The following is a 57,671-nucleotide window of genomic DNA, read 5'->3' on the forward strand; positions in this document are numbered from 1 at the left end:
ACCCTGATTTCAACAATTCTTGGCATTTTCAGGGCAGTTGTTGTAAAACCTTACCCTGATTTCAACAATTCCTCCTGCTTTCTGGGTATTTGTTGCTTTACCTTATAAAACTCTTTACCCAGCCTATCAGGGAATCGTGGTGGCGGTTGTTGTATACATCATTTCTCATCTGATCCGTAACATGGCCATTCTTCTCCATAATAGCGAGTATTGCCTCATGAAGTCCGTCGATTACGCCATCATCATAGGAGCCTTTAGATGTAGCACCTGCTTTATCATTTGCAACATTGGAGTTTCCTGTCTGCTCAGTTTTAACTCCATCATGAGATTTCTCGGTTTGTACAAATTTACCTTCTTCGGCTTGTGCTGACTTCCCTGAAGCTTTCTTTTCAGGCTTATCTCCGCTCTCCTTAAGCTCTGAGATCTTTCCGGTCTCTCTGACTTCTTCAAGCTTTCCGGCTGTGCGCTTCTTGTCTCCCTTATCTACCGGAACCCAGATTTCGCCTGAGTTTGCTTTCACATTAACCTGAATGCAGCCATTGTTTACAGCTACCTTCTCACCGGAAAGCGCTCCCATATATTCAGGAGAATTACCTGCAGGAAGTGTCATGGTGGTATCGTTGTCGTCGTTATTGACTGTTACAACCACGCTTCGTCCGTTGTAATTTCTGGCAAAAGCAAACTGCCTGTTCAGAAGCATAAGCTCCTTGTAATCACCGTAGGAAAGCTCAGGATTTTCACTTCTTACTTTTCCAAGTGCTGCGATCAGCTTTGTCGCGGGATTGTTTTTTACTGCATCCTTATAGTCACTGATTTCAAGCGCAGGGCGCAGGGATGCATCTGAAAACTTCTCTTTTCTTCCTTCTATTGCAAATTCGGAGCCATAGTAAATTGAAGGAATTCCCGGCAATGTGTAAAGAAGGATATGCACAGGCGTAAAGTGAGCCTTGTTACTTAGCTTAGTGTATATTCGCTCAACATCATGATTGTCAACAAAATTATAGAGCTTGAAGCCATTTCCTCCACTTGGCATCATACCCTCAAGCCTTCTTTGAGTATGGGCTATTTCAAAATAATTATGGTCGTTATGGCCGGAATATAAAGCCTTGTGCATTACATAGTTGGTTACTGAGTGGAGTGTTCCGTCATTTACCCAGCGGCCATAGTCACCGTGGATTACCTCACCCATGAGCCAGAAATCAGGCTTAACTTCGTTAGCCACAGCTCTCAGCGCTTTCATAAAATCAAAATCCAGCACGTCTGCAGCATCCAGTCTTATTCCATCTATATCGAATTCGTCAACCCAGAAGCGGATTGTGTGACAGATATAATCCTTTACCTCAGGATTTCTCTGATTGAGCTTTACAAGCAGATTATAGCCTCCCCAGTTATCATAGGAAAAGCCATCGTTATATTCATTATTTCCACCAAAGTTAACATTACAGTACCAGTCGCGATAGCGGGAACCCTCTCTGTTTTCCTTAATATCCTTAAATGCAAAAAAATCTCTTCCGGTATGGTTAAAAACGCCATCAAGAATAACCCTTATACCATTGTCATGACACTTTTTCACAAATTTCTTAAGATCCTTGTTGTCACCAAGACGTGAGTCCAGTTTCCTGTAATCCGTAGTTTCATAACCGTGCCCAACTGACTCGAAAAGAGGTCCAATATAAAGGGCATTACATCCAATCTCCCTGATATGGTCAATCCATGGATCAAGATTCTTTAATCTGTGTGTTACCGAATCGTAAGAGTTTTCCTTAGGCGCGCCAAGAAGTCCCAATGGATAGATGTGGTAAAATATTGCCTCGTCGTACCATGCCATGTCAGCTCCTCCTCATAAAGAACTATAAAGCTTATTACGTAATATCGATAATAGTATTGTACCAAAAAATGGATTCGTATGGTACCTCATCTCATTTTTTGGTATGCCTATCGCTAAGCTCGAAAATACCTCGCTAAGCGAATCAGATATATCAAAAAATGGATAAAACAAAAACAGCCCGCAACTAAATGTGCGGACTGCTTACAAAAAATATCAAATTTTATCTGAGTCTATTATTTTACTTTCTTAACCTTAAGCTTATATGTAGCATTATCGTTATAGCCGTGGGCAACCTTAATGTAGTACTTCTGACCCTTCTTAAGTGATACTGTCTTGATTTTCTTCCAGCCTCTCTCGTTGTATATACCTACGTAGTTGCCGTCCTTTTTGCTCTTGGTCTTGTATCCTGTAAAGGATGTCCAGCCGTGATGATTTTCTGTGTTCACTGCTGAAAACTTGTACTTACCGGCCTTTTTAGCCTTGAAAACAAACCAGTCAACATCATCACCATCGTTTATAACTCCGCTATATGCCTTTTTAACCTTGATTGATGTAGCTTTCTTGGCAGTACCATTGTCTTCTTTTTCATAATATTTGTCTGCGTCGTTGACTACTTTAACTTTGTATTTGTAAGTAGTGTTATCAAAATTGCCTTTTACGTTAAGTGAAACCGTGCTTCCGGCAGGCAGACAATACTCAGGTGATGATGTCCATCCTTTGTCCCTATTGATGCTTCCGGAATTCCACATGGTCTTGTAGTTATAAACCATCGTAGCAGAAAGCCATACATTACCAAAATTTACTGATTCGCCCTTACTGTTTATCGTGTCTGTAAGAACCACCTCGATATGAAAACCGCCATTTTCCGGTGCCTTAAATTCAATCACGTTCTCATCATAGTTATTGCTGGAAAACTCTTTCTCCTCATTCAAGTTAATTGAGTAATTAGCTGCAGATACTTTCATTCCCCCTGCAACGACGATTGCGGCCATAAGAGCGGCAGCTGTTCCAAAAACTTTTTTCAAACCTTTCATATATCCCTCCACAAAACAATAATAGTATGCTGTAAGCACAGTATACTATTATATCTTACTTATTCAGATTAACCAATACTATTATCAAAATCCAGCTTTACTTAAGCATCTCAACAATCTCGTCATAAGTGCTGTAAGGAATTTTCTCTATCTCATTAAGTCCCATATAATCATCCTCGAAGCTCACCTCATACTTAACCATATCAGGAGTATCCACCTCTGCAAGCTTTATCATTTCTTTTGCAGGCATATTTTTTTCTACGGTTTCCTTGAATTCTTTTTCGGAAACCTCTTTATCACCTACCATGCAGCTGACAACTTCGTCGTCATTTTCATCCGGTAACCAGAATCTCTCAGCTGAGGTAATCTCAACTGGTTTGGAATCCTCTATCCTGGAGAATATAAAACGCTCACCCATTGCTCCACCGCTCTGTATGAAAACATTTTCTTTTTCAAAAAATGCAATGTAATGCCCTTCCATTCCCGGTGCTATATCGTCCGCAAGAAGAACAGCCTCTTTTCCGTCAGTCGTATACAGGAAAACCTGTTCCTTGTCCCAGGAGCCCTCTGAGCTCACAGCAGCAAGCTCCGGAATATCATCATCATCGACATTTACAAGCGCAAACATATCTGCCTGTCCTGAAGTCGATAACTCTTCTACCAGTTCTGAATATATCTTCTTGTAGCTTTCTTCAGCATTTTCCTTATCTGCGCTGCGCGTGGCAACAGCTTTTACCATGTATGCACCGCCCAGGCAAATGCAAAGAGCCAAGGCAATGGCACCTGACGTAATAAGTAATGTAATCCTGTTCATACTCTTCATTTTCTTCATTTTACTCACCCCTCTATCCAAAAAATAATCGCTGCAGGAATTACTTCCCACAGCGATTATTAGCACATATTGTCATTATAAGGAATTAAATTTTCATAAAATCCTATTTAAAATGAAACAAAAATGCATAGGTTTTTTATGTGCAAATTCTTGAAATATATCAGATAATTTCCAGCATCGCATCCTTCAGCTTCTCTGAGATATCAAGCACGCGAATCTCCTCTTCTGTTCTGAGTTCGCCCATAAGAAATCTGTCATAGATGCGCTGCTTCATATCATAGCTGAACTTGCATCTCTTAAGGAGCTTAAATACCTCTTTTTCCCTGGAATTATTACTAAGAACAACGTTATCGATAGTGAGCTTTGTTCCTTTCAGACTCTCAACCTGCCCGATTCTGATTACAGCCTGCTTACGATTTTCATCATAGCTGTAGGTGCCGATACCCGATGCTATATTGGTACCTTCAATATTCTCCACGCCACAGAGAACAAGCGTATATTCTCTGTTTTTTGTGATCAGATCAAGTGAGCCTTCGGCAGCACCAATCTCAACTGTGAGCCTGCAGGTATCCCTATCATATTTCTGTGTAATGATGGTGAAAACTCCCTCATCCTCCATGTAAGCATTGGAGTTTCCGTCATCCTCATAGAGTGTATAACTTCCGTCTGCTCCGACACCCAGATATATTTTGAGCCTCTTCGGTAGGCTGCCTGTTCCGGCAAGTTGCTCATCATCTTCAGAGTTTTTTCCATTAGCTTCCAAAAATGCTTTATTCGCATTGGAATTATCTTTATCTACATCTAAAGCAATCTCCGCATCCATAGGTACAATTCCGCCGGCCTTTATGAGAACCGGTATCTGCTCAATAGGTCTGTAGAGCTTGCGCGTCATTTCGCCCTCGTAGATGTTGCCGTTAAAAATATCAATCCATCTGCCTTCCGGGATAAATGCCTGTACCTCTGCCATCTGAAGTTCATCATCAATAGGCCTTGTGACAGGATACACCACCAGCTCGCTTCCGAAATAGTATCCATTTCTGCAGTGATAAGCTGCCTCGGATTCCGGACTTCCGTAATACAAAGGCTGCATCAGGGGTTCATCATTTTTATATGACTCATAGTTAGCAGTATAAAGGTACGGAATCATACTATGTCTTAATCTCATGAAATCTCCGACTATACTTCTCATAGGCTCCGGAAGATTCCATGGCTCCTTGAAGAAGAAAGGATTGCTGGAGCTATGCAGTCTCATGATCGGTGAAAAGACGCCGAACTGCACCCATCTGCAGGTTCTCTCAGTGTCTTCCTCACCATGCATATGTCCGCCAATGTCGTGACTCCACCAGCCATATCCCACGTTTGAAGCTGTCGCTGTGAAAAATGGCTGAATATCAAGGCTTGTCCAGGTTGCACAGGTATCTCCCGAAAATCCTATAGGATATCTGTGACTTCCAATACCTGCAAAGCGGGAAAATATCATTGCTCTTTTTCCTCTGCGGAGCTGGTCAAGATAATGATAGTGATTCAGAATCCACAAAGGATCGACACTTCCAGACTTGGCCTTTGTGCCCTGCTGCCAGTCAATCCACCAGAAATCCACGCCATCTTCTTCATAGGGCTGCATCACGTCTTCAAAATATGCATCCACAAAGTCCTTGTTCATAAGGTCAAAGTCCACAGGCTCCTCAGACTTTGGATCGATGCCCATTCTTGTGGCAACCTTTTCATACATATCTTCGAAGGCTCTGATTCCGTCTGCGGGATGTAAGTTCAGGGTAACAGCTTTTCCTCTTCGGTGAAGTTCCTTCAGAAATCGCTTATAATCAGGAAAATAGTCCTTGTTCCAGGTATAGCCTGTCCAGCCGGTTCCGTACTTGGAGTCAATCTCAGTAAGATGCCAGTCCATGTCTATTACCGCAACGGTGATTGGAATGTTTTCCTTATCAAAATTATCCATGAGCTCCAGATAGCTCTTTTCCGTGTACTTCTCATATTTACTCCACCAGTTTCCTAAGGCATATCTTGGAATCATGGGAGCTTTTCCGCAGAGGTGATAGAAGTCCTTCAGAGCATCTTTGTAACGTGTGCCATAGCCCCAGAAGTATACATCCTTCTCCGGATAAGTTCTGTCGAAGATGTCCTCGCCGGAAAGCTCGCAGCTGTCCCCATCATCGAACCAGGCATAGCCCTCGCGTGAAAACAGGCCTTTTTCATAAAGTACAACTCCGTTAGTCTCATCAAGGGTTCTTACTGTCCCGAAGAGGTTTCTGCCGTTTTCGCCGTAGTTCCAGATTACCGGAGCTTCGAAGTCGCTAAGAAGTTCAATCTGCAAACCTCTTGGGGTAAATTCTTTTTTGTCATAGGTAACTTTTAGATTTTCTGTAGTGAAAATGAGCTTATCAGCACTGTCTTCTATGATCTCGTATTTCACTGCAGGAAAGTCTCTGTTTAGCACAACCTGTGTCGCGTTGTCTGTAAAGTGTCCGTCCTTCTCATACTCAAGACGGAGCAAGCTATCCGTCAAAATGCTAATGCGATAGCTTGCTCCCTGAATTTGATTTTCGGAAGGACATGCCGGGTTGAAATTGAATGTTTTCATATGTGTCCTCTTTTTTTATTAACCTCATCCGTCAGCTTCGCTGACACCTTCCCCTTAAAAAGGGGAAGGCTTTAGCTATTACTTATTAGAATTATATGTATCATAAGCGTCCTGCTGGATCTTGATGAAGTCGTTGTAGCCCATTGTCTCAAGTGTTCCGATGTAGTTGTCCCACTGCTCCTCGATTCCGCCTTCTGTTACCCATGTAGCCTGGTTAGAAGCAACATATGCATCAAGGTCTGTGAAAAGTGTAGCAAGAGTGTTCAGTTGTTCTGTAGTGTAGCTTACGTTAGGGAAAGCTTCCTTAGCGTATTTTCCGAGTTCCTTATCAAGTGCAAGCTTGGAAGCATCACCGTTCTCAGCGGCATAAGATACCTTATCGTTAAAGCCGTCTGCTACATACTTAGGACCAAAGTCACGAAGTGACTCAATCCATGCAAAAGTATCAGCGGAGTTGCCATCCTGAGGCTCAAGTACTGTGTATGTTCCGTCTGCTTCATTTTTCTCAGTGCCAACACCAAAGGAACCGTAGAAGTTCTGGATTGAAGCATCCTCTGTGTAGAACTTGTCCACCCATGAAAGAAGGGGACCGGGATTCTCACATGAAGAGGTCACAACAAACTCATATCTGCTGTAGTTCCAGTGCTCAGGATCAGAAGAAATGTAGCTCTCACCCTCAGGACCTGTAAGTGCGGGAAGTGCAATGTACTGGTCAGCATTTGCACCAAAGGTAGCATCAGCTGTCCATCCGGGAGCAGCACCTACAATAGGTGTCTCGTTCATGAGCTTAGCATCACGCATTGAAGAATCCTCTGTGAAAAGCTCAGGATCGATAAGTCCCTTTTCAAAGCAATCGTGCATCCACTCTATGCCACTCTTATAGCCTTCCGTAACAGGAAGATATACGGGCTCGCCGTTCTGAATTGCCATCATGTATGTTCCGTCAGCACCAATTGTTGTTCCGAAAGGAAGACAGAAGAACATAACTGAATCTGCATAGCCCTGTCCGAAAGGAATCTCATCTGAAGGATCACCGTTTCCGTTTGCATCCTGCTCCTTGAAAGCTGTAAGCACATTTTCAAATTCTTCATAGGTTGTAGGAACCTCAAGTCCAAGATTATCAAGCCACTGCTTATTTATGAACATCTGGTTTGCAACTGTAGGTCTGCAGGGCTTCTTTGAAGGAAGGCCATAGATGTGTCCGTCTGCTGATGTTGCAAGTGCCTTCATAGTAGGATCACTCTCAATAATGCTCTTGAAGTTAGGCATATACTCATCGATGTAATCGTCAAGTGCAACGAATGAACCGGTATTGGTCAGAATATCTGACTCTGAAAAGCAGATTGAACCCATAAATGCATCCGGAAGATCACCGCCTGCAAGAAGGACTGCCTTTTTATCTGCCCAGTCTGAGTTCAATATTGTATCCCATGTTACGGAGATTCCCGCCTCGCTTGCGGCGGAATCCGGAAAACCCGTGTGATAATCCTCACCCCAGTCAGCCCATCTTACGGTAGCAACCTCATAGGATGAACCTGAAGCATCCGCCGAATCAGCGCTTGTTGAACTCTCTGACTGCGTACTCTCTGCGCCTGTTGTAGTAACCTCTGCACTCTGTCCGCAAGCTGTAAGCAATGTTGTAAGTGCAAGTACCCCTGCTGTCATCTTCATTCTCTTTCTCATTTTTTGTCTCCTTCTCTTAAAAAATATTGTATTACTAAAAGCTAGTAATTGTCGAAATTTTATCCCTTCACTGCTCCAATCATTACGCCCTGGTTAAAGTATTTCTGTAAAAACGGATAGAGGGCCATGATCGGCAGTGTAGAAACCACGATTGAAGCGTATTTCATCATATCCGAGAGCTGTCTTAATTCCTGTGCCATCGTTCCTGTTGCAGCACCCAAAAGAGATTCGTTTGAAATAAGAATCCTTCTTAGGAGGAGCTGCAGCGGAATGAGATTTTCGTTCTGCAGATAAATAAGAGCGTTGAACCAGGAGTTCCAAAGTCCTACAGCCGTCCAAAGTCCGACAACCGCTATTACTGCTTTTGAGAGAGGTACTGCAAACTGAACGAAGTATCTCATAGTGCTGCAGCCATCAATCTGCGCGGCTTCCCATAATGATTCCGGGAGGGAATTCTGAAAAAATGTCCTCGCAACTATGATGTTGTAAGTGGATACCGCAAAGGGAACAATCATAACGAGGAAGTTGTCAAGGAGTCCGAACTGTTTAACCACAAGGTAGGTGGGGATCAGACCGCCTCCGACAAACATCGGTATGAGATAGAAAACGTTGATCCATTTTCTTCCAGGCAGGTCCTTCCTTGACATTGCATAACCGGCAGTAATATTTACAAATAGAGCAACCGCAGTGCCGGCGAAGGTATAAAATATGGTGTTCCAATAGCTCTTCCAGATCTGGCTCTGCTCAAAAAGCTTTTGGTATCCCCTTACATCTATTACGTTTGGCCATAGCCACACTTTTCCGTTTGCCACATCCGCGGGATTACTAAAGGATGCTATTATGACAAACCATAGTGGATACAGAACCGCGATTATCATAAGAACCGCAATCAGATGAAAAATGATGTTTACCAGATTATCCTGGGTGAATTTACTTTTCTTTTTTATTTTCGGGGAAGCTTCCGCTTCCAGTTTTAGTATGTTTTCCATGAGTACCTCCTTTTTAGAATAAACTGCTGTCTGTAAGCTTCTTCGCGATGAAGTTCACAAAAAGAAGCACAATCACATTTACTACCGTATTGAATAAGCCAATCGCTGTTGACAGGCTGTACTGCATGCTCTGCATACCCATCTTGTAAACATAGGTCGAAATGATCTCACTGCTCATTATGTTCTGAACATTCTGAAGGAGGAACACCTTTTCAAAACCTATTCCCAGGATGCTTCCTGCTCTCATAATGAGGAGTACCATTGCAGTCGGCATGATCATTGGAATATCGATGTACTTTATCTTCTGAAGTGTGCTTGCACCGTCCACTGTTGCAGCTTCGTAGTAGGTAGGATCTATTCCTGCAAGCGCTGCCAGGTAGATGATGCTGTCCCAACCGAGGTGCTGCCAGATGTCACTCCATACATATACATGCTTAAAGGCTGCTGCACTTGACATCACATTCGGAAATTCCTGTCCGAAAAGCCTGAACAGATTTGCGAACAATCCGCTGCTTGGTGACAGGAAGATCAGCACCAAACCACACATAACCATTGTTGATATAAAGTGCGGAAGGTAGGTCACAACCTGGAAGACCTTCTTAAACATCTTAGTCTTCATCTGGTTACACATAAGTGCCAGCAGAATCGGAAGGGGGAAGCCCACCACTATGCTGTACAGACTAAGCAACAACGTATTTTTAATAGTTACCGTAAACTGGTAGGACTTAAAATACTGGATAAAATTTTTAAAGCCCACAAAGGGACTGTGCAATATTCCAAGTGCCGGTGAGTAGTTCTGAAAAGCTATCACTATTCCGACCATCGGAAGATATGCAAAACAGAACAACAAAATCGCTGATGGCAAAAGTAATAAATACAACTGGTAATACTTTCTGATGTTTTTTAGTGCTTTTTCTTTCATTTTCTTTCTCCTCAGTTCGCTGTGTTCAACTGTCGAGTTAAATCTTATATTTTTCAAAAATCAAAAAATAGCACTTTTCAGATTTATGAATAGCACTTTTCCGAACAGGAAACGATTTAATATGGTGCAACTGAAATCTTTTAATTATAATGAAACTATGAAAAACGCAAGAAGAAATATGGGTTATCCCGTTGTACAGATATTAAGAAAAACGCTATGGACAGCGATCCCTGTCGTGATCATTTTCGTGTTCATCAGCGGGTATTCTTTTTGGGAAATAAGAAGACAAAATAGTCTGTCACTGGAAAACGCCGTAAACATTTATCAAACCGATTTAAGCCACAGGCTTGACGCCATTGCACATTTTGTCCAGTGGACTGTTGTACATGATCCCATACTTGATTCCTTTTCCAGGGATAAACATATGGGTGATTTCAGACAGGCCGGGAACGATCTGCGCCTCAGGGTCAGTGATATGCAATACTCCACAGGCTCTGAGTACATGTACTTTTTCTATTGGGATGAAGGGGATATTTTCATAAATGCCTCTGAACTGACAGTCAATTATGAGACCTATAAGAAGATAAAAAAGAAGGTAATTGAGGATGTCGAAAAAGCTGATAATTCAGATGGTTTTTCATGGATTCCCAGCGTTATTGACGGAAAGACCTACCTGTATTATTCAATCACCTATAAACACCGGACCTTTGTGTCACTGGTTTCAATTGATGATATCCTGGCTCCGCTGTTTAACATCAAGCTGGGCTCACATGGAAACATTCAGTTCCTTAGCCTCGACGGAAACAAATATTATCAGAGCGGGCAGAGCCCTGAAGGGCTCCTGAAATACTATTACAACACACAGATTTTCCCCGGTGAAGAGGCCTCTCTTCCGTTTACGCTTGTCATCGATTCAGACATGCTGGGAAACTACGGAAAGATATTTATGCTGCAGTTTTTGGTATTTCTGGCAACCCTGGCGCTAAGCTTCATTATGGGCGGATATATTCTTGTAACATATAAAAAAGTGATTTTACCTATAAAAATCTTTTCAAGTAATCTGTCAAAAATGGATTCTCTCTCCGATTCAGACGTAGGAGCACTTGATCTTACCGACAGCAGAATGCAGGAGCTGAACCAGATAAATGACCAGTTCAAGAGTCTTATTCATGAGATAACAAGACTCCGTATCAACATCTATGAAGCAGAGCTTGATCAGAATAAATTCAGGATACATTTCCTGCAACAGCAGATAAAGCCTCACTTTTATCTAAACTGCCTTACCACAATCGATTCCATGATCAGCCTTGGAGACACCTTGGCAGCACAAAAAATGCTACAGTTCACCTCGAAGTATTTCCGGTACCTTTTCCAGGCTGATAAGGACTTTGTCCCCCTAAGCAGCGAGATTGCCCACACTGAGGACTACCTTGATATCCAGATGCTGCGACTCTCTGAGGACATTGATTACAGCTGTGATATAGATGAAAAGGATATGGATATAATGATTCCTCCACTTCTTCTTATCACCTTTGTGGAAAATATCATCAAATACGCAGAGCCTGCAGGGGAAAGTCTTAAGATTTCCATTACAGGAAAAGACTATGTAAAAAATAATGAGGATTACATTGAAATCTGCATAAAGGATAACGGTCAGGGATTCCCTGCAGAGGTTCTTGAAAAAATAGGAAAAGGTGAATACCTTACTACTGATGATGGTTCACACATCGGAATATCAAACTGTATCAGAAGGCTAAAGCTGCTTTACGAAGACAGATTTGATTTTTATCTCGAAAATGATAATAATGGCGGCGGAGTTGTGAAGCTGGGGCTTCCAAAGAGCCACTAAGTGAGACGACAAATGTCGCGCCCGGATTTAATTAAAAACAGCTACCCCAAAAAGAGGAATACAAAATGCAAGTTCTACTGGTTGATGATGACCGCTTTGTAATTGCGGCCCTGCAAAAAGGAATAGCCTGGGACAGCCTCGGGATAACTGAGGTTTTTACTGCCAGTAACATAAACTCTGCAAAAGAGATTATGGAAAATAACAAAATAGACCTGCTCCTTAGTGACATTGATATGCCACACGGATCAGGTCTTGATCTGCTTAATTATCTCCGAGAGCAGGGAAATCAGGTACCCACCATTTTTCTTACAAATTATGCGGATTTTTCCTATGCCCAAAAGGCCATAGAGCTTAAGAGTTTTCACTATTTTCTAAAGCCCATTGATTACGTTGAGCTTACCAGGATTATCAGGAAAGCCATAAAGGAAGCTGAGACTCTAAAGGAGACTCAGGATTTACTTGACAGCTCTGCAGGTAAAGGTGAACCTCTCCCTGAAATCATTACGGATTCCGCTGAAAATGAAAACAATATAAAAGCTCTTCTAAAATACGTAGATGACCATTTCCGTGAGGATATAAGCCGCGAGCAGCTCTCTGTTATGTTCTTTTTTGATCCTGATTACATAACCAGAATTTTCAAAAAAGAAACCGGCATGAGCTACAAAAACTATGTGATTGAAAAGCGCCTGTCTCTGGCAAAGGAGCTTTTAACTGAGTCTGATTATCCCATTCACGATATCGCCCAGTATGTCGGATATGACAATTACTCCTACTTCACGAGGCTCTTCAAAAAGAGCTTTGGCGTCACCCCGATAGAATTCCGCGGAAAATAAAAAGTTATCTACCGTAAGAACCCTTGCGCCCAGGAGATGCCAGGTTCACTGAACATGCTGAATAAGTGCGATTGTAAAGCCTGAAGGAGAAACCATTGTAGCTTCTTTTGCATGGTTAGTATCAAGAGTGTCATCTCCTCTTTTATTTGTAAATCCATGTTTTTTCAGAATGTCATATGCTTCATCAAAATCATCAACATTCATTCTGATATAAATTTTATCCTGCGGTATAGTATCTGCATCTGATATATCAATATGAAAACCGTTTACGTCCTTCATGCGTACAGACTGTACCATCGATTTGCCTGTATCTGTTACCGGAGCATGTGTCTTTTCAAATCCTAATTCTTCAAAAACCTTGATAGCTTCATCTGCCTTGGGTGATATGATTATAGGATCAAAAGTAGTAATCTTCATATTTTCCCTCCTTAAGAAAATGAATGTCATCAGCTTCCAATACTATAGCATATGGAGAAAACACAGTTTCTAAAAATCGTATAAAATTTAATTTAAAAAACAAAAACTTCGCACACCTTATAAGCATATAAAAAGGTACCGCAACTACTATGATAAGTTGCGGTACCTGCTTTTTGTATTTAGGATTAAATTTTTAATAAGCAAATAATATGATATACGAATTGCTCCGTTTCTTCGAAACTCTTGCAATTCTACAAATATTCGGAAACCGCTAATTTACTGCGTAAATTGCTAATTCCTCATATTTGTTCGGGTCATAAAGTCAAAATGCTTAACATGCAAGCATGTACGCATTTTTGACTTTTGACACCTATATCATAATATATTAGGCAAGTGTAAGCTGTGAAAGCTCGCTTGTAACACGCTCCTTAACAGCGTCAAGCTTGGACTCCATCGAGTAAGCCATCTCAGAATAAAGAAGCTTCTCAGCGATGCCAAGGTACTTCTCATCCATAGATGCGAACTTCTTACCTTCAGCTGCTCTTGTAGCCTTGATCTTACGAAGAGACTTAACAAGGCACATCATCTCAGGAGCCTTATTTCTCTTAATAACTTCAACGATAACAGCCTCTGCCTTCTTTCCCTGGGGAATATCATAGACCTCGAGCTCGTCGATCTCACCAATGAGCTCCTCAGCCTCATCGGCATCAATAGCATCACGCATCTTCTCCTCTGCTCCGTCAACCGGAACATAGAGAACCCCCTTGCTGTCTATGCTGGAAACCATGCTATAGTAGAGCGTTTCGTTGCCTCTCTCAAGAAAAGACGGAACAAGAATGTCCTTCACCTCACAAAGACCATGATTACCGTAAACAACACAATCTCCTCTATTCAGCATATTTTTTCCTCCTAAATTGCAAAAACGACAAACAAGGGCGACACTAAAAACATCGTAGCAAATTCTAAAGCAAAATGTAATAAGGAGGGGCCATATTTAAGAAATTCTTAAGAAAACTTAATGGATTAAGTAAAGACGCAAAAAGAAGACCCGGCGGAGGTATACTCTCGTCAGGCCGTCTTCATGACAATATTTAGAAAGGAAAGGAGGAATAAAATTGCATAAGCAAGACATTCAAATCGCCTCGCCGAGCTTCGTGTAAATAAATCCCGTTTGCTGGCAGAACTGGCTCAGTTCCTGCCCAAATACCTGCATATAGGCATCTTCCATGTACTGTGCATCATGGCTAAGAAACAGGATAACCTGTCCGCTCTTTAAGTCAAACTCAAAATCCTTTGTTGGCTCAAGAGCATGTATATCCTTGAAGGACATACCGTACTTTTCTCTGCAAACCTCTTCGCGGTTAGGAAGATCCATAGTATCAGTGATTATCTGATTCTTTACTTTCCTAAGGTCGTCCAGAAAATGAAGAACCATGAATTCTGCAACATGGAGGGAGGTTATCTCATAGCCTCCAAGCTTCATATCACTAATAACTTTTCCGAAATCAACTGTTGCTGCTCCAAAAGGATCTACCTTCTGTCCGCCTACATCTACGCAAAATACAGCATCATATAAGCTCTGATTCATGATGAACCTCCAACATATATAGCTGAAATGATTGGTTCCATAGTGTTATTATAGCACGCGGTAGAAAAATCAATTCTAATAATTCCATAAATAATCAGTTAAAATCGAATGTTATTTCGTTAAAATATATAAAATAATATCAACCATGGAACAGCTTCTTGGTCTGGTACTTGGGCTCACAGGTGAGGTTTACACCAAGCTTGTGGAAAGTGGACTCATCAACGGGGGAAAGGATAACCGTTGAGTGAACCTCAAGTCCGCGAAGCTTGTCAACCTGCTCAAGTGCTGCCTTTGCATGCTCATCTGTGGCAGCGCAGATAGTAAGAGCAATGAGAATCTCGCCTACGTGAAGGTGAGGATTGTGACCACCAAGCTGCTGAACCTTAAGGTTTTGTATAGGTTCAATAATAGAAGGCGAAATAAGGTCTATTTCGTCCGGAACACCTGCCATTGTCTTAAGTGCATTCATAAGCATAGCGCTGGTAGCGCCCATAAGGGCACTGGTTTTTCCTGTAACAACCTGTCCATCCGGAAGCTCAATCGCTGCCGCAGGAGCACCTGTAAGCTCTGCCTTAAGATTAGCTGCCGCAACTGCAGGTCTGTCCTGAATGCTGCAGCCTGCCTTCTGCATAAGGATCTCGAGAGTATCAACTCTGTCCTGAGAGCTCTCTCCCTTTCTAACCTCGCAGAGTTCCTTGTAATAACGTCTGATGATCTCCTGTCTGCCTGCTGCCTGAGCTGCCTCATCATCAATGATGCAGTTACCTGCCATATTTACACCCATGTCTGTGGGTGACTTGTAAGGTGAATTCCCGTAAATTGTCTTGAACATTGTATTAAGCACAGGGAAAACAGCCACATCCCTGTTGTAGTTAACCGTAGTCTCACCATAAGCTTCAAGGTGATAGGGATCGATCATATTCATATCAGCAAGATCAACCGTTGCAGCCTCATAAGCAAGATTAACCGGGTGCTGAAGCGGAATATTCCAGATCGGGAAGGTCTCGAATTTTGCATATCCGGCCTTAACGCCATGTCTGTTTTCATGATAAAGCTGAGAGAGGCAGACAGCCATTTTCCCGCTTCCGGGACCGGGCGCAGTTACAACAACGAGTGAATGCTTTGTCTCGATGTACTCATTTTTACCATAGCCCTCTTCACTGATGATAAGCGGAATATTTGAAGGATATCCGGGAATTGAGTAATGTCTGTAGACTTTAAGGCCCAGTGCCTCAAGCTTTTTCTGGTAAGCTACAACCTGCTCTGTTCCGTCATAGCGTGTAAGAACTACAGAGCCAACATAAAGTCCGTAACCATGAAAGGCATCAATAAGGCGAAGAACGTCCATATCGTAAGTGATTCCAAGGTCGCCTCTTACCTTATTCTTCTCAATATCTCCTGAGTTGATGACTATAACAATCTCAACATCTTCCTTTAGCTGAGTGAGCATGCGGATTTTGGAATCCGGCTGAAATCCCGGCAAAACTCTTGATGCATGGTAATCATCGAAAAGCTTTCCTCCAAATTCCATATACAGCTTACCGCCGAATTGTCCAATCCTCTCGCGGATACGCTCAGACTGCATCTGAAGATATTTGTCATTGTCAAATGCCTGTTTCATGTTTTTCCTCTCTCCTTTTGATTATTAAGTTTTCTGAAAATATGCGCATGCGATTGCCCCGGGGCCTGCATAGGTTCCGATGGTTGCCCCCACATGAGCAACGGGTATTTCGCTTAATTCACCTTTATAATTTCCTTCATAAAGGTGTTTGCTATCTTCTAAGTATTTCTTTAGCATTATATCCGATAGTCCGGAATATGCAAGACATATCGGTCTGTCAAAATCAATTCCGCCATTCTTCTCAATATATTGAATAAGAAGATTGTTGCCGTTCTTTGAGCCTCTGGCTTTTCCGACAACTGCAACCACTCCGTTTTCAATGGTAATTACGGGCTTGATTGAAAGAACACCACCTGCAAGGGCTGCTGCTGCGGATATTCTGCCGCCAAGCTTTAAGTATTCAAGAGTATCGAAAACCGATATAACTCTTGCACTCTTCTTTTCCTGCTCTATTATGGAAACTATCTGGTCAGCACTTTTTCCTTCATCTCTAAGCTCGACCGCCCTGGCTACTATTATATACTGTGAAATACAAAACTGCATCGAGTCTATCACATGAACCCTGTCCCCGATTTCTTCCGCAGCAAGGTAGGCGCTCTGGTAACAGCCTGAAACTCCGTAGGAAAGGCTTATGTAAATTACATCATTTCCGGCATCCACTTCGTTACGGAATATCTCTTCGTATTCAAAAGGTGGAATCTGACTTGTTTTGGGCAGTGTGTCACTCTCTACCAGTTTTTCATAAAAAACTGTATAGGGGAGGGTAACTCCGTCAAGAAATTCTTCCTCGCCGAATCTGACCTTCAAAGGTATAACCTTAATCCCCCATTTTTTGGCAGTTTCCTGCGGTATATCGCTTGCTGAATCTGTGATAATACTAATTCCCATTGTAAACTCTCCTCTTGATGATTCGTGGTGATAATGAATCATCGAAAATACTTTAAGTGTTTTTAACTAAATTAGTATATCAGGCAGATATCTCAAAATCAATTACTTAAATTTCATTTAGGTATTTTCCCCCTCAGAAATATGCCTTCTGCGGAGCTGGCCGCAGGCACCGTCTATATCACGGCCCATTTCTCTTCGGACAGTTGCATTGATGTGACGCTTCTCAAGTTTTTTCTTGAAAGCCTGTACTCTCTCAGAGGTACTCTCAACAAAATCCCTCTCCTTAATCGGATTAACAGGTATAAGGTTTACAACGCAGTTAAGGCTTCCGAGAATATCTGCCAGCTCATCTGCGTCCTCATCCGTGTCGTTAACGCCGCCCACAAGGGAATACTCGAAGGTAAGCTGTCTTCCTGTCTTATCAAAATAATATCTGCAGGCATCAAGGAGTTCTTCAATAGAATACTTGTTGGCAATGGGCATAAGCTCCTGCCTCTTCTCCTGATTGGAAGCATGCAATGATATTGCCAGGTTTATCTGAAGCTTTTCATCTGCGAGGCGCTTCATGTTCGGCACTATTCCGCAGGTTGATATCGTAAGATTTCTCTGTCCGAGATTTAGGCCGTTTTCATCTGTGAGAAGCTTTACAAACTTAAGGATGTTGTCATAGTTGTCCAGCGGCTCTCCGCTACCCATTACTACAACTCTCGATATCTTCTCTCCGGTGTCGCGGGTTATGGCGTATATCTGATCCAGAATCTCCGAGGGCTCAAGATTTCTCTCCACTCCGTCGATGGTCGATGCACAGAATCTGCATCCCATGCGGCACCCGACCTGAGAGGATACGCACACGCTGTTACCGAAACGATATTTCATGAAAACACTCTCAATGAGGTTTCCATCGGCGAGCTCAAAGAGATATTTCCTTGTCCCGTCCAGCTTTGATTCCTGAACTCTTACGATTTTAAGAGACACGTAGTCACACTCTGATCCCAGTTTTTCCCTGAGATTTTTAGAGAGGTTTGTCATCTCATCAAAGCTTCGTGCCTGCTTTTTATGCATCCAATCATAAAGCTGCCCGGCTCTAAAGCCGGGCTCCCCCATATCTTTTATCAGTTCTGTTAATTCTTCTTTTGTAAGTGATTTAATATCTGTCATCCGTTTTTTCCTACAGTACTTTTCGTTTAAACTTTGCTATGAAAAAGCCGTCCGTCCCGTATTCTCCGGGAATAATACGAACATAACCGGCTCCTGCTGTCTGGATTTCCTTCATTTTACCCGGAAGTCTGTCCTCAATATCTACTGCGAAAAATGGAAGGTTCTCAAGTATCCACCTATAATTATCCTCATTTTCCTGTGTTGTGAGTGTACAGGTGCTGTAGATGAGTGTTCCACCGGGTTTTACGTAATTCCAGACACTGCTTAATATGTTTCTCTGAGTCTTCTGAAGCTCAAGCACAGCAGTCATGTCCGTGTTCATCTTGATATCAGGTTTTCTTCCGATTACACCAAGCCCGGAGCAGGGAAGATCACAGTATAGCACATCAGCCTTGCCCTCAAGTGACTTGTCATGCTTCTCAGCATCATAATCCTCAACCACTACATTTTTATAACCCATTCTTTCTACGTTTTCACGTATTAAAATGCACTTATTTTCAGATATATCCCTTGATATTACTTTGCCTGTATCCTTCAATACATCAGCAGCATGAAGGCTTTTTCCTCCCGGAGCGGCACATACATCTATTACCGTATCCCCCTTACGAAGAGCGGCAATCTCAGTGACAAGCATAGAGCTTATATCCTGAACCATGAAAGCGCCTTCCTCAAATCCCGGAAGGTATCTGATGTTGTCGGTATGATACAAATCCATCGCATATTGAAGCAGCGAACTGGGTCTCATTTCTATATGACCATTATTTGCATTTTTCATTTTTGCAAGTATAGGCCTAAGCTCATCCGCAGTAAACCTACTGCTGAATCGCACTGTTATCGGTCTTGTCTTTAAGAAAAAAGCAAAGATTTCGGTAGTTTTTTTGAAACCGAATTCATCAAGGAACAGCTTTGCGATCCACTCAGGCTGTGAATATTTGACGGAAAGATATTTGATTCTCGATTCTACTGATTCGCCGGGATCAGGCCATGCTATCTCATCTTTTTTTCTTGAAACATTTCTCAAAACCGCATTAACAAAACCCTTAAGGCCAATAAAATGTAGCTTCTGAGTCAGTTTAACAGCTTCATTTACCGCTGCCGAATCCGGCACGGAATCCATGTACAGTATCTGGTAAACGCCCATTCTCAGAATATATAATATGGGTTTTGCCATCTTTTTAATCGGAGTCTTTGAAAACTGGCTGATGACATAGTCAAGTGTTATCTGACGCTCAATGACGCCTCCCGCCAGATATTTTATGAACGATTTCTGCTTTGCTTCGAGATAATCATACTTATTTAGCGCAAGCTTAATCACCGACTTGTGATAGGAGTCACTTTTTCCCATCTCAGCCAGAATATCATAAGCTATACGCCTTTCATTGATTTCCCCAGCCATCTTACCTCCTATTGCTTCTATTGCCGTTTACAATTAAAACAAGACGAAGAAGCTGTAAAATAGATGAAGCAGCTGCTGCCACATAAGTAAGAGCAGCCGCAGTAAGTACTTTTCTTGCCTGAGCATTCTCATCATGAGCGAGAATCCCATACTCTTCCAGCATTACAAGCGCTCTGTGTGAAGCATCAAACTCCACAGGAAGCGTCACAAGCTGAAATGCCACAGCAATGGAAAACACCCAGATACCAATCTTTGCAAGGGGTGTCATTCCGATGATAAGTCCAAGAATTATTATCGGAAGCCCAATCTTGGATCCGATATTAGCTGCAGGTACAAGCGCAGATCTGATTTTAATCGGGACATAGCCTGTATGGTGCTGCATTACATGGCCGCACTCATGAGCTGCAACTCCAATCGCAGCAACACTTGTTGAGCCATAGGTACTGTCTGAGAGATTTACTGTGTTGTTCCTTGGGTCAAAGTGATCTGAAAGGTCTCCCGGCACATGAACCACTGCTACGTCATTTATTCCGTTTCTTCTAAGTATTTCAGTAGCAACCTGTGCTCCTGTCATACCTGACATGCTTCTTACTCTTGCATATTTGCTGTAGGTTGACCTCACCATTGCACTGGCAAGCATGCAAAGAACTGCACCAATCAAAACCAGTACATACGTGTAGTCAAACATCATTCCCCCATATCCATATCTGTACATTATTGTCTCCTCCTAATATTTTAGTCCGAGCACAATGTCTGCTCCGTCTTTTTTTCATAATATATATAATATTTGCTCGTATTAAACCAAGCACTCCGATAAGCCCTAAGCATAAATCGTTTCGAGCAGAGGCTCTCACGATTTACAGGTCTTATCTCCGTGGTTTAAATCTCGCAAAGTATTATATATATTACTTCACAAAGCCGGATCACCCCCTGTGCTCTCATTCAAAGCTTTAATTTCAGTAGTTCCATTTAGTATTTGTATCCTGTTTAACATAGTGGATTAGGATATCATTCAAGGATATCTCCCACATTCAAGGTATAGCCCAAAAGAAAATCCTTCACATACATGCGTTTCTTGCCTTCAAGCTGAAGTTCAAGGATTTCGAGCTGGCCGTTACCGGTGTTGACCGTGAAAGTATCTTTATTCACAGTGGCTATTGATCCCGGAGTTCCATCCGCGTTTTTCTTTAGAACTTTTGCGGTCCAGATTTTCAGCATTTTGCCGTTAAGTCTGGTGTATGCACTTGGCCAGGGATTCATGCCTCTTACAAGGAATGAAATCTTCTCAGCGGAATCATTCCAGTTAATCTGTCCCATATCCTTGCTGATCTTGCCACACTTTGTAGCCTCAGCATCGTTCTGAGGAATTGGTGTAAGTTCGCTATTTTCAATCCTAGGAAGTGCCTCTACTATGAGGTCTGCTCCCAGATACATAAGCTTATCAAAAAGAGTTCCCGCGGTATCGTCATCCTCTATGGGAATTTCCTTAGTTATAAGGATGTCACCTGTGTCCATTCCGGCATTCATCTGCATTATGGTTACGCCTGTAGTCTTGTCCCCATTAAGGATGCACATCTGAATAGGTGCCGCTCCTCTGTACCTGGGTAAAAGTGAAGCATGAATATTAACACAGCCGAACCTTGGTATATCAAGCACTTCCTGTGAGAGTATCTGTCCGAATGCTGCCACAACAAATATATCTGCATTTAGAGCCTTAAGCTCCTCAACAACCTCTGCCTCTCTTATCTTCTTAGGCTGCATGATCTTTAGTCCATGCTTTAATGCACATTCTTTAACAGGTGACGGAACAGGCTGATTGCTCCTCCCTTTTGGTTTATCAGGCTGAGTCACAACTGCCACAATCTCATGACCTGCTTCTATCATCTTTTCAAGCGGTGGTACGGAAAAATCCGGAGTACCCATGTAAACTATTTTCATACTTATAGTTTTTCTCCTTAATATGTATTATCGTTCTTAATTGTACTACATACGGAAAAATAATGGGATACCTATGTGATCTTCCCTATTTTTTTGCTTCCGGTTCATCTTCCTTTACTTCCTGCTTTTGAGGAAGGTATTCGGTAATCTCATGTTTTTCCAGCATATAATAAACCAAACGTCTGATAAGATCATATATAACAGCAAATACGGGAACACCTACAAGAATTCCCACAATTCCCATCAGGCCTCCAAAGAGCGTGATTGCAAAAAGTACCCAGAACCCGGATAATCCTACGCTACCCGAAAGGAGCATCGGACCTAAAACATTGCCGTCAACTGTCTGAAGTACTACCACAAATATAATAAATATCAGACAGCACAAGGGGGAATCCATCAAAATAATAAGAGCCGAGGGTATCGCTCCGATAAAAGGGCCAAAGAAAGGAATTATGTTCGTTACGCCGATAAGAACAGCTATCAGGACTGCATTTTTCATTCCCAGGGTAAGCTGAAGAATAAGACAGAAAACATAGCATATAAGCCCGACAACTGCACTGTCTAAAATCTTACCACCAAAGAAGCCTACGAAAGTCTTGTCTATAAAACAGATTTCATCCAATACCTTCTCTGCTGTTTTTCTTTTAAAAATAGAGTATATGATCATCTTTCCCTGTCTTGCAAAGGTAGTCTTACCTAACAGAAGATAAATGCAGATGATCACTCCCAGGAAAATATTATAGAACACACTGAAAACTGAGCTAAAAGCACCTGCTACGCCTCCCATAAGTCCGCCAAGCTCCGGAAGCACCTTATCCGTCAGCCATTCAACGCCTGTATTCTTTAATGCATCTATTCCCTGATAGATATAATTGCCAATAACCGCATTGTCAGCAGCAAACTTTCTAACAGTCTTCTCCAGTTTTGCCGTTGCAGCAGGGATTTCATTTATTATTGAAGCAATGCTGTTTACAAGAGCAGGAATTACCATATCCAACAAAATCATTATTACTAATATGGCGATAATCAAAACAAGTACAACAGAAAGCCCTCCTGCCAGGCTCTCCTTCTTACCCTTAAGTAGTTTTTTCATTTTTCCTTCAATCCAGTTGTATGGTGTTTTAAGTAAATAGGCCATTACACCACCATAGATAAAGGCTTTCAAAGTGGAAATCAATTTTGAAAAGGCTCCTGTAATTCCATCAAACCTTAGCAAAATAAAATATGCAATTACTGTCAGAGTTAGCCCGACAAACAACGGTATTGCAAACTTAAGTGATTTTTTCCAGGATTCCCTCATTTTTTTACCTCATTGTTTTATAAAAAGGGCTTTTACCCTATTCTCAGAGTAAATGCCCCTTAACTATCAATTTCGTTCGCTATAATTCTCTCACATAAAAACCAAAGAAGGTTCTATGGTATCTTGCCAGTTCCTCGTTTGCCTCAATCAAATCCTTCTGTGATTCTATCAGTGCATCGTGGGACTGTCTGATCTCAGCCTGAACTCTCTCAAACTGCTCGTGTTCCTTATCCGCAAGTAAAAGTAGTGTATCCGTTCTAGCCAGATTCTCCTGAAGAGATGCATTCTGCCTGGTCAGGTCCTGAAGCTGTTTCTGTAATAGTATGACTGCATCCTTAAGCTCTTCATTTTCCTCCTGGACACGTTCAAGTTCATGCTTTAGACCATCGTTGTCAGATTGCATAACTATAATCTTTTTTAATCTGTGCTTATCAAAAAAATCACATGCGTAGTCGTCAATAACTCTGTGATGATCTTTTATTTCTACATGACCTTCCAATTCTTTTTCATATTTTTTTGCCTGCGCCCTTACAGTCTCATAACTGATTGACCTGCTATCGGCGTATTCCTTTAATGTCATCATGATTATAGCTCTCCCAAACGATCAGGCACTAAAATCCTGTTTCACTCATAAGATATAATAGTTCCTTCAAGAATAATTATAATTTTGACTTGACGATATCGCACATAAATTTTTCCTAAAAAAAGATGGAATAACTTATAACTCAAACCTGTTTCAATGACTTTATCCCATTCTTATGCTATTATCTTTTAATAAAAATATGAAAAAAGTCAGGGGAACTATATTATGAAGAAGAATGTATTTTTACCAGCTGCGGTATTCTTATCCGTAGCATGCTTATCAGGCTGTGCCAAGCCGTCATTTCTGACAAAACTCACAGCAGACGAATCCTACCTCGATTATGAATTCAGGCGCGGAACAGAAGAAGAAGCTGATGCAGGTAAATTCATGGGCGGACAGATCTGTCACATAAATGAAAATATGCTCAGCAGTGATCTTTATGCTCTTACCTATGGACAGCTTAAGACTCTCTTTGGCGAAGCGGATTATGAAACCGAAGACCTGGAGAATATGTACGACTACTATGTTGTCGCAACTGATAAAGATGGTAATGAATCATTTATCTACGCATACTGCGGCCCCTCAGGTCCTGCAATCGGCGGCGATAGTCTCGATGAAAATTCAGTCAAGGCTGCAAAGGCACTCGCGGAAAAAATAAAGACCATGGAGCCTACCGATTACGATTACACGGGCTACTATTATGACTTTGGCCTTACCGTAAACATGGGTGTAAAGGATGGCAAACCCTACAGTAGTGAAAGCGGCGGTGACGATGAATTCGGAGATCTGGGTGATTTGAGTGATTCGGAAGACTATGGCGATTATCTTGAAGATGTCATGAAAGAAGTCGGGGATGATACCACCTCCTCCGGTTCTGTCTCTGCTATAGATCCGGATTAAATAAAAATCGTCCATGATTATGAAGGTCATGGGCGATTTTCTTTGGAATTATTTCATCTTGCAAATGAAGGAATTGTCTTCAGCTTGTGCAGATTGGCTGCATGCTTTCTGTCAATCGTTGCAGCAAGCTTCTCATCAACAGGGCATTCTCCGTTTCTGCCCTCATCAATCCATTTAATATAGCTGTCCAGCTGAGCATAGGTAAATCCGAGATTATCCTCATCGGTTTTTCCACAAAGGCCATCACTTGGTGTCTTATGAACCAGCTCTGTGGGCATTCCAATGTAGTCACCAATCTCCTTCACTTCGCAGACAAGTAAGTCCTGAAGCACGGAAATATCTCCTGCTGCATCGCCGTATTTTGTTGAATACCCTACATAATCCTCAGAGCGGTTGCAGGTATTAACTACAAATGCCGTGCTCTTCTGCCCCTGTGCCACAGCGTAAAGCGTTGCCATTCTAAGACGGGGAGGAAGATTTGTAAGGAGCTGCGGTGTAATCTCAAGCTCTGAATTTGCTTCATAGGTCTCTTTTGCAGCATTAAAAATCTTCTCAATATTTATGATCATATTTCTGATGTCCAAAAAATCACACACCTTTTGTGAATCATCTATATCGCTCTGAACCCCGTTTGGCATCATTACGCCAAGAACTCTTTCCTTTCCAAGCGCTTTTACCAGAAGTCCTGCAGCAATGGTGGAGTCCTTTCCACCTGAGATACCTATTACAGCTATGGAATCCTTTGAAAAGCCATCAAAGAAATTCCTTAAATAGGCAACATTTTTTTCTACAACTTCCTGAACATTAAATCCAAGCATATTATTTCCTCGCTTTCCTTTATTCGTGGTCCAGTCTCCATTTTAAGGTTCTCTGAAGATATTCCACATACTCTTCATCCTTGCACATTCCCTTGCCGGGAGTATCACTGATTTTGGCTACCGGATGACCGTTACACTCTGTTGTCTTCATTACAATGTTAAGAGCCGGAACTTTGGTATCGTTACTGATGTATGTTCCGATACCGAAGGCTACCTTGATTCTGTTATTGAAATGATAGAAAAGATTTGATGCTCTGTCAAAATCAAGACTATCTGAGAAGAGGAGTGTCTTTGTCTTAGGGTCAATGCCAAGGCTTTCGTAGTGCTTTATCATCTTCTCACCCCATTCGTAGGGATCACCTGAATCATGACGGACACCATTGAACATTGTCGCAAAGGTAAGCTGGAAGTCCTTTAAGAAAATGTCTGTTGTAACAGTATCAGTAAGCGCAATACCATTAAGAACAGAGTATTCTCTGATCCAGAAATTCAGCGCATACCAGTTGGAATAAGCTGCGTTGTGCTTCTTATCTCCCTGTCCCACGCACATTATATACTCGTGAGCCATTGTTCCAACAGGAGTAAGTCCGAATTTTTTTGCCAGATAAACATTTGATGTTCCGATAAAGTTTGAGCTTGAACGCTTTGATGCTTCTACAAGCTTTGAAACAGCAAGCTCCTGTGCCTCTGCTGAAAGTCTGCGTCTTAAACCAAACTCTGAAAAGGTTCCGAGATAAATAGTATTCTTGTTAATGCGCTTGCACTTTTCCTCAAGACGTTCCTTAAAGGATTCCATAAGCTCATCATAGTCATAGGCCATCTTGAAATATACTTCGTTAACAATAGCAAGAGTAGGAATCTCATACATAGAGGAGTTGAGCCAGGTTCCTCTCGCCTCTATTGAAAGGCCGCAATCAGCATTTTCCGTGATCTCAAAATCTTCGAATCTCGGATGCCAAAGTCTTAAGAAAGCGATATAGTCAGGCTTTAACCACTTAATGCCTCTAAGATATCCGAGCTCGTCCTCAGTGAAGGTAAGTGTGCAGTATGCTCTGATCTGCTCTCTTATCTCCTCCACCATCGCCTTTGTAAAATGAACGTCCTTATTTCTGCACTTGAAGGTCCAGGTAGTTGTATATGACGGGAACTGGTGGTACATAACCATTCCCATTGAAAATTTGTAAAGATCTGTCTCTAATAAGCTGTTAATAATCTGAGGTAATATCATGTTTGTAATCTCCTATTATGTTTTTCTTTTTATTTCAAAGCTCTTTTCCTTAATTCTCTATCTTAATATGGCAGGCTGTCATAGCTGCAAGTGCTGTATTGTGGGCCTGGGGAGTAACTCCTGCGCAGCCACGTGCATCAACATGGATTTTCTTATTGGGTATCATAGCCTTTGTAAGAAGGACATTTGAAATAACACATATATCAGTACATACACCAACAAATTCAACCTCTTCAATTTCGTCAGCATTTTTCTTCATATATTCAGCAAGCTTTTCCGAACCAAAGGTCTCCTTATCAATAATAAGTGAAGCATTCTCATCTGCATTCAGCTCATCGATAATATTCCAGCCTTCTGTCCCCTTGATGCAATGAGGTACAGGCAGGTTTTTGCCTTCCTCTGTCTGCATATAGTCATCACCATGGGTATCCCTCGTAAAGATGATGGTTTCACCGGCCTCTTTTGCCTTCTCAATCTTTTCCTTTACGTAAGGAACGATTGCAATTCCTTCCTCATTTCTGAGGGCTCCTGTAATAAAATCGTTCTGCATGTCCACAACAACAAGTACTTTTTTCATCCTAAAAATCCTCCTAAGCTTTATATATATATTCTGTACTTCTGCGTCCACCTCTGAATCCGGAGGTCTTCTCTTTTCCGGTTTCAGTTACCTTATCGCTTATCATATCCCTGAAGCTCTTTTTATATAGTGGCTTTCCCAGAACCGCTTCATATACCTTCTGAAGTTCTGAGAGAGTAAAGGTCTTTTCCACCAGGCAAAATGCCTGATTATTATAATAAATCTGCTCTCTTAATCTTTTCATAGCCTCTATCAGAATCTCTACATGATCAAAGGCCAGTTTTTCATCACTTACAAGTGTCGATGTATAATTTTCATATTTTACAGGACCATTATTGAACACTTCCTTTTTCAGATCGTAAACAATCTGAACATCCTTCTCTTCACTCAAAAGTTCAATTGTATTATCCGTGAATCTCAAATCAAACCAGGCTGCATCCTCCGCATCATCAAGTCCTCTGACCTCCTGAAGCGCCGGAATAAGTGCCAGATACGCAATGCTCATCACCCATGTCCTGGGGTCACGTCCCGGCTTTGTAAATGTGTATATCTGGTCAAGATACAGTCCCTTTAATCCGGTTTCCTCCTCAAGTTCTCTGCTGGCTGCCTGATAAGCAGTTTCGTTCTCCTGTATAAATCCCCCGGGAAGTGCCCAGCATCCCAGAAACGGATGGTCTCCTCTTTTTATCAAAAGGAGCTTCAATGATGAGTAATCTTCATTCATTCCAAGGATCAGTATATCTGCTGTAACCGAAGGTCTTTTATAATCCCCCGGATTATAACGTTCGAGAAACTCTTTTTCCGTCAGTCCGTCTTTGTTCTTCCTCTCCATAGGCATCCCCCTTTGCGTCTCGTTAAGTATTGTCTGCATACTTAACTCATAAACTCATTATACTAAAAATAAGTATTGTGTCAATACTCAAAATTAAAAAGAGCAAAAAAATGACAGCCCACCGAAGTGGACTGCCAAAAAAATGAAGAAAAAGTATGGATAAAAAGGGAAGTCCCAAAACTCATCAAGCTTCACACAAAAATGTGAGCTTGCTTTGTTCTTTAATGACATTGTAAACTCAATTGTCCAACAAATGTCCAACACCGACGGCATCTCCCATCTTTACAGGGGTTTCTTTACCGTTTCGGGAATTGTCGAGGAGTTCCTTTGAAGGTTTCATTTTGCCCTTGGGGATGAGAACTATTATGGTAGAACCACCAAATTCAAAATGGCCCTTTTCTGCGCCCTTTATAACCTTGCCTGCGCCGGGCTTCTCGTTGACTATTCGTCCTACCAGCATGGCTCCGACTTCCATCTGGACACATCTGCCCAGCTTATCATTGTCGATCACAGAGTACTGCCTGCTGTTTTCAGTAAACACAGGTATTTCCTCAAGAGCTACAGGTCGCACAGTGTGGTAAAAGCCTCTTATGCTACGGTCAGGCATCTTAAAGCCATCGGTAAAATAAATATATCTGTGATAATGCTCTACGCACAGTCTGTAGACAAAGCAGTATCCGCCTTCAAAACTATCAGCAAGCTTTTTGTCACGTAAGAGCGTTCTTATGGAAAATCTGCTCTGCTTAACATTAAGAACTGTCCCGTTTGTAATCCTGCAAACCTTAAGATAGCCATCGCAAGGCGCAATTACTGCGTTTTCGTCAGGACACAGAGTCCTTAGTCCGCTCTTTATTTTCCTGCAGAAAAAATCGTTGAAGGAATGAATATCCTCAAGAACATAGTCCTCTTTCCTTATGCCGTTTTTTTGCACAAAGGGTTCTATAAAAAGCACAGAAGCCCGTGAATCCATTAGTCTTCCTGCCAGATCTGACAGGGGCTTGATGGTCAAGGGCTTAAGTAAAATTCTTCCAATTTTTGTTTTATATAATAATTCAAGTGTAATCATAAATTCGTCACCAGGATGAAAACAGTTGCACCAAACTCAAAGATACCTATAACAACTCCAACTAAAATCAGCTTTAATCCAGGCTTGGGAATCTTGAAATTACCTATGAAAAGAATTCCAACAATCAAAAGCATCCAGAAATAAAAGAATGTAAGGTCCGCAATTGTAAAGTAATGAATGATAAGTGTAAGCGGAAATATAAGTGCTGAAGCTGTAACCGGAAGGCCTGTATAGTACTCTTTTCCAAGTGCCTTTTTCTGCTCTGCTCTCTCAGCTGCAGTAGCATTAAAATAAGCCAGTCTCACAAGTGCTGAAAGAATATAGAATGCTGCGATAGACAAAAGGATAATGACCATCCATGTCTTAGCGGTATTCATGCTTCCTCTTATAACATCTCTGAAAGCACCGTTTATTCTAAGCTGTGCAATTCCGATTGAAGCAGGCAACACTCCGAAGCATATAAGATCAGACAGGGAATCAATCTGCATACCAAAGTTCTTCTCGAACTCTGTCCTGTTCTTTTTTGTCCTTGCAACTCTTCCGTCAAAGGCATCAAAGAGCCCTGATGCCATAAGGAAAACCGTACCACCGTAAGGATGTCCTATTCCCGTCATGGTGATAATTATGCCAAGGGCACCTGATATTGTAGAAAGATAAGTGAGAATAATCGTATAATCATAAACACCTATCATCTTTCTCTCTTTTTCCATAAGTATCCTCCAAGTGTTATCAGGCCGCTTATAGTCACACAAATGTAAAACGAAACAGCCCTGCTGACCATGTCGAGCAGCAATGCTGCTTCATGTGTCATGATATTGGAAAATCCATCTATCATCATATAATCCGCAATTCCCATGGCTCCGGGAATCGGAACAAAATTATAGCCAATAGTAATAAGGCATTGCTTTGAAAACAGCGTTATTGAATCCCTACTGTTACCGCCAAGGCAAAGATGCATAAACATCGGTATCGCTATCTGAGAAGCTCTTTGAATAACATTCCATAAAAATGCCTTCAGTAAAATATCATTTCTACCGGCAAACATTTTGGCACAGTTTCCGTAGTCTTTATGCGCCTTTTCTATTTTTTCTAAAAGCTGCTCTCCCTCGAAATGTCTGCTCTTTTTCTGAAAAAAAAGAACAATACGCTTAATCAGATCAAACAGCTTATCACTATCCTTGAGCAGAGTAAAGAAAAACAGTATAAGTAAGATTAATACTACAAATCCCACCATTATCAAAATTCTGGGCGCCTGCCCGAATTCCCTGAAGAAATCGGGATTAAGAATTATCGCAACTATTCCCAGAAATCCGATTGCTGCTGTATACATCATCAGATTCAAAATAAGTGTCGCAGATACAACTCCCGCGGGAATTCCATCCTCATACATAAAATATGCACTTGCCGGCTGTCCTCCTGTCGCAGAAGGTGTAATTGCCGAAAAATATACATCCGAAGTACTGTATAAAATACCTTCCCTAAGACTCCTTTTATAGTTTATACCCTTAAGTATCGAGCAAATAGCCACCGCTTCAAAAACGACATACCCTGTAGCGCACAGAATTGAAATAGTAAGGTATAGCTTATTTCCTCCCGCTACCACTTCAAACAGCCTGGGTAGCGAAAGTGATCTGCTTTCCCTAAAAATAGCCAAAACAGTAAGTACCGCAAGAAGTATGGAAAACAGCATCCAAAATATTTTTTTAAAATTAGACCTTTCCTTTTTGGCCATCTGAAAAGTGCCTTCCTTGGTAATTATTCTGCCGGTGCGGCTTCACCCTCACCACTTGCAGCCTCTCCTTCTGTATTAGCTGACGCTTCAGGCGTAGCCTGATTTTCTGTAGCCGGCTGAGCTTCAGTGGTAGTCTGACCTTCTGTAGCTGTCTGGCCTTCAGGTGCCGCCTGGCCTTCTGCAGGCGTCTGCTCTGTGGCAGGACTTGTTGCTTCCGAAGTTCCTTCTGCAGGAGCCTGCTCAGTGGTACTCTGTTCTGTAGTGTTCTGCTGCGCAGCTGCTTCCTCACTCTCACCGGGAACTTTGCCATTGATGACGGGCTTTTTAACTATCTTCACTTCCCCGGTTGCAGGATCAACAACTTCCCGCTCCACAACAGGAACAGGTGATGTAATTCCTCCGTAAACCAGAACTGCCTCACCCTTTTCAACTATCTCAAATATCTTCTCCGCTTTCTCTGTGGGAAGATTTATACATCCGTGTGAACCGTTTAAGATATAATCGTATCCGCCAAACTGTGATCTCCAGCTTGCATCGTGCATTCCAACATTGCCGTTAAAGGGCATCCAGTATTTAACAGGTGAGGAATAGTTTTCTCCCACAAGAGTCGCATCTCTTTCCTTATAGGTGATGCCATAGGTTCCTCTTGGTGTTATTCTCTGCTTATTTACGCAGCCAGAAACAAAGTCAGATTCTTCAACAACCTGACCATCCTTATAAACCCACAGATGCTGAGCTGTGAGGTCTATCTCAACATAGGAATTGCCGTAATCCTGTTCACCGTAAGCTGCTGCTGTTCCGAAATATACAGGCGTACGGGTTCCCTTATCACCGTTTTTAATAGCAGCGATAAGTTCACTTGTTTCTGTGGTTCTGTCCATCCACCAGCCGTAATCGCCTCCCTCAACTGTTACCTGTTCTCCACTGTGAGAGATGATTGTTCTGGTTTTTCCGAAGGTGTCGTACTGCCTTGCAATACTGTTTACAAATTCCTTTACCTTCGCTTCGTCAAGACTTACCTCTGTTCCGTTTATGTTGCACCACTCCTTGATTTTGGTGCCGTCTACAACAACTGTATCCGCGCCAAACTCATAAGTGATGGAAGCCTTACAATAGGTGTTCAGGTTATTACATAAAGCCGTAAGCTCCGCATTATCCGAAAAAATCTGAGGTGCATTATAGCACTCATCATCCAGTGTAACCCCAGGCTCAAGTACATCTATTGCGGAACATATCTTATCAATTACGATTTCCCTGATAGGTGACTGTCCGTAATTCTCGGGAATTATATAGAAGCCATCCTCACCGGATTCCTCCGAAACATACGCATCCGTAGGTTCTATGATATTTTCAGCAGCAAAAAACTGAAGTTCATCAATTTTTTTCTCTACTGTTTCCTTTGAATAAACTACGATATTGTCTGTAGTAAGGTGGGTCTCATTAAAAAGATATGCCGGCCACAGGAGCGGATTCTGTTCCTTAAGTGCCCTGTCAAACTGCCCGTCCATACGCAGAGAAAGATTAATATCATCAGCGGAAATAACCTCTGTGATATCGCCTCTTCCCTGTATTGTAAGGGTATATTTTCTAAGTCCCGACGTCACCTCTGTTTCTATCTCTTTTGCCGTCATTTTATAAGCAGAAATATCATTTACATAGACATTAAATAAAAAATGGCTCATGAAATAAACTGATATTCCCAAATAAACAAGCAATAATATAGAAAAAATAATTAAAATTACATAGCCTGCTATACTGCTTTTTGCTTTTTTTCTACTCATATTTTCATAAAACGGTTAGTTCCGTACCCCTCAAGTAATCTTAATTCAAAGGTAGCTCTTATTCTTCTTCTGCCGGCTGCTGCAGATCCTCGTTATTGACGAGCTCACCTTCAACCTTCTCAACGTACATGTGGCCGTCAAGATGATCGCATTCGTGGCAGATAGCCCTTGCAAGAAGCTCTGTTCCTTCAAGTTCAAAAGGCTTCATGTCAATATCATAAGCCCTTACCTTTACGTAATTAGGTCTTGTAACGACTCCTGATTTTCCCGGGAGTGATAAGCATCCCTCATAGCCTGTCTGCTCACCGGATGTCTCCAGGATTACAGGATTGATAAGAAGATGAGGATCATCACATTCAGGTGAGCAATCGATAACAACGATTCTCTTTAAAACTCCAACCTGAGGAGCTGCAAGTCCAACGCCGTTTGCGTCGTACATTGTGTCAAACATATCATCAATCAGCTCGCGAATCCTGGGAGTTATTTCCTTAACCTCCTTGCACGGACGTGCGAGTACATCATCACCATATTCTCTGATTTCTCTAAGTGCCATATCTTCTATGCCTTTCTAATATATACCTTTTAGTTTTACATCTCAGTATATCACAGTTGTAAAATACATTACATAAAATTCATGGGATCAAAGTCAAACTGCACCTGAAGCTGCTTTGTTATGCCCTTTTTCTCCCATTCATCCAGTACCTGTTCAAGCATATCCTTTATATCTGTAAGCGCATCAAAATCTTCATTTTTCACATAAATAACCATGCGGTAAATATCATTTATCTTGCTTATCGCTGCCATCGCAGGACCAATGATTATTGTATTCTGAACGCGCATTCTGTCAATATATGCTCTGAGCATGTTGGCTTTTTCTTTTCCGAAATTCTCATCCTTTGCCCATATCTGGATAGCCAGCATATGAGCTGCGGGCGGATATCTCAGAAGACTCCTGTAGGAGATTTCCTCCTCATAGAAAGCCTTATAATCCTGAGCTGCAGCACTTATAACTGCGTAATTGTCGGGTTGGTAGGTCTGAATTACTACATTTCCGGGATGAGTTCCTCGTCCTGCTCTTCCCGCTGCCTGTGTAAGTAACTGGAAGGTTCTCTCCCCTGCCCTGTAATCACCTGCATTAAGTGACATGTCCGCAGCCAGTATACCCACAAGAGTTACATTAGGAAAATCATGGCCTTTTACTATCATCTGAGTTCCCACAAGAACATCAGCCTCTTCAGATGCAAAAGCAGACAGGATTTTTTCATAACTCCCCTTGGTTCTTGTGGTATCAGCGTCCATTCTTAGTACTCTTGCATTGGGAAAAAGCTTATTGACCTCTTTTTCTATCTGCTGAGTTCCTGCTCTGAAAGCAGACACATATTTGGATCCACACTCAGGACATGTTCTGGATACAGGCTGCGAATAACCACAGTAATGGCATACCAGCATTCCGCCCCTGTGCTCCGACATTGAAACATCACAATGAGGGCACTTAAACACATAACCACAAGACCTGCAGGATACGAATCCCGCAAGTCCTCTCCTGTTTATGAAAAGCATTGTCTGATGCCCAGTATCCAATGCTTCCTGCATTTTTTCCTGAAGACTCCTGCTAAAAATAGAGCGGTTGCCGGATCTTAATTCTTCCCTTAAATCGGCAATTTCTACCTCCGGAAGTGCTCCTCCCGTAAGTCTCCTGTTTAGTTCAAACAGTTTATATTCACCCTTATTGGCTCTATAGTAAGCCTCCAGAGAAGGAGTCGCTGAGCCAAGAACTACGCTTGCGCCTCCCGGAACCAGCTTTGATAGTTCAATTGCAGTCTCTCTGGCGTGATACTTGGGCATTGTCTCACTCTTATACGAAGTCTCATGCTCCTCATCGATAATTATGAGTCCCACATTAGGAAAAGGTGTAAACAGCGCAGACCTTGGACCAATGATGATATCAATATCACCTTCCTTGGCGCGCTGTGCCTGATCGTATTTTTCTCCGGGAGAAAGTGTCGAATTCATGACCGAAACTCTCTCTCCAAAATGGCGATAAAAGCGCATAAGTGTCTGATAGGTGAGCGCTATCTCGGGAATAAGCACAATAGCCTGTTTCCCCCTTGCTATAACAGCATCTATCATCTCTATGTAGACTTCGGTCTTTCCGCTTCCGGTAATTCCATGTATCAGGTAGGTTTTTCGTTTTCCCGCATCATAATCAGATATTACTTCATTAACAATACTCTGCTGTTCATCACTGAGAGTTATATCCTTTTTCCTGACATTTACTTCTCCGACAGGATTTCTGTAATATTCTTCACTTTCTATTGTTATTACGTTTTTTTCAGAAAGAGCTCTGATGACAGCAGAAGTGACATTCAGTTTGCCTGTCACAAGCTCGTAAGGAATCCTCTCCGACGGATTTTCAAGTAAGGCTTCAAGAAGTCTTGCTCTTGCCACCTGATGCTTTTTAACACAGGTATCAAAAAGACTCCTTGCTTCCTCCTCTGACATCTGCAGACTTATGTAGCGATGAACCAGCGCCTTGGATTTTTTTCTTACCGGAATTACGGTTCTTAAGGCATTTATCATTGTAGAGCCGTAGTTTTTATGCATCCAGGCCGCAAGCTGCACCATTATACCCTCTGCAGACATCTCGCCCTCAGTAATATCAAGTATTTCCTTGGTTTTCTCAGGGTCAAACTCAGGTTTATCAGTAATTCCTATTACATAACCCAGCCTTTTGGTATTACCTCTTCCAAAGGGGATACTGACGCAGCTTCCGATACATATTTTATCCTTTAGTCTGTCAGGAATTATGTATTGAAAAGGTCTGTCCACTTTCTCGTGGGAGATATCGATTATTATATTTGCAAAAGATAAGCTCCCTGTCTCCATCAAGCCTTTGCCTGCATCTCCTTTAAAATCTCCTGAATAAGCACTCTCTCATCCATGGGATACTTAACGCCCTTTATCTCCTGGTAGTCCTCATGGCCTTTACCTGCAAGTACGATAATATCACCATGCTCGCCATGCTCTATGGCATAACGTATAGCTTCCTTTCTATCCTCAATCTTAATATACTCGCCGTCTGTCTTCTTCATTCCGGTCTCGATATCATTCATGATATCCATAGGCTCTTCAAATCTCGGATTATCGGATGTGATGATTGTGAAATCAGCAAGCTTTCCGCTGACCTCACCCATCTCAAATCTTCTGAGCTTTGAACGGTTTCCGCCACAACCAAACACGCTTATAAGGCGAGTCGGATGATAATCACGGAGAGTGCTTAGCAGACTCTTAAGTGCCATCGCATTGTGAGCATAGTCGATCATAAGTGTAAAATCATCAGATACCTTTACCATTTCGATTCTGCCCTTTACATGAGCCTTCTTAAGTGCTGCTGCGATTGTCTCATCATCACAGCCAAGGTGTTTAGCTACATCAATTGCGCAAAGTGCATTGTATACGCTGAATCTGCCTGGTGTAGGAACCTGCGCATGCATCTCTACTATTCCCGTTGTGTCAAACATAACGCCAAGTTCGCCAGGCTTATGAAGATATGCCAGATTGATAGCACGAAGATCAGCATCCTCTGTAAAGCCATAGGTTGTAAGCTCACAGGTATGTCCCTTGGTAACATCTTCCATTCTCGGATCGTCTGCATTGGCAATACCTGTTTTACACTGTTTGAAAAGAAGACCCTTACAGTGCATATAGTCATCAAAGTCCTTATGCTCTCCGGGACCGATATGATCAGGCTCAATATTTGTAAAGACACCAATGTCATAAATGAATCCCTGGCTTCTATGCAGCATTAGTCCCTGTGAAGAAACTTCCATGACAACTGTGTCACATCCTGCATCCACCATTCTTCTCATGTATTCCTGGAGTTCATAGGACTCAGGAGTTGTATTTTCGGCATGAATATGCTCATCACCTATAATGACTTCAATAGTACCGATAAGGCCGCACTTATGTCCTGCATCCTCAAGCATATTTCTTATAAGATAGGTTGTTGTAGTCTTTCCCTTTGTTCCGGTTATTCCAACTGTCTTAAGACTCTCTGCAGGATTTCCGAACCACTCGGCAGAGATAAATGCCATTGCATATCTGGTACTTTCTACTTTGACTACTACAGTCGATGAATTTTCAGGAAGCTCAACATCCTTCTCCACAACGATTGCAGCAGCGCCCTTCTCAGCTACTTCCTTCGCAGCTGAATGTCCGTCAAAATTCATACCCTCAATACATATGAAAAGGCATCCCTCTGTGACCTTTCTATTGTCTTTTACTACCTCTGTAATCTCTACAGATGCCACATCTGCCTTGTCTCCGGTGTTTCCGACAGTTGCATCATAATCCAGTTTTTTAAGAAGATTCTCCAGTTTCATATCCCCTTCTCCTCCTTTTAATAAATTTCTTAAGATTTTCCTAAATAAATCTACTGTTTTTCTTAAGTATTTGAACACAATTAGTTCACATTTTAATTGTATATTATAACCAAGATAGTTGATGAACTAACTATCTCCCCCTCATAAGAAACCGCAGGCACACGCTTCCCAAAGAGCGTGTGTTTTGTGGTTTATGGAGATTTTTTTATTCAATTCGTATTTAGTTAATCTGTTTCGTTTCATACTTTTCATAAACAAAAATCCTTTAATACAACCTGAACGCTTTCTTCTCCCCTAAATTCATTTATCTTGGGCTGATAAGCAATCTTAACTAACATTTTATCATGAAATGCTCCGTTATATAGCTTTTCTCTCTGCTCAGATCCAAAATTATTATCAAGAAATTCATTCCACCTTTCGAACAGACTTCCAAATACCATCATATCAAAGCTCTGTCCCTCAGGATCCCTTATTACTATTTTGGCAACATTGGCATTTCTGCCCATAATGCGTCCCTTAATAAGCTCTACGTCTCTTGCTGCAAAAACAGGTTCAGGATTACCCTGTCCAAATGGAGCCAGTGTCTCTATCTCCTTAAGAAGATTCATCGAAATATATCTAATAGGCAGCTCCATATCAAGACGTATTATCTCTTTAAAATCATCCTCAACCAGCTTACTGTTCTCATTTAATCTATCTCTAAAGGCTTCTAAATTGGCCTTAGGAAGTGAAAAACCAGCGGCCATTTTATGTCCGCCATACTTTGTAAGAAGATCCCTGCATTCACTAAGAGCATCAAACATATGGTAGCTTTCAATCGATCTTCCTGAGCCTTTTACAAGTCCCTCTCCGGCGTCTGTTAATACAAATACAGGGTGATTAACTTCCTCTCTCACTTTTCCTGCAATAATACCCGCCAGAGACTCATGAAGCTCAGGCATATAAATTACAAGTACATCCGGAAGAATTTCCCCATACCTGTCGATAATTTCCATAGCTTCATCCTTGCCCTGCTGGGTCATATCCTTACGGCTGTCATTCAGCTCTTTAAGCTCAAGGGCTATCTCCGCTGCAGCATTGGGATTTGTCTCAGTAAGAAGCTCAAGGCCTCTCATAGCTGAATCCAGTCTTCCCGTAGCATTAAGACAGGGACCGATTACAAAGCCATAAATGTAGCAGCTGACTCTGAAGGGATCTATTTCATTAGCCCTGAGAAGTGCCTGCAGTCCAAGATTACCGGTTCTTGATATGCACTCAAAGGACTTCTTAACAATAACCCTGTTTTCATCCTTAAGCGGCATTACATCGCATACTGTCGCCCATCCTGCAAAGATTGACATCTCATCAAAGAAATGGCTCAGTTCTGCATCTTTAGTCATCCCCATCTTCTCTGTAAGGACCTGTATGAACTTAAAAGCAACCATTGCTCCGCAAATCTCATGATAAGGGTATTCATCATCCTTGCGCTTAGGATCAACTACAGCATCAGCAGGTGGAAGAATCATCTTTTCCTTATCTTCCTCCAAATAACTAACCTCATGATGGTCAGTGACTACTACAGTCATTCCTAATTCCTTTGCATGAGCTATCTGCTCTATCGCTGCAATGCCATTGTCACAGGTGATAATTGTCTTCTTACCATCAGCATAAGCCTTATCCACAAGATTTATGCTAAGACCATATCCATCCTTAATTCTATGAGGAAGAACCACATCTGCGTTACCACCGCAAAGCCTGATACCTGATAAAAGGATATAGGATGAACAGATTCCATCTACATCGTAGTCACCGATGATTCTGATAGCATCACCTGCTTCAATACGCTCCTTCATAATATCTGCAGCAAGATCAATATCCTTCAGAAGATGCGGATCATGAAGATACTTCTCATCCGAATGAAGATACATCTCAATATCCTCATCCTCAAACACATCCCTATTTCTCAATATACGCGCAACGATAGGTGATATACCATGTTCTCTCGCTATCCTGTCAAAATCTGCGCCTTTGCGCACAATAAGCCATTTTGCCATTACTTACCTCAAAATAATATGGGCTGCCGCATGTGCGGCAGCCCCTCAGTATTTATTTTGTGAATTTCTTTTTAAGATCAAGCCATATCGGTGATGCGATAAAGATTGATGAATATGTACCTGCTACTACACCGACCATAAGAGGAAGTGCAAAGAAGCGGATATCCGGCACACCGAAGATGAACAATACCAGAACCATGATGAAGGTTGTTATTGATGTGAACAAGCTTCGTGTAATTGTCTGGCTTACTGACTTATTAACAAGCTCTTCAAGCTGATCCTGACGATTCAGGAATATACGGTTCTCACGGATACGGTCGAAGGTAACGATTGTATCGTTGATTGAATAACCGATAATTGTAAGAACTGCAGCGATGAATGTACCACCAACCTGAATTCTTGTAAGTGCATAGCATGTAATAACAATAAGTGTATCATGTGCAAGAGCAATGATTGCTGCAGCACCGAACTTTATATCTCTGAATCTGATCCAGATGTATGCAAGCATAAGTACAAGTGAAATGATCAAAGCTACAATAGCGTCTGCTCGCATCTCATTACTTATTGTTGAACTGATACTCTCAGCTGCAATGCTGTCTGCAGGTACTGAGTAATCAGTCTTGAACATATTGTCTACAGCTTCACGCTGATCAACAGTAAGTGTAACTGTCTTGAAGATAACCTGATTGGATCCGGCAACAGTCTGAACCTGTACGGAACCAACACCTGTGAGCTCCTTGATCTTCGGAACAATCTCTGCATCAAGCTTCTCTGTTGTCCACTGTTCATTGAAGGTTACGCTTGTAGATGTACCACCTACGAATTCAAGACTGTAGTTGAAAGCGCCCTCTCCTCTTCCGGAGTTAACACCCATTACAACAAATCCGATTACAATGATTGCTGCGGAAATGCCGTAGAACAGTTTTCTCTTTGTTGTAAAGTCGAAGAGCTTAAGCTCTTTTGCTTGTCCATACCACTTCTTATCCTCAAGTCCAAGACCATAGAAGATATTTGTGATTGCTCTGGTAACAAAAAGTGCTGTGAACATTGATACACAGATACCGAGCATAAGTGTTGAAGCAAAGCCCTGAACTGTACCTGTTCCGCGAGCTCTAAGAATTACAGCAGCAATAAGTGTTGTGATGTTACCATCAAGAATAGCTGAAAGGGCTTTTCCGTAACCAGCCTTAATAGCTGCCTTAACATCCTTACCACCTGCGATTTCTTCTCTGATACGTGCAAATACAAGCACGTTGGCATCAACGGCCATACCTACTGAAAGGATGATACCTGCGATACCGGGAAGAGTAAGTGTAATCTCAAATGCTGAAAGAAGTAAAATCTCAAGTCCGCAATAGAATGCAAGAGCCACACTCGCTGCAACACCAAGCAGCTTATAAACAACGATCATGAACAGGATGATTGCAATGAAACCAACGATAGCTGCAATCATACTTGTGTGAATAGCATCTGAACCAAGCTGAGCACCTACTACATTTGAACGGAGCTCGTTAAGCTGAAGCTTAAGTCCACCTATACGAATCATTGATGCAAGGTTTGATGCATCTTCAAAGGTCTTCTCACCGGTAATGATTGCTCTTCCGTCAGTAATCTCAGCCTGAACTGTAGGAACGGAAATGAACTCACCGTCATAGTAGATACCGATTGACTCGCCGTTGGCATATGCCTTCTTTGTAGCTTCGGCAAATGCTTTTTTACCATTGTCTGTGAACTCAAGTGATACAACTACTTCCTGAGTATTAGCTGTACCGGAGTTCTGGTAGCCTGCCTCTGCATTAGCTACGTCCTCACCCTTAAGAACGATGGAGCCGTCAGCTTCAAGTTCTTCGATAGTCTTGTTAAGAACGTATCCGATCTCACCATCACCGGAAAGAACATAGTTACCATCCTCATCCTGAGTGAAGCCTGAGTTGTATGTATAGTTATCATTTCCCTCACTGTCAGTCTGAGCTATGAAGTAAAGGTTACCGGGCTGTCCAAGTTCCTCAAGGATCTTGTTTGCATCCGTAACACCGGGAATCTCGATGTTGATTCGGTTTGAACCTTCCTGATATACCTGTGACTCTGTACTGTACTGATCTACACGCTGCTGGAGCTTATAGATTGTATCTGACATATCCTCAGCACTGGGTGTTCCATCACCAAGTACTTCATAGGTGATACTTACACCACCTGCAAGATCAAGTCCGAGATTGATACTCTTAAGTGATCCTGACTTATCGCTTCCAAGGCCGTACACTGATGTGTAACCGAGACCGCCAAGCAGCAATAATGCTACAAGTAAAGCGACTACTGATTTTACTCTTTTCATTTTTTCACCCTCCGTTATACTCATTCGGCCTGTGCAGCCTTGATCATGATAGCGCACTCGATACGCTTTCTCTGAAGCTCACATCCCGTATGATAGGTTGTATTTATATCGCCATTGAAATTATAGGCGTTTGCAGCACAACCTCCGCTGCAATAATATCTTGCAAAGCACTTCTGACACTCAGGTCTGGAGTACACATTGCTCTCTTTAAACTGTTTCTGAAGATCAGGTCTTGTGATTCCTTCAAAAACATTACCCATAATAAAGTCTTCGTTACCGACAAACTGATGACAGGGATAAAGATCACCCCAAGGTGTAACACCAAGATATTCACATCCCGATCCACATCCCGAAAGTCTCTTGGCAACACACGGACCACCTTCAAGGTCTATGTTGAAATGGAAGAAGTTAAAGCCCTTTCCTTCCTTCTGTCTCTGAAGATAGAACTTCGCAAGTTCATCATACTGCTCACAAAGATAAGGGATATCCTCCTCCTTGATAGCGTACCAGTCTTCGGGCTTAGCCACAACAGGCTCTACAGAAATCTGCTTAAAGCCAAGGTCTGCAAGATGCTTAACATCCTCACAGAAATCCAGATTATTGTGTGTAAATGTACCTCTTACAAAATATCTGAGCTGATGACGGCTCTCTGCCACTTTCTTAAACTTGGGAACGATGTTATCATAGGTTCCCTGTCCGCCACGCATCGGACGCATCTTATCATTAACTTCCTTGCGTCCGTCTATTGAAAGGACGATGTTACCCATCTCCTTATTGGCAAATTCAAGTATCTCATCCGTAAGAAGAGTTCCGTTGGTTGTCAGAGTAAATCTGAAGTTCTTATCATGTTCCTTCTCAAGGCTTCGTCCGTACTCAACTATCTTCTTAACAACGTCCCAGTTAAGAAGCGGTTCCCCGCCAAAGAAGTCAACCTCAAGATTCCTTCTGCCACCTGAATGCTTAATAAGAAAATCAAGAGCAGCCTTACCGACCTCCTCGGTCATAAGAGCCTTTCTTCCGTGATACTCTCCCTCATCTGCGAAGCAGTATTTACATCTGAGGTTACAGTCATGTGCGATGTTAAGGCACAGAGCCTTGATCACGGTATCTCTTTCCTTAAATTCCTCAACGTAATTCTCGTATACATCATCCGTATAAAGAACCTCGCCTCTGCGAAGCTCAAGTATATCGGAAATCGCATCACTTAAGTCTTCCTTACTGTATTGTGAAAAGCTCTCTGAAAGTTCATTAACAAGCTCAGGCAAAAGCGATTCATCACTTACAGCGTCTGCGCCCTCTGCAGTAATATCAGCAGACTTAAAGCGCTTAATCAATTGTTCCTCCACGGGATGAATAAGATCAAAAACAATGTCATCCACTACGTGAACGGAACCACTGTTTACATCCAGAACAATATCATAGCCGTTGTTCTTGTATGCATGTACCATATAAAATTCTCACTACCTTTACTAATTGAAATTTAAAATAAGACTTCCCCATAGAAAAAAATGTATTTAGCATAGTTTTCATAAATCAAGCAGCGGCATGGCCGCTGCCTGTTTTATTAGAACTATTTAGTTAAATACACCTATTACTTATTAGCAACCTGCTCGCAGCTCTGGTTACCAACAGTGCAGGAAGTCTTGCAAGCAGACTGGCAGGATGTCTGGCATTCTCCGCAGCCGCCCTTCTTCATAGACTCCTTAAGATTTCTTGTTGCAAGTGTCTTTACGTGCTTCATATCTCGTCTCCTTTTCATTCAGGATTAATACAGAAAAACAATAGTTTTCCACAGTTCAGTAGTATATCATAATTTGAGTCCTGCGAAAAGCACTTTTTAATTAGTAGAAAAAGCTTTATTGTAGCTATTTTTCTATTTTGCAGCATCATCGGAAGATGACTCTGAATCAGTAGTATTTTCCTTTGTTTCAAAAGCGCCTTCAGGTATGTAAACAAGGACATCAGTAATCCTGTTTCTCTTGATTCCGTTGGCTGTGAGCTCAACACCGTTTTCAAGCTTTGTGGTCTCGCCGCCTCTGGGAAGTCTGTCCAGACTCTCAATCATAAGTCCGCCAATGGAATCATAGTCATCGGAATCAAAAGCAGTTCCCAGAGCATCGTTTACATCATCGAGCTTCATGTTACCCTCTACAATGAAACGTCCGTCACCGAGCTCGCGAATCTGCTCTTCCTCATCGGAATCGTACTCATCACGTATCTCACCGACAATCTCCTCAAGAAGATCCTCAAGAGTTATCATTCCGACGGTTGCACCGTATTCACTTAAGACAAACGCAACATTCTGGTAGTTTTTCCGCATCTCCATAAGAAGATCCGCGGTCTTTTTATATTCATAGGTGTAATATGCTTCTCTCAGGTAATCACTGATCTTGAAATTGTCCTTATCCGATACAAGAACAATGTCCTTAATATTGATAAGACCGATGATATTATCCTGATTATCCTCATAGACCGGAATTCTGGTGTACATCTCCTGTTTGAAAACACGCATAACCTCATGGTACTCAGCATCTGCACTAACGCACACCATATCGATTCGAGGAATCATTACATCCTTTGCAACAGCGTCTGAAAACTCAAACACGTTGTAAATCATTTCCTTTTCGCCGCTCTCTATTACTCCGTCCTCATGGCTTACATCAACGTAGGTTTTAAGCTCGTTTTCTGTCATGAGCGTGTGACTGTTTTTGTCCACTCGCAGCACCTTAAGGACGATATCCGCAACCGCATTTACAATCCATATAACAGGTGAGAGAACCTTCATTATAAAAAGAATTACAGCTCCGTAGAACAAAGCCAGATTTTCAGCACTTGTAGTCGCTATTGTCTTGGGAATGATCTCACCGATTATCAGAACAACAATTGTGAGAACACCGGTACCGATACTTATTGCCCAGTCACCCCAGATTCTCTGAACAAAAATAGTCGCAAGTGCCGATGCAGATAGGTTAACTATATTATTTCCGATAAGAATTGCGGAGAGCATATCCTGATACTCATCAAGAATTTTCTGGACTCTTATGGCTCTTTTGTTGTTTTCATCCACCAGAGTCTTGATCCTTACTCTGCTCACGCAGCTCATGGCTGTCTCTGCAGATGAAAAAAATGCCGATAAAAATACAAGCAGTATCAGAACCACTAACTGTATTATGTTTTGTTGCAAGTTTATTTCCTCCTTACCCCTCATCCGTCAGCTTCGCTGACACCTTCCCCCTAAGGGGAAGGCATAAAGAATAATCATATCATCCTTTGCTATAAAGTTAGTTTTATTGTTTGTTAGTTTTATTGTTTGTTAGTTTTATTGTTTGTTAGTTTTATTGTTTGCTACTTTCAACTATGTTGAAAATGTCACCTGGTTTTTGTGCGAAAATTGTGCCACCTGCTTCTTCCTGCTCTTTTCGTGTTCTAAAGCCCCATTCCACGCATATGCAGGGCATCCCGGAATTCTTTGCTGTGTTTATGTCCACATCCGAATCACCAACATAAATGCATTCATCAGCTGTTACACCGAGGCTTTTCATAGCCTCTATAACCGTATCCGGTGCAGGCTTTTTTCGAATGTCCTTTGTCTCACCGATAGCAACATCAATGGTATCCTTAAAGTAAAGGTCAGCAAGCTCTTTTGTCGCAGCCATGAATTTATTGGATACGATCGCCAGCTTATAGCCATTGTCCTTAAGCTTATCTAACAGCTCCGGAATTCCGTCATATGGCCCGCTGTTATCATTACAGTGTATTTTATAGTGTTCTTTAAAATCCGAAAAGACCTTCTCAAACAAAGGATTATCAAGTCCATCGGGAACGCATCTCTCCATAAGCTTTTGAACGCCGTTACCGACCCTGTACTGCACCTCATGTAAAGAGCAGGTAGCCATGCCATGCTTTTCAAGTGCGTAATTTGCGCTGTTTTTCAAATCCTCAAGCGTATATAAAAGTGTTCCGTCAAGGTCAAAAATGACTGCTTTATATTTGGACATTTATGTTGTTACTGCCTTTCCGTCTCCCATCTTTGAGACAACAATTTTCTTTATAATAAAATAACTGATAAAGTGGGCTGTAGCTGTTATTATCCAGGTTACGGGATATGAAATATACAAAACCGTAAGATCGTGATACATCCTGAAAACAGTAAGTATCCACACAATTCTGAGGCCGCAGGCTCCAACAATCGATACTATCATGGGCACTGTGGAATAGCCCATTCCTCTGAGACTTCCGCAGACTACATCCATGATTCCGCAGAGAAAGTAAATGGTGCAGATAACAGCCATACGCTGAACTCCATACTGTATTGTGGCAGGCTCCTTGGTATAAATACCCACCAGCTGAGAACCAAACAGATAGAAGATATTACCCATGGAAGCTCCGACAATGACCACAATCGCAAGACAGGTTCTTAAGACCTTACCTATTCTCTCAGGCTTATTGGCACCCACATTCTGACTTGTAAAGGATACACAGGCCTGGTAAACGGCATTCATGGCCATGTAAACAAAGCCCTCAATATTGGCCGCTGCCGCACTTCCTGCCATAGCCACAGAACCAAATTCATTGATGGAGGACTGAATCAGAACATTTGAAAAGGAAAAGATTGTACCCTGCAATCCAGCAGGTAAACCTACACGAATGATTCTCTTTGCCTTGTCAGCATCAACCCGAATCTTCTTAATATCAAGCCGGTATATCTCATTTGCTGTGACAAGTGCCTTTACTATAAAAAATGCTGATACTGTCTGTGCAAGGATTGTCGCAAGTGCAACACCGGCAACATTCATCTTAAAGCCCATTACAAACACAAGATTCAGAATGACATTGATTACTCCGGCATTCATAAGATAATACAGTGGTCTCCTGGTATCACCTGCCGCGCGAAGCACAGCTGCACCAAAATTGTACAGCATATTAACCGGCATTCCGATAAAATATATACGCATATACAATGTCGATAAATCTATAACTTCTTCCGGTGATCCCATGAGTTCCAGGATCGGTCTTGCAGCAATAATTCCTATTACAGCAATAATAACGCCGCCTATAAGGGCAAGCGCTATTGTAGTATGTACGGTTTCCTCCATCTCCTTTTCCTGTCTGGCTGCAAAGTATCTGGCGGCAAGGACATTTACTCCGACAGAGAGTCCCATAAACACACTAAGGAGCATGTTTATAACAGCTCCTGTGGAGCCTATGGCAGCAACACAGTTTGCACCGATGTCACCTGAAAATTGTCCGACAACCACGATATCTGCCGCATTAAAAAGAAGCTGAAGTATGCTTGATAATAAAAGTGGAATGGAAAAAAGGAGAATCTTCGGAAGAAGAGCCCCCTTAGTCATGTCTATTTCGTATTTTTTGTTTTTGATTCTCATTTTTTTGCCTAAAACCAGTCCCCTCATCCGGCGCTTCGCGCCACCTTCCCCCCAAGGGGGAAGGCTTTATTAAATATATCCATTTCCTTAGGAGGAAACTTTTATTAAATATATCCATTTCCTTAGGAGGAAACTTTATTAAATATATATCTATTTCCTTAGGAGGAAACTTTATTAAATATATCTATTTCCTTAGGAGGAAACTTTATTAAATATATCTATTTCCTTAGGAGGAAACTTTATTAAATATATCTATTTCCTTAGGAGGAAACTTTATTAAATATATCCATTTCCTTAGGAGGAAACTTTATTCCATTATTAGTGCTTAAGCTCAGTCTTATAGAAATCCTTGAAGTCAGCGTAGCCCTGTGCGGTAAGCTGTTCCTTCTGGAATTTCTTGTTTTTATTCATACGAACAACGAGTACCTGTCTGCCTTCGGATCTTTCCTTCTGAGCCTCGGCAATAATCTCTGAAAGCTGCTCACCGCCGATTCCTTTTTCAACAAGGAATGCAACCTTCCCCTTTTCATCGGGAATCTTGAAGCCTTCATCCATCATGATCATAATGATGCGTTCAAAGCCGATTGAAAATCCGCAAGCAGGAGTATCCTGTCCTGTGAACTTACCAACCATCTTGTCATAACGTCCGCCGCCACCGCAGCTTCCGCCGTACTGAGGCATTGCAACCTCAAAAATTGTTCCGGTGTAATATGACATTCCGCGAACAAGTGTGGGATCGAAAACAAGCTCAAATTCCGCGCTCTTTGTAGCATCAACACTTGAAATGATCTCCTCAAGGTTATTCTTAACGTCAGCCTCAAGGAATTCGCCAAGCTCATCTGCGAGGAATCTGATTCCGTCAATAGCACCTTTTCCTTCCACATTCTTGAAAAGGTTAAGATACTTATCAATGCTCTCCTTGGAGAAGCCGTCCTTTTCAAGCTCCTCTGCAACACCCTCTAAGCCGATTTTATCCATCTTATCAAGGGTGATGAAAACTGAATCATAAGATTCCTCCGGGAATCCGCTGTAGGCAGCCATAGCCTTGAGCATGCGTCTCTCGTTTATTCTGATCTGGAAGCCCTTAAAGCCAAGTCTTCCAAGGGTAGTTGTTGTAGCAAGGATAAGCTCTATCTCTGCAAGGTTTGTAGGCTCACCGAGGATATCGATGTCGCACTGCATAAACTGACGATATCTTCCCTTCTGAGGTCTGTCAGCTCTCCATACATATCCCATCTGAAGCGCCTTAAAGGGTGAAGGAAGCTCGTTCTGGTGATTGGAATAATATCTTACAAGCGGAACTGTAAGGTCATAACGAAGTCCTGAATCAGTGAGATCGTTCTCTTCCTTTGCGCTCTCAAGTTTAAGCTTCTCTCCTCTTTTCATAATCTTGAAAATGAGTTTCTCATTCTCTCCGCCCTGCTTGCTGTTAAGGTTTGCCAGGGATTCAACGCAGGGAGTATCAATGGAAGTAAATCCAAAGCCTGCATAGGTGTCCTTGATTATACCTATTACATAGTCTCTAAGCTTCATCTCCTCAGGGAGAATATCCTTCATTCCAGTTACGGGCTTCTTTATAAGTGCCATTTGTTAACCTCTTCTTTCTTTATTTTCACAGCCAGTTTAGCGGGTTGCTGAGTGCTTTGGCGCGCTTTACTATTTCTTCGCGGTTATGCTTGAGATAGAATTCCAGTGCCGCAATTTCATCCTCCGCAAATCCGTCAGATTTAAGAATCTTGTAGCCGGGAATAATACCTTCGGCGGTATCTTCCTCTCTAAGTGACCGTGGTCTTGAGAAATAAATTCTGATAAATGTTTTACCGGACTTTGATGTAAGAAAGCCCGTCTGCGTCATTTTAAATGATTGACCAAAATTCTTTGCCATACTTCCCCCATAAGTGTAGCGAAAATAGTTGCCTCATCAGAGGCATAAGACTTTTATACAATAATAGCATAAAATTCATACATCAAAACATAATATATGGGCGAACAAAAAAATACAAGTCCGCCCATATGCTTTTACTCATCAATTATTCATTTTCCTCGTAAAATTCGAATACTCTTTTTCTGTAATCGGGTGCAGTATCGAAGGCTGCATGGCCGTAGCCGATGTACATGTAAAGCTTAAAATCCGGCCTGTAGTCAAGCTCCTCTGCAATTTCCATTGTAGCGTCAGAATCAAGGACCGCATCCTCATAAACTCCAAGTGCAAGAACCGGACAATTTATCTTTTTTAAACCATCAGTGACATTGATTTTTTTAATGCTTTTTGCAAGAATGACAAATTTCTTCAGCTCGGCATCGGTTACTGTCTTGCTTACATCATTAAAATAATCCTTAAATTGCTCATATACATTTTCAGGATAAATTTCTTTTCCGAATTCCTGATACAATCCCTGTGCATCCTTTGCTTCTGCGAGGCTTATCCACTTATCAAAGACCGCCTGCTGCTGTGGCTGAAGATGCGAGGATGTAGAACCAAGAGCCAGCTTTTTCACAAGCTCAGGATATTCCATAGCAATAACCATGGCTATCATTCCTCCCTGAGAAGCTCCGAACATATACACATCCTTTAGTCCCAGCTCCTTCATAGCATCCGCGGTATCCCTGGCCATATCCTCTATGGCATAACCCTCGGGAACAACTTTTATTCTGTCAAAAACATAGGTAGTATACTCGTCCGCCTTAGTATTATAGCTGCCCTCAATAGCATCAGCAGCACCCATAACGCTTTGAACAGTAAGCCCCGGGAGGATTACAAATATCTTATCTCCATGTCCGAATTTACAATAATCCATTTCGAAATCCTTAGTTTTAACACAACCAAGCTCAGCCATAACCATTTACCTCTCTTTTATATTATTTTCCCAAAAACAGCTATCCTGCATTCCGATATAATTTTATTAAATTACCCACGAAAACTCTATGCATAAATAATAAAATTTTCTCCAAAACACTCCCGGCGCCAAACATTCGCGATAATAAATACCTTATAAAATCTTCATGTTTTCTATATTGAACAGACTTCTTTTTATGTTTACCATTATTTTAGGGAAAAGTTTCATAGCTTCCAAAAATGAGGAATATCACATGATTAATACAGTAAAAATCAATGATATCAGTTCTCTTTTCATGATGATTTCAGAACAGGAATACCGGGATGATCTTGGTCGTTTCAGGGATTTATTCGTTTACAGAGGTATGCCGAACGCGGATTTTAATCTGGTAACCAGTCTGATGAGAACCTGTAAGGATAAGCGAAAAGAGCTTGAGCCTTGTATTTTAAGGAATTTTACAAAGTATGCTGCTCTGGAAGAGCCTTCAATTGAGCGCTCTGTCTGGAGTCAGATGATATTCGGACAGCACCACGGTCTTCCCACAAGACTTCTGGACTGGTCATTTTCTCTGCTGATAGCTCTTCACTTTTCAACATCTGAAATTGATATGGACAAGATGGCAGAACACGACAGCGTTGTATGGCAGATTGACGTTCATGAGCTTCACAGACTTTTACCCGAAAAGTATCGCAACGAGTGCAAGCGTGTTAACAATACCGTGTTCTCAATTGATATGATGGAAAATGTCTGCAGCAGCCTTGCCCAATATGATGAGGATATGGGCGACAGTTCCATGGTAATAATCGAGCCGCCCTCCGTCGACAAGAGAATTGTAAATCAGTTCTCCTTTTTCTCGGTTATCCCCTGTGAAATGGAGGATATTGAGGGGTTCCTGGACAAGAACACCCAAAATACCTACAAATATATCATCGACAAAAGTCTCCGCTGGCAGATCCGCGACATACTGGATCACCAGAACATCTCCGAGCGTATTGTTTATCCGGGACTTGACGGTTTATCCAGATGGATCGGAAGACATTATTTTGTTAAAAGTTAAAAAATCTCCGATTTATTCAATTCCCGTAACACTTACATTTTCAAGTCTTGTGAGCGCGGGAATATTGAAGTTGTCGTATTGTCGCTTTTCCTTTGACATATACATCTCGTTTACAAAATCATTCATGCATCCTGAGATGGACCCGCCACTGACAGGAGTCACCTTGTCACCATCGTGATAGTAACCGAGTCTTATTTCTCCTGCGATATCACCGGATATGGCATCCACAGCAAAATCAGAGAATTCAACTATCTCAAGGTATTTTCCGTTTCTGATTTCATCTGCGGTTTTGGAGCCTCCGGTTATATCAAAATTGCAGGCCAGGTAGGAGTTTTCAATTCCGAGATAGTATCTGAATCTCCTTCCGCCAAAGAAGGTCTTCGGTACATTGTTCTCAAGAACAGACATGTCTCTTATTACTGCGCCTTCCTCATCCACATCAAAGTTCCTGGAGGAATTCGGAAGATTTTTAACTGACTTAAGAGTTACTTTGTCTCCCTTTGCCTTGGGAGCAATATCCTTTCCAATCTCCCAGTCGGAATACTTACTGTAAATAAATCCCGCGTTACACTTTTCAACAAACCAGCTGTAAATCTGAACTGCATCACTTGTCGGGAAAACAACTGCTGCCTTTCCCAGCTTCGGAGTAGGCTTTGCAATAAGCTTGTCCTTTCCGTATTTTAAAACCTCTGCGATGTCTTTTTTCAGATTCTCGCTGTCGCAGGTTCCTGCCTTATACATGCGGTAAAGCTCTATCTCGTGCTCTCCCTCTCTGGCATTTACCACAACCTCAACCATGGATGAAGGATACTCAAAGGTTATGTCGATGCCCTCTGAATTCACAAAGCGTCTTTTGTTCTTTTCAGCAAAAATCTCGTAGGAATTGATGTACTCTGTGTCCGTCTCAGGAAGTGATTTCATTGCTGTAACGAAGTTCTCTGCTATCTGAGATACGTTCACTTCGCTTGCTTTTGAAGCTTCGAATTCCTCGGGTTTATTAAGCTCATAGTACGGGTTCTTCACATTCTCTGCCCTGTCAATAAGCTTGTTTATCTCTTCTTTAATCTCTTCTTCTGATAGTGTGGGGTAAATCTCACCTGAAGCACTGCCCAGCATTTTTCCGTCGTCAAGCTTCTTGTATACCTTGACGTTAATATGTTCCACGTCGCGAACTCTGTTCTGATCAAGCTTATGCTTAATAAAATAGAATTCATAGGCGAGTGTTGTTGTATCTGTAATCTCGTAAGCATCAGCTGAAGATGCCTTGAGAATTTCTATAATTTTATCAGTCATTTTCTATTTTCCTTTCATTTCCCCTCATCCGTCAGCTTCGCTGACACCTTCCCCCCAAGGGGAAGGCAGTATAGGGGCATCCCAGTCTTGCAATAGCCTTGGGGAAGGCAGTATGGGGGTCAACCCAGTCTTGCTATAGCCTTGAGGTATGGGCCGCCGTCAGAGACCTTAACCCACTCTTTATGGCCCTTGCCACAACCGCCGTTACCGAAGGACTCGCGGTCTGTGCTGACCATTGAAATCGAACCGAGAAGATCAGGTACATAGCCTGTCATAACTACAGGCGCTACAACTTTTCCTGTGAACTTTCCATCTATGATTTCGCGGCCTCTGGCCACAATACACTGTATACCCCAGTGCTTGGGATCCTCCATACCGGAGAACATTCCCTCAAGGTAATAACCCTTCTTCACAGATGCAATCATGTCTTCCTTGGAATCACTTCCACTGTCAAACATAGTGTTAGTCATTCTGGTATAAACCTTGTGCTCGAAGTTCTCTCGCTTACCATTACCTGTGGGCTTAGTTCCGAGACGAAGTGCAGCAAGCGCATCGCAGACACCGGTCCTTAAGATTCCGTGATCAATCTCTGTAACATCACCTGCCAGCGTGCCCTCATCGTCAAAGGCATAGCTTGCGACATCAACAACGCAGTTTGCACCTTCGTGCATGGACACAAGATCGGAACCAACACGCTTGTCAATGTACCTGGCACCAAGCGCACGTTCTTTTACAAACATATCCATCTCCACGCCATGTCCGAAAGCTTCATGTGCGATAAGTCCTGTAACCTCAGGACTTGTAATAATCTCATATTCACCGGGAACAACAGGAGAAGCATCAAGCATATCACCGACAGCATTTACAGCCAACTCCACCTTCTCCTCAAGTCCTTCAAGGATTCCCGCTCCGGTTCTTCCGGAAACACCCTCAATAGTCATGGTATTCTTGCCATTCTTAGCACCTATTGCAAGTATTGTTCCTTCTGTGTAAACATAACTCTGGCGCATATCTCTGTTCTTTGTGAGGAACATCTTGCATATATGTGTTGACTTGGCTGATGCAGGTGCATCAATCATATAATCCTTCATTGCCATCGCCCTGTCACTGTAGCTCTGAAGCTTTACCATTAGTGCTCCCAGGTCCACATCTTCAGGCATAATGTCTGTTTCCATCTCTGTGAAAAGTTCACACGGTTCATCATCCAGCTTTGCAGTATCAAAAATCTCAGATGAAGTTTTCTTAATAATCGCAAGCTGATCATCAAGGATATCTCTCAGCTTCCCGGACATAGCTGAAATATCCTCATCCGGCTTATTAAAAGCATATTCACTGTAAAGGCCATCCTTATAAACTCTGACAACGCAGCCTCTCTCTGTTGTCAGGTTTTCACCAGTAATCAGTTTACTCTTCTGTGATGCCTGAATTCCAAAGCCCTTGGAATCACTGGCAAGTATACTTACGTAATCATAACTCTCTGAGAGCTCATCAATGAGCTTTTTAAGGCTCGGAGCAATGCTCTCAAGGTATGATGAAAATTTAGCTTTCATAAATTGTATCCTTCCTATTTTGTCTTTTACTCCCCTCATGAAAGAGCTTAGTGATAATGCAGCTTTTACCAGGCTCCGCCTCCGTCACCTCCGCCACAATCGGACGAACCGCAGTCACCTCCGCCACCACCTGAATAGTCACTGCTATTCCAGCTATTGTACCCGGAGCCTTTCCCTCCGGAAGTCCCTCCGGAAATATAGCTCCATCCAATCAGGAGAATCACCCCAAACGTAGCCATATGTTTCACTGAAAAAATAGTGGCAAGAAAATGCGTAACATCAACCAGCCTCAAATGACGTTTTTTATAATATCCATCCGGAAACCTTATCTGTAATCGCAGGAAATCTCCGGGCGCATACCCTTCTTCGCTACCTCTTATAATGTTATCCTGCAAGGTTCCGTTTATAACCTTATCTGCCATAGTATAAGATAAAACTTTTCCCTTGCCTGGCTCAGTCTGTTTATAAACATTGTATATTATGTCAGACTCCTCAATATCAACCGGCAGTTCAATCTCCCAGGTCACCTTGCCAATATTACGTCCCCAGCCCGTTCCTACAATATCAAATTCAAAAATATCATTTAATTCAAATTCATCCGGACTTAAAATTTCATATACATAGGATAGAGTATAGTGATGTATCCCCGTTATTGTCGTATTCTTATCTCCGATATAAACCTTTTTGTAGGTTTCTGCTCCTGATCCGCCGTACTCATCCTTTGCAATCCATGCAGGTGCATCAAGAGAGCTTACCCTAAGCCCCTTTACCTTAGCCGAAACCGCCTGCGAAGAATTCTCATAATGTATCACATGGTTCTCCAGAAACTGTCTCACAGGACCATGGTGTGGCGTCAAAAAATCATATTCAATATCCTGCGTCACATGATAGGTATTATCATCATCAACTTTCACTTTGACATCCAGACTGTTAATCCTGTAGCCTTCCCCTGTAATAGCTATTTCCCCGGATCTCTCTTCAAGGACATCATCACTCTTGCCATCATCTGCACAAACCGACTTCCCCATTGAAAAAATGATTGCAGTACATATTAGAGCAGATAATAAAAATGTCTTTAAAACTTTTTTCATCCTTTTTCCCCTTTCCCTATAGTTCCCCCAAAGATGAATTATAACATATTAGCACTAAAAAACACTGCTATGATTGACCATATAATCAATTCATAGCAGTGCTTCTATTAGTCTATTTATCTACGGTAACAACTTCATTTATTATTCCTGAATGGAAGCAATCATGCAAGTTGTTATTGCTGAATATCCATCGTCGGACATAGGAGAAAATGTAAATTCCAATACATAGCCGGAATCTGTTGTGAAGCTTACGCAGGTTGCATCTTTTCCGGTCATATCGTACATAACACCCGGCAGACCATTTACTGTAATGTCAGTAATTCCTGAAACCTCATTGTCATCTGCAAGAAATGCTTTATAATCCTCAAGAGTCATTCCGCCGGTATCTATATACATTATTGCCGCAACAGATTTCTTATCCTCTGTGGTATAGTAGCCAATATAACCCTTCTGAATATCTTCTTCCGTCAATTCCTCAGGTTGCATCAAATTGGGAATCCACATCTGGCAATCCACTCCGTCAAACGTAACGAACCTTCCTGCGCCAATGAGTTCTTCCGATCCTTCCTGAGAAGTAACAGCATCCCAGGTAATATCGGTAGTTCCCAAATTTTCCTCTACGACATTTCCCCTTGCCATAGCTGTAACGGGAGTGAGCGTCATACTCACAGCGGCCACTGTAGCCATAATAACATTGAGTTTACTGATCATTTTCCTAATCATAGGCAGTCCCTCCAAATAAAAACTACACACTAAGAAACATGCCCCCAAACTTCCTCCGGTGCGATAACCTTCACACCTATCTGCCAATCATTATACAAAAGCAGCATTAATCCCTTATTAACACTTTATAAAAACTATATTAATTTAATCCATTAAGTTCATTACAGACTCAAAGTAACAAGCATACCGTTACCCGGCAGTTCTGAGGTGGAATAGTTACCAGGCACGAGCTCCTTTATTTCATCAGGGACAATTGCAAAGGGTTCCACCGCAAGCGCTGCTCCATCCTTAATATTTTCGAGTGTATCTATATCATCCGAAAGCTCAAGGCAGGTTTGAATAATATCAACAAAAGGAAGCTCCCATAGTTTCTTTGAAAGTTCAATTAAAGAATCTGTTTTCTTTCTGTCATAAGTTATTTTTCCATCCCTTATTTCCAGCAGCTCATCCTCGGGAATAATGATATGCAGCGTAAATATCCCTTCCTCCGGCCTGTTTATAATAAATGACCTGACTTCTGAAAAAACACCAAAATCATACATGAGCTGGATATAGTCGTTATCTGAATTTTCATCATAGCCAAGTTCAAAATTCTCTTCTAATTTCTTCTGATTGGTCTCTATGATTTCTTCATAGGACATATCCATGGATTGCCAATAGCCGTAGGTGAATTTCATTCCTGCAATCGTCAGCACTTCATAAAAATCCTTTAGAATTGTTCCATAAATATTGTCTCTGTTACATTCTGAAACTATAGAAAAATATGCCGGCATTTTTCTCTCCTGATTACTGATATAAAGATCCGCTTAATTCTATGTTATAAATAAAATCCGAACCAAAAAGGTCCTCGAAGGATTTTAGAATCTCCGCTCTTATTTTGGGCTCATTATCCCTTATCTCATCGAGGGTTGTAGCAGATATTACTGTCGATATCTTTGATTTTATAACGTCCTCATAAGTCCTGAATCCGCCCTTACTGACAAAGCTTTCATAGCCCTTGGAAGACTTATCAAGATATAACACAAAGCTTGTAAGTAAGTAATGATTTTTCCCGGATCCGTCATCCTTAAGCGAAAAGGTCATGTCCTGAATTGAATAGGTCTCCATGTCATCTACAGACACCTCTTTTGCAGGAATCGTGCCGGCATCTACGTCCTCCAGATTCAACGTAACTGTGTAACCGGCATCTTCAAGTACGCGTTTAGCGGTTTCTATATCCATCGTTCTTGACTTTGCACATCCTGCAAGTCCAAGTACCATAATCGGCACTAATACTAAATATGCTCTTTTCATAGTTCCCTCCCGTTAATATCCTCAATTATTATAGCAGATGTCCCTGTTTTTTATCACATGGGATATACATGATGTAGGTGTCAAAAGTACCTTTTGACACCATATGATATACGAATTGCTCCATGACTAAAGTCATGGAGCAATTCTACAAATATTCGGAAACCGCTAATTTACTGCGTAAATTGCTTATTCCTCATATTTGTTCGGGTCATAAAGTCAAAATGCTTAACATGCAAGCATGTACGCATTTTTGACTTTTGACACCTATATCATATACATAAAAAAGAGGAATTCCTCCGCTATATGGAAGAATTCCTCTTAATAGTTTTATTTGCTTACTCTTTTAGAGTACATGCCACATTACTGTCCCTGGAAGAAATCTTTATAAGATGTATGAGAATCCAATCCAAGAGATCCGCCATCAAGCATATAGAAATCTGTATCAGAAGCATTGAAAACCATCACGAATTTTCTATCGTTGATCTTAATAATTCTCTTCGGTGTGCAGAATACTTTTCCATGTAAGGAAATAAATACAGGATTCGCAGGCATTGTGAAGCCTTCCTTTACATCAAATGTAACGCCGGCTTCTGAGATACCTGTAGGAAGAGTAATGTGAAAAGCACCAACAATATTAGCACCAAGCTTATCAGCAATCTTCATAGCTGTTCCTGTATAAATAGGATTAACATGAGTAATAACCGCTGTCATTCCGGTTACATCATCCTTACCCTGCTTAACATCGCCAACACCTGTAGAAACAGGAATAAATGTATCGTGCTCAACCCACTCAGCCCCAAGAACTGCATTGTTCTCAAGCTCTCCGGGAACAACTCTGTCAGGGCACTGCGGAGCAGCGCTGGCTGAAATAGTCATTGCACAAAGCATAGTAGCTGCCATAAGAATTGAAAGTTTTCTCTTCATTAACATTACCTCCATAAGAAACGTATAAGATTAATACTGTAACAACTTCACTATGTAACATCATATCCGATATTAGTAAAGATACCGTATAAAAAGGATAAAGATTTTATTAAAACTAAGTCAGTCTACAGTATGCCTTGACCACGCCACAGCACCGCACAGGGTGCAGCCATAACGGCGGTAGTTTCTTGTAAATTTGGAGTCACGTTTTCTGTATATTTTCGCACCGCATCCCTTGCAGGTAAAAACATATTTGATAGCCATTGGCTTGCTCTTATAATCTTCCACACCTTTTTCGCTTCCCTTGGTTATGCGCTTTATATTGTATCCGTAGGTGCGGTTCATTATATCGGCATAGTGCTTCCAGCTTCCCGAGT

General features: G+C 41.8%; 51 protein-coding genes (1 of these 51 only partly in view). 4 read left to right on the forward strand and 47 right to left on the reverse strand.

Annotation, left to right across the window (positions count from 1 at the left end; translation table 11 throughout):
- Nucleotides 1-97 precede the first annotated feature (97 nt).
- From G602_RS0120665 to G602_RS0120695, 7 genes are all read right to left on the reverse strand, one after another.
- On the reverse strand, nt 98-1,828 hold the full coding sequence (locus G602_RS0120665; protein WP_026660722.1) for an alpha-amylase family glycosyl hydrolase: 1,731 nt from the start codon (nt 1,826-1,828) through the stop codon (nt 98-100).
- Between the two features lie 233 nt (nt 1,829-2,061).
- Nucleotides 2,062-2,862 carry a hypothetical protein gene (locus G602_RS0120670; RefSeq protein WP_026660723.1) on the reverse strand — a complete coding sequence of 267 codons (801 nt, stop codon included), beginning with the start codon at nt 2,860-2,862 and terminating at the stop codon, nt 2,062-2,064.
- Between the two features lie 97 nt (nt 2,863-2,959).
- Nucleotides 2,960-3,694, reverse strand: coding sequence for a hypothetical protein (locus G602_RS0120675; RefSeq protein WP_026660724.1), 735 nt, complete (start codon nt 3,692-3,694; stop codon nt 2,960-2,962).
- A gap of 160 nt (nt 3,695-3,854) precedes the next feature.
- Entirely contained in the window at nt 3,855-6,293 is a 2,439-nt protein-coding gene (locus tag G602_RS0120680) for a glycoside hydrolase family 31 protein (RefSeq protein ID WP_026660725.1), read from the reverse strand.
- Nucleotides 6,294-6,371: 78 nt separating this feature from the next.
- Nucleotides 6,372-7,976: an extracellular solute-binding protein gene (locus G602_RS0120685; RefSeq protein WP_026660727.1), complete on the reverse strand. Its 1,605-nt coding sequence runs from the start codon at nt 7,974-7,976 to the stop codon at nt 6,372-6,374.
- A 59-nt stretch (nt 7,977-8,035) separates the two neighbouring features.
- Nucleotides 8,036-8,965: a carbohydrate ABC transporter permease gene (locus G602_RS0120690; protein WP_155830009.1), complete on the reverse strand. Its 930-nt coding sequence runs from the start codon at nt 8,963-8,965 to the stop codon at nt 8,036-8,038.
- Nucleotides 8,966-8,978: 13 nt separating this feature from the next.
- On the reverse strand, nt 8,979-9,887 hold the full coding sequence (locus tag G602_RS0120695) for an ABC transporter permease (protein WP_026660729.1): 909 nt from the start codon (nt 9,885-9,887) through the stop codon (nt 8,979-8,981).
- A gap of 157 nt (nt 9,888-10,044) precedes the next feature.
- Here G602_RS0120695 and G602_RS0120700 point away from each other — a divergent pair, with 157 nt between their 5' ends.
- Nucleotides 10,045-11,736, forward strand: coding sequence for a sensor histidine kinase (locus G602_RS0120700; RefSeq protein WP_196808737.1), 1,692 nt, complete (start codon nt 10,045-10,047; stop codon nt 11,734-11,736).
- A 65-nt stretch (nt 11,737-11,801) separates the two neighbouring features.
- Nucleotides 11,802-12,569: a response regulator transcription factor gene (locus tag G602_RS0120705; protein WP_026660731.1), complete on the forward strand. Its 768-nt coding sequence runs from the start codon at nt 11,802-11,804 to the stop codon at nt 12,567-12,569.
- Between the two features lie 45 nt (nt 12,570-12,614).
- Here G602_RS0120705 and G602_RS0120710 read toward each other — a convergent pair whose 3' ends face one another.
- From G602_RS0120710 to G602_RS0120760, 11 genes are all read right to left on the reverse strand, one after another.
- Nucleotides 12,615-12,986, reverse strand: coding sequence for a hypothetical protein (locus tag G602_RS0120710; protein ID WP_026660732.1), 372 nt, complete (start codon nt 12,984-12,986; stop codon nt 12,615-12,617).
- Between the two features lie 385 nt (nt 12,987-13,371).
- Complete coding sequence (locus G602_RS0120715) at nt 13,372-13,884, reverse strand: CarD family transcriptional regulator (RefSeq protein ID WP_026660733.1); 513 nt, start codon at nt 13,882-13,884, stop codon at nt 13,372-13,374.
- Nucleotides 13,885-14,118: 234 nt separating this feature from the next.
- Nucleotides 14,119-14,574 (reverse strand): hypothetical protein, encoded by a 456-nt coding sequence (locus G602_RS0120720; protein WP_026660734.1) that lies wholly within the window; start codon nt 14,572-14,574, stop codon nt 14,119-14,121.
- Between the two features lie 139 nt (nt 14,575-14,713).
- Nucleotides 14,714-16,195: a DUF1846 domain-containing protein gene (locus G602_RS0120725; RefSeq protein WP_026660736.1), complete on the reverse strand. Its 1,482-nt coding sequence runs from the start codon at nt 16,193-16,195 to the stop codon at nt 14,714-14,716.
- A gap of 24 nt (nt 16,196-16,219) precedes the next feature.
- On the reverse strand, nt 16,220-17,083 hold the full coding sequence (locus G602_RS0120730; protein ID WP_026660737.1) for a DegV family protein: 864 nt from the start codon (nt 17,081-17,083) through the stop codon (nt 16,220-16,222).
- A 117-nt stretch (nt 17,084-17,200) separates the two neighbouring features.
- Nucleotides 17,201-18,241 carry a 23S rRNA (adenine(2503)-C(2))-methyltransferase RlmN gene (rlmN, locus tag G602_RS0120735; RefSeq protein ID WP_026660738.1) on the reverse strand — a complete coding sequence of 347 codons (1,041 nt, stop codon included), beginning with the start codon at nt 18,239-18,241 and terminating at the stop codon, nt 17,201-17,203.
- Between the two features lie 10 nt (nt 18,242-18,251).
- The gene (gene rsmB, locus G602_RS0120740) at nt 18,252-19,637 is read right to left on the reverse strand and encodes a 16S rRNA (cytosine(967)-C(5))-methyltransferase RsmB (protein WP_026660739.1); all 1,386 of its coding nucleotides are present in this window, start codon (nt 19,635-19,637) and stop codon (nt 18,252-18,254) included.
- A gap of 1 nt (nt 19,638) precedes the next feature.
- The gene (locus tag G602_RS0120745; protein ID WP_026660740.1) at nt 19,639-20,352 is read right to left on the reverse strand and encodes a zinc metallopeptidase; all 714 of its coding nucleotides are present in this window, start codon (nt 20,350-20,352) and stop codon (nt 19,639-19,641) included.
- Between the two features lie 293 nt (nt 20,353-20,645).
- Complete coding sequence (fmt, locus tag G602_RS0120750; protein ID WP_026660741.1) at nt 20,646-21,575, reverse strand: methionyl-tRNA formyltransferase; 930 nt, start codon at nt 21,573-21,575, stop codon at nt 20,646-20,648.
- A gap of 85 nt (nt 21,576-21,660) precedes the next feature.
- The gene (locus G602_RS27775; protein WP_044933044.1) at nt 21,661-22,875 is read right to left on the reverse strand and encodes an AI-2E family transporter; all 1,215 of its coding nucleotides are present in this window, start codon (nt 22,873-22,875) and stop codon (nt 21,661-21,663) included.
- A gap of 79 nt (nt 22,876-22,954) precedes the next feature.
- Nucleotides 22,955-23,458: a hypothetical protein gene (locus tag G602_RS0120760; protein ID WP_026660742.1), complete on the reverse strand. Its 504-nt coding sequence runs from the start codon at nt 23,456-23,458 to the stop codon at nt 22,955-22,957.
- Nucleotides 23,459-23,683: 225 nt separating this feature from the next.
- Here G602_RS0120760 and G602_RS0120765 point away from each other — a divergent pair, with 225 nt between their 5' ends.
- Nucleotides 23,684-24,358 carry a hypothetical protein gene (locus G602_RS0120765; protein ID WP_026660743.1) on the forward strand — a complete coding sequence of 225 codons (675 nt, stop codon included), beginning with the start codon at nt 23,684-23,686 and terminating at the stop codon, nt 24,356-24,358.
- Between the two features lie 53 nt (nt 24,359-24,411).
- Here G602_RS0120765 and nadE read toward each other — a convergent pair whose 3' ends face one another.
- The 21 genes from nadE to G602_RS0120870 all read right to left on the reverse strand — a co-directional run bounded on the left by nadE (nt 24,412) and on the right by G602_RS0120870 (nt 49,363).
- Complete coding sequence (gene nadE / locus G602_RS0120770; protein ID WP_026660745.1) at nt 24,412-25,176, reverse strand: NAD(+) synthase; 765 nt, start codon at nt 25,174-25,176, stop codon at nt 24,412-24,414.
- A 19-nt stretch (nt 25,177-25,195) separates the two neighbouring features.
- The gene (gene pncB, locus G602_RS0120775) at nt 25,196-26,404 is read right to left on the reverse strand and encodes a nicotinate phosphoribosyltransferase (RefSeq protein WP_026660746.1); all 1,209 of its coding nucleotides are present in this window, start codon (nt 26,402-26,404) and stop codon (nt 25,196-25,198) included.
- 49 nt (nt 26,405-26,453) lie between these two features.
- Nucleotides 26,454-26,981, reverse strand: a complete 528-nt coding sequence (locus G602_RS0120780) for a cysteine hydrolase family protein (RefSeq protein ID WP_026660747.1) — start codon at nt 26,979-26,981, stop codon at nt 26,454-26,456.
- A gap of 13 nt (nt 26,982-26,994) precedes the next feature.
- Nucleotides 26,995-27,813 carry an NUDIX hydrolase gene (locus G602_RS27780; RefSeq protein WP_044933046.1) on the reverse strand — a complete coding sequence of 273 codons (819 nt, stop codon included), beginning with the start codon at nt 27,811-27,813 and terminating at the stop codon, nt 26,995-26,997.
- Between the two features lie 238 nt (nt 27,814-28,051).
- Nucleotides 28,052-28,879, reverse strand: a complete 828-nt coding sequence (locus G602_RS0120790; protein ID WP_026660748.1) for a phosphatidylserine decarboxylase — start codon at nt 28,877-28,879, stop codon at nt 28,052-28,054.
- Nucleotides 28,876-29,589: a CDP-alcohol phosphatidyltransferase family protein gene (locus tag G602_RS0120795; RefSeq protein ID WP_242835694.1), complete on the reverse strand. Its 714-nt coding sequence runs from the start codon at nt 29,587-29,589 to the stop codon at nt 28,876-28,878. The genes G602_RS0120790 and G602_RS0120795 overlap by 4 nt, the downstream gene beginning before the upstream one ends.
- Nucleotides 29,568-30,611, reverse strand: coding sequence for a lysylphosphatidylglycerol synthase transmembrane domain-containing protein (locus G602_RS0120800; RefSeq protein ID WP_026660750.1), 1,044 nt, complete (start codon nt 30,609-30,611; stop codon nt 29,568-29,570). The genes G602_RS0120795 and G602_RS0120800 overlap by 22 nt, the downstream gene beginning before the upstream one ends.
- Nucleotides 30,612-30,634: 23 nt before the next feature.
- Nucleotides 30,635-32,293: a L,D-transpeptidase family protein gene (locus tag G602_RS27785; protein WP_207638182.1), complete on the reverse strand. Its 1,659-nt coding sequence runs from the start codon at nt 32,291-32,293 to the stop codon at nt 30,635-30,637.
- Nucleotides 32,294-32,450: 157 nt separating this feature from the next.
- Nucleotides 32,451-32,945, reverse strand: a complete 495-nt coding sequence (gene def, locus G602_RS0120810) for a peptide deformylase (RefSeq protein ID WP_026660751.1) — start codon at nt 32,943-32,945, stop codon at nt 32,451-32,453.
- A 68-nt stretch (nt 32,946-33,013) separates the two neighbouring features.
- Complete coding sequence (gene priA / locus G602_RS0120815; protein WP_026660753.1) at nt 33,014-35,278, reverse strand: replication restart helicase PriA; 2,265 nt, start codon at nt 35,276-35,278, stop codon at nt 33,014-33,016.
- On the reverse strand, nt 35,278-36,774 hold the full coding sequence (locus G602_RS0120820; protein WP_026660754.1) for a UDP-N-acetylmuramoyl-L-alanyl-D-glutamate--2,6-diaminopimelate ligase: 1,497 nt from the start codon (nt 36,772-36,774) through the stop codon (nt 35,278-35,280). Before G602_RS0120820 ends, priA begins: the two co-directional genes overlap by 1 nt.
- Before the next feature lie 248 nt (nt 36,775-37,022).
- Entirely contained in the window at nt 37,023-38,807 is a 1,785-nt protein-coding gene (recJ, locus tag G602_RS0120825; protein WP_026660755.1) for a single-stranded-DNA-specific exonuclease RecJ, read from the reverse strand.
- Between the two features lie 52 nt (nt 38,808-38,859).
- Nucleotides 38,860-41,139, reverse strand: coding sequence for a protein translocase subunit SecD (gene secD, locus G602_RS0120830; protein ID WP_026660756.1), 2,280 nt, complete (start codon nt 41,137-41,139; stop codon nt 38,860-38,862).
- A gap of 20 nt (nt 41,140-41,159) precedes the next feature.
- The gene (scfB, locus tag G602_RS0120835) at nt 41,160-42,587 is read right to left on the reverse strand and encodes a thioether cross-link-forming SCIFF peptide maturase (RefSeq protein WP_026660757.1); all 1,428 of its coding nucleotides are present in this window, start codon (nt 42,585-42,587) and stop codon (nt 41,160-41,162) included.
- A gap of 143 nt (nt 42,588-42,730) precedes the next feature.
- A complete protein-coding gene (gene scfA, locus G602_RS27790) occupies nt 42,731-42,880 on the reverse strand; it encodes a six-cysteine ranthipeptide SCIFF (protein WP_022762634.1) in 150 nt (49 codons plus the stop codon).
- Between the two features lie 132 nt (nt 42,881-43,012).
- On the reverse strand, nt 43,013-44,323 hold the full coding sequence (locus tag G602_RS0120845) for an HlyC/CorC family transporter (protein WP_155830011.1): 1,311 nt from the start codon (nt 44,321-44,323) through the stop codon (nt 43,013-43,015).
- A 151-nt stretch (nt 44,324-44,474) separates the two neighbouring features.
- Nucleotides 44,475-45,137: an HAD family hydrolase gene (locus G602_RS0120850; RefSeq protein WP_026660759.1), complete on the reverse strand. Its 663-nt coding sequence runs from the start codon at nt 45,135-45,137 to the stop codon at nt 44,475-44,477.
- Nucleotides 45,138-46,553 (reverse strand): MATE family efflux transporter, encoded by a 1,416-nt coding sequence (locus tag G602_RS0120855; RefSeq protein WP_242835696.1) that lies wholly within the window; start codon nt 46,551-46,553, stop codon nt 45,138-45,140. It lies immediately after the preceding gene.
- A 291-nt stretch (nt 46,554-46,844) separates the two neighbouring features.
- Nucleotides 46,845-48,113 (reverse strand): histidine--tRNA ligase, encoded by a 1,269-nt coding sequence (gene hisS / locus G602_RS0120860; RefSeq protein ID WP_026660762.1) that lies wholly within the window; start codon nt 48,111-48,113, stop codon nt 46,845-46,847.
- 25 nt (nt 48,114-48,138) lie between these two features.
- A complete protein-coding gene (locus tag G602_RS0120865) occupies nt 48,139-48,411 on the reverse strand; it encodes a hypothetical protein (protein ID WP_026660763.1) in 273 nt (90 codons plus the stop codon).
- Between the two features lie 145 nt (nt 48,412-48,556).
- Nucleotides 48,557-49,363, reverse strand: a complete 807-nt coding sequence (locus tag G602_RS0120870; RefSeq protein WP_196808738.1) for an alpha/beta fold hydrolase — start codon at nt 49,361-49,363, stop codon at nt 48,557-48,559.
- A gap of 253 nt (nt 49,364-49,616) precedes the next feature.
- On the opposite strand from G602_RS0120870, the gene G602_RS0120875 reads away from it, so the two are divergent.
- The gene (locus G602_RS0120875) at nt 49,617-50,420 is read left to right on the forward strand and encodes an FRG domain-containing protein (RefSeq protein WP_026660765.1); all 804 of its coding nucleotides are present in this window, start codon (nt 49,617-49,619) and stop codon (nt 50,418-50,420) included.
- Nucleotides 50,421-50,432: 12 nt separating this feature from the next.
- On the opposite strand, the gene G602_RS0120880 is transcribed toward G602_RS0120875, so the two are convergent.
- From G602_RS0120880 to G602_RS29425, 8 genes are all read right to left on the reverse strand, one after another.
- On the reverse strand, nt 50,433-51,713 hold the full coding sequence (locus G602_RS0120880; RefSeq protein WP_026660766.1) for a metallopeptidase TldD-related protein: 1,281 nt from the start codon (nt 51,711-51,713) through the stop codon (nt 50,433-50,435).
- Nucleotides 51,714-51,832: 119 nt separating this feature from the next.
- On the reverse strand, nt 51,833-53,263 hold the full coding sequence (locus G602_RS0120885; RefSeq protein ID WP_026660767.1) for a TldD/PmbA family protein: 1,431 nt from the start codon (nt 53,261-53,263) through the stop codon (nt 51,833-51,835).
- A 65-nt stretch (nt 53,264-53,328) separates the two neighbouring features.
- The gene (locus G602_RS0120890) at nt 53,329-54,354 is read right to left on the reverse strand and encodes a DUF2207 domain-containing protein (protein WP_026660768.1); all 1,026 of its coding nucleotides are present in this window, start codon (nt 54,352-54,354) and stop codon (nt 53,329-53,331) included.
- A 141-nt stretch (nt 54,355-54,495) separates the two neighbouring features.
- Nucleotides 54,496-55,077, reverse strand: coding sequence for a hypothetical protein (locus G602_RS0120895; RefSeq protein ID WP_026660769.1), 582 nt, complete (start codon nt 55,075-55,077; stop codon nt 54,496-54,498).
- 161 nt (nt 55,078-55,238) lie between these two features.
- Nucleotides 55,239-55,850: a hypothetical protein gene (locus G602_RS0120900; protein ID WP_026660771.1), complete on the reverse strand. Its 612-nt coding sequence runs from the start codon at nt 55,848-55,850 to the stop codon at nt 55,239-55,241.
- Between the two features lie 13 nt (nt 55,851-55,863).
- The gene (locus tag G602_RS0120905) at nt 55,864-56,370 is read right to left on the reverse strand and encodes a flagellar basal body-associated FliL family protein (RefSeq protein WP_026660772.1); all 507 of its coding nucleotides are present in this window, start codon (nt 56,368-56,370) and stop codon (nt 55,864-55,866) included.
- Between the two features lie 360 nt (nt 56,371-56,730).
- Nucleotides 56,731-57,294: a hypothetical protein gene (locus G602_RS0120910; RefSeq protein ID WP_026660773.1), complete on the reverse strand. Its 564-nt coding sequence runs from the start codon at nt 57,292-57,294 to the stop codon at nt 56,731-56,733.
- A 120-nt stretch (nt 57,295-57,414) separates the two neighbouring features.
- On the reverse strand, nt 57,415-57,671 hold the 3' portion of the coding sequence (locus G602_RS29425) for a SprT-like domain-containing protein (protein WP_026660774.1). It continues 256 nt past the right edge of the window; only the last 257 of its 513 coding nucleotides appear in the window; its start codon lies beyond the right edge, outside the window — the gene reads right to left on this strand; the stop codon is at nt 57,415-57,417.

Origin of the sequence: Butyrivibrio sp. AC2005 (genome assembly GCF_000424145.1) — a bacterium.
Taxonomy (GTDB): Bacteria; Bacillota; Clostridia; order Lachnospirales; family Lachnospiraceae; genus Butyrivibrio.

What these genes read in the sequence shown, in the direction of transcription:
- G602_RS0120665 (WP_026660722.1), bottom strand. Translation starts at nt 1,828, where the DNA reads ATGGCATGGTACGACGAGGCAATATTTTACCACATCTATCCATTGGGA.
- G602_RS0120670 (WP_026660723.1), bottom strand. Translation starts at nt 2,862, where the DNA reads ATGAAAGGTTTGAAAAAAGTTTTTGGAACAGCTGCCGCTCTTATGGCC.
- G602_RS0120675 (WP_026660724.1), bottom strand. Translation starts at nt 3,694, where the DNA reads ATGAAGAAAATGAAGAGTATGAACAGGATTACATTACTTATTACGTCA.
- G602_RS0120680 (WP_026660725.1), bottom strand. Translation starts at nt 6,293, where the DNA reads ATGAAAACATTCAATTTCAACCCGGCATGTCCTTCCGAAAATCAAATT.
- G602_RS0120685 (WP_026660727.1), bottom strand. Translation starts at nt 7,976, where the DNA reads ATGAGAAAGAGAATGAAGATGACAGCAGGGGTACTTGCACTTACAACA.
- G602_RS0120690 (WP_155830009.1), bottom strand. Translation starts at nt 8,965, where the DNA reads ATGGAAAACATACTAAAACTGGAAGCGGAAGCTTCCCCGAAAATAAAA.
- G602_RS0120695 (WP_026660729.1), bottom strand. Translation starts at nt 9,887, where the DNA reads ATGAAAGAAAAAGCACTAAAAAACATCAGAAAGTATTACCAGTTGTAT.
- G602_RS0120700 (WP_196808737.1), top strand. Translation starts at nt 10,045, where the DNA reads ATGAAAAACGCAAGAAGAAATATGGGTTATCCCGTTGTACAGATATTA.
- G602_RS0120705 (WP_026660731.1), top strand. Translation starts at nt 11,802, where the DNA reads ATGCAAGTTCTACTGGTTGATGATGACCGCTTTGTAATTGCGGCCCTG.
- G602_RS0120710 (WP_026660732.1), bottom strand. Translation starts at nt 12,986, where the DNA reads ATGAAGATTACTACTTTTGATCCTATAATCATATCACCCAAGGCAGAT.
- G602_RS0120715 (WP_026660733.1), bottom strand. Translation starts at nt 13,884, where the DNA reads ATGCTGAATAGAGGAGATTGTGTTGTTTACGGTAATCATGGTCTTTGT.
- G602_RS0120720 (WP_026660734.1), bottom strand. Translation starts at nt 14,574, where the DNA reads ATGAATCAGAGCTTATATGATGCTGTATTTTGCGTAGATGTAGGCGGA.
- G602_RS0120725 (WP_026660736.1), bottom strand. Translation starts at nt 16,195, where the DNA reads ATGAAACAGGCATTTGACAATGACAAATATCTTCAGATGCAGTCTGAG.
- G602_RS0120730 (WP_026660737.1), bottom strand. Translation starts at nt 17,083, where the DNA reads ATGGGAATTAGTATTATCACAGATTCAGCAAGCGATATACCGCAGGAA.
- rlmN (WP_026660738.1), bottom strand. Translation starts at nt 18,241, where the DNA reads ATGACAGATATTAAATCACTTACAAAAGAAGAATTAACAGAACTGATA.
- rsmB (WP_026660739.1), bottom strand. Translation starts at nt 19,637, where the DNA reads ATGGCTGGGGAAATCAATGAAAGGCGTATAGCTTATGATATTCTGGCT.
- G602_RS0120745 (WP_026660740.1), bottom strand. Translation starts at nt 20,352, where the DNA reads ATGTACAGATATGGATATGGGGGAATGATGTTTGACTACACGTATGTA.
- fmt (WP_026660741.1), bottom strand. Translation starts at nt 21,575, where the DNA reads ATGAAAATAGTTTACATGGGTACTCCGGATTTTTCCGTACCACCGCTT.
- G602_RS27775 (WP_044933044.1), bottom strand. Translation starts at nt 22,875, where the DNA reads ATGAGGGAATCCTGGAAAAAATCACTTAAGTTTGCAATACCGTTGTTT.
- G602_RS0120760 (WP_026660742.1), bottom strand. Translation starts at nt 23,458, where the DNA reads ATGATGACATTAAAGGAATACGCCGATAGCAGGTCAATCAGTTATGAG.
- G602_RS0120765 (WP_026660743.1), top strand. Translation starts at nt 23,684, where the DNA reads ATGAAGAAGAATGTATTTTTACCAGCTGCGGTATTCTTATCCGTAGCA.
- nadE (WP_026660745.1), bottom strand. Translation starts at nt 25,176, where the DNA reads ATGCTTGGATTTAATGTTCAGGAAGTTGTAGAAAAAAATGTTGCCTAT.
- pncB (WP_026660746.1), bottom strand. Translation starts at nt 26,404, where the DNA reads ATGATATTACCTCAGATTATTAACAGCTTATTAGAGACAGATCTTTAC.
- G602_RS0120780 (WP_026660747.1), bottom strand. Translation starts at nt 26,981, where the DNA reads ATGAAAAAAGTACTTGTTGTTGTGGACATGCAGAACGATTTTATTACA.
- G602_RS27780 (WP_044933046.1), bottom strand. Translation starts at nt 27,813, where the DNA reads ATGGAGAGGAAGAACAAAGACGGACTGACGGAAAAAGAGTTTCTCGAA.
- G602_RS0120790 (WP_026660748.1), bottom strand. Translation starts at nt 28,879, where the DNA reads ATGATTACACTTGAATTATTATATAAAACAAAAATTGGAAGAATTTTA.
- G602_RS0120795 (WP_242835694.1), bottom strand. Translation starts at nt 29,589, where the DNA reads ATGGAAAAAGAGAGAAAGATGATAGGTGTTTATGATTATACGATTATT.
- G602_RS0120800 (WP_026660750.1), bottom strand. Translation starts at nt 30,611, where the DNA reads ATGGCCAAAAAGGAAAGGTCTAATTTTAAAAAAATATTTTGGATGCTG.
- G602_RS27785 (WP_207638182.1), bottom strand. Translation starts at nt 32,293, where the DNA reads ATGAGCCATTTTTTATTTAATGTCTATGTAAATGATATTTCTGCTTAT.
- def (WP_026660751.1), bottom strand. Translation starts at nt 32,945, where the DNA reads ATGGCACTTAGAGAAATCAGAGAATATGGTGATGATGTACTCGCACGT.
- priA (WP_026660753.1), bottom strand. Translation starts at nt 35,278, where the DNA reads ATGGAGACAGGGAGCTTATCTTTTGCAAATATAATAATCGATATCTCC.
- G602_RS0120820 (WP_026660754.1), bottom strand. Translation starts at nt 36,774, where the DNA reads ATGAAACTGGAGAATCTTCTTAAAAAACTGGATTATGATGCAACTGTC.
- recJ (WP_026660755.1), bottom strand. Translation starts at nt 38,807, where the DNA reads ATGGCAAAATGGCTTATTGTGCGCAAAGGCGCAGATTTTGACAGGATA.
- secD (WP_026660756.1), bottom strand. Translation starts at nt 41,139, where the DNA reads ATGAAAAGAGTAAAATCAGTAGTCGCTTTACTTGTAGCATTATTGCTG.
- scfB (WP_026660757.1), bottom strand. Translation starts at nt 42,587, where the DNA reads ATGGTACATGCATACAAGAACAACGGCTATGATATTGTTCTGGATGTA.
- scfA (WP_022762634.1), bottom strand. Translation starts at nt 42,880, where the DNA reads ATGAAGCACGTAAAGACACTTGCAACAAGAAATCTTAAGGAGTCTATG.
- G602_RS0120850 (WP_026660759.1), bottom strand. Translation starts at nt 45,137, where the DNA reads ATGTCCAAATATAAAGCAGTCATTTTTGACCTTGACGGAACACTTTTA.
- G602_RS0120855 (WP_242835696.1), bottom strand. Translation starts at nt 46,553, where the DNA reads ATGAGGGGACTGGTTTTAGGCAAAAAAATGAGAATCAAAAACAAAAAA.
- hisS (WP_026660762.1), bottom strand. Translation starts at nt 48,113, where the DNA reads ATGGCACTTATAAAGAAGCCCGTAACTGGAATGAAGGATATTCTCCCT.
- G602_RS0120865 (WP_026660763.1), bottom strand. Translation starts at nt 48,411, where the DNA reads ATGGCAAAGAATTTTGGTCAATCATTTAAAATGACGCAGACGGGCTTT.
- G602_RS0120870 (WP_196808738.1), bottom strand. Translation starts at nt 49,363, where the DNA reads ATGGCTGAGCTTGGTTGTGTTAAAACTAAGGATTTCGAAATGGATTAT.
- G602_RS0120875 (WP_026660765.1), top strand. Translation starts at nt 49,617, where the DNA reads ATGATTAATACAGTAAAAATCAATGATATCAGTTCTCTTTTCATGATG.
- G602_RS0120880 (WP_026660766.1), bottom strand. Translation starts at nt 51,713, where the DNA reads ATGACTGATAAAATTATAGAAATTCTCAAGGCATCTTCAGCTGATGCT.
- G602_RS0120885 (WP_026660767.1), bottom strand. Translation starts at nt 53,263, where the DNA reads ATGAAAGCTAAATTTTCATCATACCTTGAGAGCATTGCTCCGAGCCTT.
- G602_RS0120890 (WP_026660768.1), bottom strand. Translation starts at nt 54,354, where the DNA reads ATGAAAAAAGTTTTAAAGACATTTTTATTATCTGCTCTAATATGTACT.
- G602_RS0120895 (WP_026660769.1), bottom strand. Translation starts at nt 55,077, where the DNA reads ATGATTAGGAAAATGATCAGTAAACTCAATGTTATTATGGCTACAGTG.
- G602_RS0120900 (WP_026660771.1), bottom strand. Translation starts at nt 55,850, where the DNA reads ATGCCGGCATATTTTTCTATAGTTTCAGAATGTAACAGAGACAATATT.
- G602_RS0120905 (WP_026660772.1), bottom strand. Translation starts at nt 56,370, where the DNA reads ATGAAAAGAGCATATTTAGTATTAGTGCCGATTATGGTACTTGGACTT.
- G602_RS0120910 (WP_026660773.1), bottom strand. Translation starts at nt 57,294, where the DNA reads ATGAAGAGAAAACTTTCAATTCTTATGGCAGCTACTATGCTTTGTGCA.